The following is a 56,548-nucleotide window of genomic DNA, read 5'->3' as shown; positions in this document are numbered from 1 at the left end:
GAAGCGCGAGCATTGTCAAAAGGCCCTGAAGCCGTGCGGTTGCGATGGTCACCTTTGCAAAGCCGATGACATCATCGCTCCACATGCGGCCCAATTCGCGCGCGGCTTGGGGGATGTAGATGTCGACTATCTGGTCCGAGGTGATCCGGCGGTCTTTCAGATCGTCCAGCAAGGCTTCGGAATCGAAGGCTCCGGGGTGCAAGGTGACCTCCAAAAGTTTCTGAACAACACTGCTTCGGATTGTTTGCGCGCCGTCTTCTCCCTTGTCGCTCAGGACAGAAAGGACCGTGGACGCCAAAGCAGAAATATCCAGCCGACTTTCTTCAGAAGACACGCGATCTTCGCTATGGTCGTTTGCCATGTCACACCCTCGCAACTGATACTGCATGACACCTGTCAAACATATCAGACACCTCTAGTCTCTGATTCTTGACCCAAAATGTCAAAGATAATTGACACTGAACGGCTTTAGGCCTCGCAATCAACGCCGTAAAGATAAAAAAATAGCGAATAACAAGCTATTTTCTCTGTATTTTCGAGAATCAGCGCGAGGTTTACAAAAACTGTCATGTCACCATTTCCAAGTGTAAGTTTTAGTTGACACTTGGCGGGGCCAGACGATACTTTTTAAACAACAAGAACGGAATCGTAGACATGGAACGACCGCAACACGCAGCTGGAAAATCAGCGTTCCTCTACACAGAGGAACAGCGCGCGCGCCGCGATAGCAGCATTTGGACCACCATTCAGGGGGTTCTTGCACCGATCCAGTTCCTTGTTTTTCTTGTCTCTTTGGCGCTTGTTTTCCGCTACCTCTGGACAGGTGTGGGCTATGATGCGGCGACTATCTCGATCCTGATCAAGACGGTTTTTCTTCTGACGATCATGGTGACCGGCGCGATCTGGGAAAAGGTTGTGTTCGGTCAATATCTCTTCGCGCCTGCCTTCTTCTGGGAGGATGTTTTCTCCTTCCTCGTGATTGCTCTGCACCTTGCTTATGTCTGGGCGCTTTGGACCGGCATGCTTGGCCAGAACCAGGAAATGTGGCTCGCACTGGCTGCCTATGCCGCCTACGTCATCAACGCTGGCCAATTCCTATGGAAACTTCGGGTCGCCCGTCTCGAGGCAAGCAAACCCCTTCTCACGGACGAGGCCACGGCATGACCGAACAATTCACCCCTCCGCCCGCGCGCGGTTGTTCCAATACGCCCGTTCTCAAGCAGCGCGGCCAGCATGAAGTGTTCTGTGGGTTGACAGGCATCATCTGGCTCCACCGCAAGATGCAGGATGCATTCTTTCTTGTTGTCGGAAGCCGCACTTGCGCGCATCTGCTGCAATCCGCGGCTGGCGTGATGATCTTTGCCGAACCGCGCTTTGCGACGGCGATCCTTGAGGAAACCGATCTGGCCGGTATGGCCGATGCCCAACAAGAGCTGGACCGGGTCGTTAGTGAGCTGTTGGAGCGTCGCCCCGACATCAAACAACTGTTTCTTGTCGGGTCCTGCCCGTCCGAGGTGATCAAGCTCGATCTTGCCAAGGCCGCCGAGCGCATGAGCGCGCAATTCGCGCCGAATGTCCGCGTGCTGAGCTATTCCGGTTCGGGGATCGAGACGACGTTCACCCAGGGCGAAGATGCCTGCCTTGCGGCGATGGTGCCTGTTCTGCCCGCAACGGACGCCCGCGAATTGCTGCTGGTCGGCGCGTTGCCCGATGTGGTCGAAGAACAGGCCGTTGGCCTTTTGGAAGCAATGGGCATTGGCCCGATCCGTGTGTTGCCCGCGTCGCGTGTGAATGACGAGTACGGGGTCGGTCCAAACACAGTTTACGCGCTGACACAGCCGTTCCTGACCGACACGCATGAAGCGTTGCAACGCCGTCACGCAAACCACATCGCAGCACCCTTCCCGTTTGGCGAAGAAGGCACAACCGCTTGGCTCCGCGCAATTGCCGATCAGTTCGGCGTGTCTGGTGCGAAATTTGCCGAAGTCACCGACGCACCCCGCGCCCGTGCCCGCAAGGCCGTTGCCCAAGCGTCCGAGGCGCTGCGCGGCAAGTCGGTGTTCTTTTTCCCGGACAGCCAGTTGGAAATCCCGCTGGCCCGCTTTCTCACCCGCGAATGTGGCATGAATGCCATCGAAGTCGGTGCGCCCTTCATACACAAAGCAGTCATGGCACCAGATCTTGATCTGCTGTCCGAAGGCCCAACTATCGCCGAAGGGCAAGACGTCGATAAGCAACTAGACCGCTGCCGCGAGGCGCGCCCTGACCTGACGGTCTGCGGCCTTGGCCTTGCCAACCCGCTGGAGGCCGAAGGCCTGACCACCAAATGGGCGATTGAGCTGGTCTTCACTCCGGTGCACTTCTACGAACAGGCGGGCGATCTTGCTGGTCTCTTCTCGCGCCCTGTGCGCCGCCGCAACCTCCTCAAGATGGAGGCGGCGGAATGAAACTCACCGTTTGGACATATGAAGGCCCGCCGCATGTTGGCGCGATGCGCGTTGCAACCGGCATGACCGGCCTGCATTACGTCTTGCACGCCCCGCAGGGCGACACCTATGCCGACCTGCTGTTTACCATGATTGAACGCCGCAACCACCGACCGCCCGTGACCTACACCACATTCCAAGCCCGCGATCTGGGTGCGGACACCGCGTATCTGTTCAAAGACGCCGCAATGGCTGCCTATGAGCGGTTCAAGCCCGAAGCGATGATTGTGGGTGCGTCCTGTACTGCCGAGCTGATTCAGGACGATCCCGGAGGCCTTGCCGAAACGCTTGGCCTGCCGATCCCGGCCATCCCGCTTGAATTGCCCAGCTATCAGCGCAAAGAAAACTTTGGCGCGGACGAAACGTTCTATCAGATCGTCAAAGCCCTCGCCAAGCCGATGGAAAAGACCGCGCGTGTCACCGCCAACCTGATCGGTCCCACCGCGCTCGGCTTTCGCCACCGCGACGACATCGTCGAAATGACCGGCCTCTTGATGGATATGGGGATCGAAGTGAATGTCGTGGCCCCGATGCCCGCGTCACCGTCGGATATCGCCAAGATGGGTCAGGCGCATTTTAACGTGCTGATGTACCCCGAAACCGCCGAAACCGCCGCCCGTTACATGGAGCGCGAGTTTGGTCAGCCTTACACCAAAGTGGTCCCAATCGGCGTTGGTGCGACCCGCGATTTCGTCAAAGAAGTGTCTCAAATCACAGGTATAGACCCTGTTCTCGATGACAGTTGCCTGCGGATGCCCTGGTATTCCGCCAGCGTTGACAGCACCTATCTGACCGGCAAGCGGGTGTTCCTGTTCGGCGACGGCACACACGTCGCTGCCTGCGCCCGGATTGCGCGGGATGAGATGGGTTTCGAAGTGGTCGGCATGGGCTGCTATAACCGCGAACAGGCCCGGATGCTGCGCGCCGCCGCCAAGGATTTTGGCGTTGAGGCTTTGATCACTGACGACTACCTCGAAGTCGAACGTTGGATTGAAGAACTGGCCCCCGAGATGATCCTCGGCACCCAGATGGAGCGCCATATCGGCAAGCGTCTGGGCATCCCTTGCGCGGTCATCTCGGCCCCCGTGCATGTTCAGGATTTCCCGGCGCGCTACAGCCCGCAAATGGGGATCGAAGGCGCGAACGTGATCTTCGACACTTGGGTGCATCCGCTTGTCATGGGTCTGGAAGAGCACCTGCTGACCATGTTCCGCGAAGATTTCGAATTCCATGACGATGCCGGTCCCAGCCACCATGGCCACAAGGCCAAGCTGCGCGAGATGGGGATCAACGAACCATCGCAACCAGAGACAAACACGCCTGAACCCATGCACACGCACACAGGTCCGGTTGAAATCGTCTGGCTGCCCGCTGCCGAAAAAGAATTGAAGAAAATCCCGTTCTTTGTCCGCGGCAAGGCCAAGCGCAACACCGAAACCTTTGCGACAGAACGTGGCGTGCAGGAAATCAGTGTCGACACCCTTTACGAAGCGAAAGCCCATTATGCGCGATAGTTTCAACGAAGCCCGGGCGTATAACATCGCCATCATCACGCTGGACAGCCATGCGGCTGGCCCCGTGGCGCGGGCATCGTTGAACCTTGCCAAAGACTTTCCCGGCCTGAACGTGTCTGTGCACGCCGCCGCCGAATGGGCCGAAACACCCGAGGCTCTGATCGAGACGAAACAGGCCATCGCCGACGCGGATATGGTCGTCGCCAATTTGCTGTTCCTCGAAGAACACATCAAGCCGATCCTGGGTGATCTGCATGCTGTGCGCGACAAGGTTGATGGCATGATCGGCGTGATTGCCGATGCAGAAATCATCAAGCTGACCAAGCTCGGCAAGCTCGACATGAGCAAGCCCGCCTCTGGTCTGATGAAGCTGCTCAAGTCGCTCAAGCCCAAAGCAAAAGACTCTGAAGTCGAAAAGGGCGAAAAGCGGATGCAGCAACTGCGCCGCCTGCCCAAAATGCTCAAGCTGATCCCGGGCAAGGCACAGGATTTGCGGTCGTGGTTCCTTGTCATGCAGTATTGGCTGGGTGGCTCAGACGATAACATCGAAGCGATGGTGCGCTATCTTCTGGGCAAATATGCCAAGGGCCGTGAAGAATGGCTTGGTGCAGTTGCCGACGCGCCCATCGAATACCCGGATGTGGCTCTGTATCACCCTGATTTGCCGCAGCGTATCACCACAGACATCGCCGATCTGCCCCGGCCGGCAAAGGTCAAGGCAACCATCGGCCTGCTGATGATGCGGTCTTACGTGTTGGCCAATGACACTGCGCATTATGACGGCGTCATCCGCGCGTTCGAGGCCAAAGGCTTGGCCGTCGTTCCCGCCTTCGCTGGTGGTCTTGATGGCCGCCCCGCGATTGCCGAATTCTTCCGCAAAGAAGGCCGCACGACGATAGACGCGATGGTGTCTCTGACCGGGTTCAGCCTTGTAGGTGGTCCGGCCTACAATGACAGCAACGCGGCTGTCAGCGTTCTGACTGATCTTGATGTCCCTTATATCGCTGCACATCCGCTGGAATTTCAAACGCTGGGCCAGTGGGCCAATGGCGAACAGGGTCTTGGCCCAATCGAAACCACCATGTTGATCGCGCTACCAGAGCTTGATGGTGCAACTTGCCCAACGGTGTTTGGTGGGCGTCACAGCCCCGAAGGCTGCAACGGCTGCCATTTCCAATGCCCCTGCGATACCCAGACCAAGGCAATGGCCCCTTGCCGCGAACGCATCGACAGCCTTGCTGAAAAAGCGCTGCGTCAGGCGACCCTGCGCCGCAAACAGAACGCCGAAAAGAACGTCGGGATCGTTCTGTTCGGCTTTCCGCCCAATGCCGGGGCAGTGGGCACAGCCGCCTATCTGAGCGTGTTCGAGTCGCTTTTCAACACGCTGCACGCGATGAAGGCCGAAGGGTACGATCTTGAAGTACCGGAAAGTGTCGCCGCGCTGCGCGCCACGGTTCTCGAAGGCAATGCCAAGCAGTACGGTCAAGAGGCCAACGTCGCCGCCCATGTGAGCGCGGATGATATTGTGCGCAATACACCGCCGCTCAAGGCGATTGAGGCGGTTTGGGGTCCGGCACCGGGCAAAATCCAATCCGATGGCCGGGGAGTGTTCGTTCTTGGTGCGCAGCTCGGCAAGGTGTTTGTCGGCGTGCAGCCCACTTTCGGCTACGAAGGCGACCCGATGCGCCTTTTGTTCGAACGCGGCTTTGCCCCGACCCATGCCTTTGTTCAGTTCTACATGTGGATGCGCAACACGTTCATAGCGGACGTTGTCCTGCATTTCGGAATGCACGGCGCATTGGAATTCATGCCCGGCAAACAGGCCGGTCTGGGCGCACGCGACTGGCCGGATCGCCTCATCGGTGAAATGCCGAACGTGTATCTTTATGCCTCTAACAACCCGTCCGAAGCCGCGTTGGCCAAGCGGCGCTCTGGTGCCGTAACGGTTACGCACCTGACACCGCCCTTGGCGCAATCGGGTCTGTATAAGGGTCTGCAAGAGCTGAAAGACAGCCTAACGCGTTGGCGCTCTCTTCGTCCCGCAGATCACGAACGCGCCGACTTAGAGACGCTTATTGTTGAACAGGCCGAAGCGGTGGATATGGATGGCAGCGCGCCTGATACGCTCTGGCTCAAGCTGCTTGAGACCGAAGACGCGCTGATCCCGGATGGCCTGCACATTGTTGGCAAGACGTTTAGCGATGATGCTCGTGCCGAGTATCTTAAACTGATTGACGCGGCGGATGACGCAACCAAGGCCAAGGTCGATCACCTGCTCCAACAGGAAACCGAACTTGCCGGTCTGATCCGCGCGCTGGACGGACGGTTCACGCCGCCCGTTCCGGGTGGCGACCTGATCCGCTCTGCCGATGTGCTGCCCACGGGCCGCAACATCCATGCGTTCGATCCGTTCCGGATGCCGACCGAATACGCCTGCCGCGACGGCGCACGTCAGGCGCAGCTTTTGCTGGAAACCCACAAGACACTTCCGCGCACCGTGGCGCTTGTGCTTTGGGGATCGGATAACATCAAATCTGACGGCGCACCGCTGGCACAGGCCCTTGCACTGATCGGCGCAAAGCCGCGCTTTGACAGCTTTGGCCGTTTGTCAGGCGCAGACCTGATCCCGCTTGAGGAACTCGGTCGCCCCCGGATTGACGTGGTGATGACACTGTCCGGCATCTTCCGCGATCTTTTGCCGTTGCAAACCCGCATGTTGGCCGAAGCCGCAAAGAAAGCGGCTGAAGCGGACGAGCCTTTGGAGATGAACTTCATCCGCGCCCATGCGTGGGTCTATGCGCAAGAAAACGGAGTTGACCTCGAAACTGCGGCCTTGCGCGTCTTCTCGAATGCCGAAGGGGCCTATGGATCGAACGTAAACGCATTGGTCGACAGCTCTGCCTTCGGTGACGAAGACGAACTGGCCGACGCTTACGAGGCGCGCAAATCCTTTGCGTATGGCGTGAACGGCAAAGCCTCTGCCAACCACGCATTGCTGCAAGAGACGCTGAAAACCGTTGATGTGGCTTATCAGAATCTCGAATCGGTCGAACTGGGCGTGACCACGGTGGATCACTATTTTGACACGCTGGGGGGTATTTCCCGCGCTGTCAAACGCGCCCGCGGCGGTCAAGAGGCGGCGATCTACATCTCCGACACGACGCGCGGTAATGGCAAGGTCCGCACCTTGCAGGATCAGGTCGCACTGGAAACCCGGTCGCGCAGCCTCAACCCAAAATGGTTTGAAGGGATGCTCAAGCACGGCGCCGAAGGCGTTCGTCAGATCGAAGCGCAGGTCACCAACACGATGGGGTGGTCCGCCACCACCGGTAAGGTAGAGCCATGGGTCTACCAGCGACTGAGCGAGACCTTTGTCCTCGACGAAGAGATGCGCGCGCGGCTGGCCGATCTGAACCCGACCGCATCGAGCCGCATGGCGAACCGCCTGCTCGAAGCACATGACCGCAACTACTGGCATCCCGACGCCGAAACTCTGGCCGCATTGCAAGATGCAGCCGACGCTCTGGAAGATCGCCTTGAGGGGATCGCCGCAGAATGAACGCCAAAATGTATAACCGGAGGCCCAAATGAGCCCACTTGACGCAAAAAGCCCGCCCGCCGCCCGTGCAGCCCTACGCGAAGCCGCTGGCCTCGAAGCGCGCGGCGTCACCTCACCCCCAATCCTGAAGGGGCAGGATGGCGACGGGTCTGTTCAGGTGCATCAGGATGGCAGTGCCAAGATTGAAGGCGCACAGGTGTTTGCGGTCTATGGCAAGGGCGGCATCGGCAAATCGACCACCTCGTCGAACCTGTCGGCGGCGTTCTCCAAGCTCGGCAAGCGTGTTTTGCAGATCGGGTGTGACCCAAAGCATGACAGCACATTCACCCTCACAGGCAAATTGCAGCCCACGGTCATCGACATCCTCAAGGACGTTGATTTCCACGCCGAAGAACTGCGCCCCGAGGATTTCGTGGCAGAAGGCTTTAACGGTGTGAAATGCATCGAAGCGGGCGGTCCGCCTGCGGGCACAGGTTGTGGCGGCTATGTGGTTGGCCAGACCGTGAAACTGCTCAAGCAGCATCACCTGTTGGAAGACACGGATATCGTTCTGTTTGACGTATTGGGCGACGTCGTCTGCGGTGGCTTTGCAGCACCCCTGCAACACGCGGATCGCGCGGTGATCGTCACCGCCAACGACTTTGACAGCATCTACGCCATGAACCGTATTATCGCGGCCGTTCAGGCGAAATCGGTGAACTACAAGGTGCGGCTCGCCGGCTGTGTGGCGAACCGGTCCAAGGACACGAACGAAGTGGATCGCTACTGCGACACCGTTGGGTTCAAGCGCCTTGCACATATGCCGGATTACGATGCCATCCGCCGTTCGCGGCTCAAGAAAAAGACGCTCTTCGAAATGCCTGACGAAGAAGACATCGTCTTGGCGCGCAAAGAATATATCCGCCTTGCCGAGACCTTGTTGAAAGGCACCGAAGGCATGGCGCCAAAGCCGCTGGAAGACCGCGACATCTTTGAGCTTTTGGGATTCGATTGATGACCTATGAAGCCACACGCGACCGGGTTGAACATTATTTCGATCGCACCGCCACCAAGGTGTGGGAGCGTCTGACGTCTGACGCGCCAGTCAGCCGTATTCGTGAAACCGTGCGCAAAGGCCGGGACCAGATGCGCGACAAACTGTTGTCGGCGCTGCCTTCCGACCTGCATGGAGTGCGGGTTCTGGATGCCGGCTGCGGTGCCGGTCAGATGACGCATGAACTGGCGCTGCGCGGGGCCGAGGTTGTGGCCGTCGATATCTCTCCGTCCCTGGTCAAGATTGCGCAGGACCGTTTGCCGCAAAACCTGCAACATAAGGTGTCGTTCTCCAGTGGGGATATGCTCTCTGCTGACCTGGGCGCGTTTGACCACGTCATCGCTATGGACAGCCTGATCTACTATACCGAACCCGACATCCGCCGCGCGCTGGACACGCTGGGTCAACGTACCAGCGGATCTGTGGCGTTCACTGTCGCTCCGCGCACACCGCTTTTGATGGGAATGTGGTACGCTGGCAAGGTGTTCCCCAAGTCCGACCGCTCGCCAACGATGATCCCGCATGGCCCGCAGCGCTTGTCACAAAAAGTCTCTGACATTGGGCAACTGACTGATCTGGGCCGGGTGAATTCCGGGTTCTACATCAGTCAGGCCTTGGAGTTCCGTGCATGATCGTAAGCCGCAATCAGGTGAAGTCTTTGGGCATGAGGATGCTGCCGTTTTCGGACGCGGCCTCTGACGATTTGCCCTTGGCCCAACTATTGCGGCTGGCATTGTTCCAGGTGTCTGTCGGCATGGCGGGTGTCATGCTGTTGGGCACGTTGAATCGTGTCATGATCGTAGAGCTGTCGGTCCCGGCCACGTTGGTCGCCTTTATGGTGGCGCTGCCAGTCCTGATCGCCCCGTTCCGCGCACTCCTTGGCTTCAAGTCGGACAATCACCGCTCGGCCATCGGCTGGAAGCGTGTTCCCTATCTTTGGTTCGGCACGCTTTGGCAGTTTGGTGGCTTGGCTGTCATGCCCGCCTGCCTTTTGGTGCTGGGCGGCGATGTTACCCACGACGTGCCATTCGCTGGCGAAGTGCTGGCTGCGCTTGCCTTTATCATGACCGGCTTTGGCATGCATATGACCCAGACTGCCGGTCTTGCGCTTGCTGCGGATCGGGCCACCGACGAAACCCGCCCGCGCGTCGTGTCGCTGCTTTACGTCATGTATCTGGTGGGCATGGGCGTGTCGGCCATTGTGATCGGCTTCCTGCTTCGGGATTTCTCGGGCGTGCTGCTGATCAGTGTCGTGCAGGGCTGCGCAGTGGTGACACTGGTGCTCAACGTGATCGCGCTTTGGAAGCAAGAACGCGTCAAGCCTATGTCAAAAAAAGACCGCGAAGCGCCGCAACCGTCGTTCAAAGACGCTTGGGCCGACCTGACCGCCGGTGGCACCGCAGGGCGGCTGCTTGCAGTGGTATTCTTGGGTACAATGGCGTTCAACATGCAGGACGTGCTGCTTGAACCCTATGGCGGTGAAATCCTGGGGCTGTCTGTGTCGTCGACCACGCTTTTGACCGCGACATGGGCGCTTGGGGCGCTGATCGGATTTGGCATTGCCGCGCGTGTTCTGGCCAAGGGTGGAAACACCTACCGCATGGCGTCTGTCGGTTTGCTTGCGGGCGTTGCCGCCTTCAGCATCGTGATCTTTGCCGCGCCGATGAATTCAACGTTTCTCTTCTTTCTGGGCGCTGGCCTGATCGGGTTTGGCGGCGGCTACTTTGCCATCTCGACCCTGACCGCAGCCATGACGCTGCCCGCCGAAGGCTTGGCCGGGCGCGGGCTTGCGCTGGGCGCATGGGGCGCGGCGCAAGCCACGGCTGCGGGTCTGTCGACCCTGATCGGAGGCGCAACCCGCGACGGTGTGAACATGCTCGCCATGGCGGGAAGCTGGGGCGACGCACTCGCGTCGCCCGCCACCGGTTACTCCGTCGTTTACCATCTCGAAATCGCGCTTCTGTTTGCGACGCTCATCGTCTTGGGCCGTCTCGTTAGCCAAAACAGAAGCACACTTATCATCAACCGCAAACCGACAGGGCTGGGCCTTGCCGATTTCCCAACCTAACCAAGGCCCATCAAGGAGCACTAAAGATGACCGAAGACTATATCCTTGGAAACCTCGACCTTGCGAGCATTTCGCTCTGGTTGTTTTTCATTTTCTTTGTTGGACTCGTGATCTGGATTCAGCGCGAGAACCAGCGTGAAGGCTATCCGCTTCTTGATGAAGACGGCAGCCAGGCAGACGCGGGAAGCGTGTTCCCGAACCCGTCGGACAAGACATTCCTGCTGCCGCATGGCCGTGGCGAATACACCGTGCCATCGGGCCAGACACCCGAGCGCACCGACATTGACGCGAAACTGACGCGCCAATTTGACAGCGGCGGCTTCCCCTTCGATCCGGTAGGTAACCCGCTGGCAGATGGTGTTGGCCCCGGAAGCTGGGCACCGCGCCGTGATGAGCCGGAACTGGACGGCCACGGTCATCCCAAGATCATCCCGATGTCGGGCAGCGATCACTTCCGTGTTTCAGCGGGTCGTGACCCGCGCGGTTTGCCGGTTGTGGCGGGCGATGGGGCCATCGTTGGCAAGATCACCGATATGTGGATCGACGAGCCGGAACAGATGGTGCGCTATCTCGAACTGGAACTGGATGCAGAATATGGCAGCGGATCGCGGCTTGTTCCGATCACGTTCACCCGCATCTGGGGCAACCGCGTAAAAATCCGGTCGATCTTTGGCGAACACTTTGCCGGTGTTCCGACACTCGCATCATCGCAGCAGATCACCAAGCTCGAAGAAGAGAAGGTCAGCGCCTACTACGGCGGCGGGACGCTCTATGCGAGCCAGGATCGTCTCGAACCGCAACTCTAAACGGACAAGAAACCAACGGCCGCAGCCACGGCTTTAGGAAAGGGAACCCACGATGCCACATGATGATTTTCAGGTCGAACCTGTCAAAGGTCTGCCAGAGACACCTCCCGAGGGAGAGGTGATCCTCTGGCAGGGCAAACCAGACTGGTGGGCCTTGTCCAAGGAATCGCTGAACCTTCTTTGGGTTGCTGGATACTTTGTGTTCCTTGCCGCCTGGCGGTTCGTCACCGTGATGGATCTGATGCCTTTGGGCCAGGCGATCTGGGCGTCGGTTCCCTTCTTGTTTCTTGGGGCCATTGTTCTGGTTCTGTTGCTTGGCATCGCCTTTGCTCAGGCCCATTACACGGTCTACACCATCACCAATCGCCGCGTTGCCATGCGGATCGGTGCGGCGCTGACCGTGACCCTGAACTTGCCCTACACACAGATCGGTGCGGCCAACCTTGACTTGCGCAAGGGCGGAACCGGCACCATCGCGTTTGACCTGCTGGGCGACACCCGGATCAGCTATCTTGTCTGCTGGCCGCATGTGCGCCCATGGCGGATTTCCCCGACACAGCCCGCGCTGCGCTGTATCCCGGATGCCGAACGTATCGCCGCGATGGTCTCCGAAGCCGCAGAGGCTCGCGTTTCAACCCCGCAGGTTCAGCGCGCAAGCGCAATCCATTCGGCCGTGGCCGCAGAATAGGGAGCACAGACAATGCAAACGCAAGCCGTCGACAAAGCCCGTATTCACGCCACCGAACGCGAATTGGTGCCACGCCTTTTTGTCCGCGCCATGTTCGGAATGGTGATGATTTGCCTGATCATGGTAAGCGCCTATCGCTGGATGGATGGCCCGGTGCAATACACCGCACCTGAATCTCCTATCGTGATCGAAAAAATTCTGTACCTTGAAGGAGCTATGAGCGGCGCCGCCAAGGTCTATGCTGAAGACCGTAGCCTGGTCGCCAGCTATTCGCCGGAAGAGGGTGGGTTCCTCTCGGGCATGTGGCGCGTCCTGCAACGGGAGCGCACCAAGGCACGTGTTGATCTGGATGGTCCGGTGATCATCCGTGCGCGTGAAAATAACCGTCTTGAGATCTTTGATCCCAGCACGGGATGGGGGGCCGACCTTATGGGGTTCGGCGCTGACAACTCGGCCGCTTTCGCCAGGCTGCTGAACTAACCGAAAGGGAATCGGACAATGGGTCTGTTGACAAAAGATATTGAAAGGGCGCCGTGCACGGTGGAAATCAGCCACTGTTTCGAGAGCCTTCATGCACATGTGCGCTTTAACAATGGCGCGGTGATTTATCCCGGCGACGAAGTAAAGGTGCAGGGACCAGAGATCATGGCTGCTTTCGGAGAAGTGGTTTCCGAAGACCGCGAAGCCATCATCTACCGCGCCTCCAAGCTGGAACAGCTTTGGACCCGCCTCACCGGCGATTTCGAAGTGATGGAGCTTTGCGAGTTTTCATTCTCTGAGGAGGTGACGCTATGAACGTGCGCGCTACACACACCGCCGACGCGACAACCGTCGAGGAAAGCCTTGCCATTCAGGAAGCAAATGCAAAGTTCGACAGCGTTGCTGCCACCGAGGTGGCGATGCAGAACACGCTTCTGACACCGCGCTTCTATACCACCGATTTTGATGAGCTTGACGCGATCAATGTCGATGGCATCCGCGAAGAATGGGACCAGTTGATTGACCAGATGGTCGCCGATCCCAACAAGGGCCACTTCAAGAAGAACGAAGACTGGGATCATGTCGATTGGGAGAACATGGAGCCGGTGCTTAAGAAAGAGTTTCTGGATTTCCTGATCTCAAGCTGCACCGCCGAGTTTTCAGGCTGTGTCCTTTACAAGGAAATGAAACGGCGAGGCAACAACAAGGACATCACCCAGCTGTTCCAGCTCATGGCCCGCGACGAGGCCCGCCATGCCGGGTTCATCAACGATGCGCTGCGCGAAGCCGGTGTTGCGGTGAACCTTGGGTTCCTGACGCAGAAGAAGAAATACACCTATTTTCGCCCCAAGTTCATTTACTACGCCACGTATCTGTCGGAAAAGATCGGCTATGCGCGCTACATCACGATCTTCCGCCATTTGCAGGAACATCCCGAGCATCGCTTCCACCCGATCTTCAAGTGGTTCGAAGAATGGTGCAATGACGAGTTCAGCCATGGCGAAGCGTTCGCGCTATTGATGAAGACGGATCCAAAGCTCACCCAAGGCAAGAACGTGCTCTGGATCAAGTTCTTCCTGACGGCTGTCTACGCGACCATGTATGTCCGCGATCACCAGCGCCCCGCGTTCCACAAGGCACTTGGCGTTGACCCGGATTGGTACGCACATGAAGTGTTCACCAAGACGTCTAAGCTGACACAGCAGATCTTCCCGATCACGCTGGATATTGAACACCCACGCTGGCAGCCGACCTTGGAACGCCTACAGCGCGCCAATGTGCAGATTGCCCAAGCCAAAGCGCAAGGTGGTTTGGGCGGCAAGCTCAAGGAATGGGCTGGCTCTGCCAAGGCGGCGATGTGTTTCGTGTCGCTCTATACCATCCCGGCGCACAAACATGAGGTGCCCAAGAACACCCGCATGGTGCCTGCTTATTAAAGCGGTTTCGCCGCCTGACGGCGGCGACCGCGTGGGGGGCCAGCCCCCCACACCCCCCGGCGATATTTGGAAAAAGAAGAAGGACAAAGACGCGTGCTGAATGACCCTTGGATTGCAGCCCTTGTGGCGCTTTTTGTCTGGTGGTTTTCCACCGGGGCAATCCTGATGGTTGTGAAATATGCTGACCGGCATGGCGTGCGCTTTGGCCGGGCGTTGACCTGGGCGGCGCTGCCTGTGTTCTTTGTCGGGGCTTACGGCATCTGGGCAACCGCGGATCTGGTCAGCAGCGCTGCGGCCTACCACGCGTTTTTGTCTGCCCTGGCGCTATGGGCGTGGATCGAGATGGCGTTTTTGACCGGCACGATCACCGGGCCGAACCAACGAGTGTGCCGCGAGGACATTCCTGAATGGGAACGGTTCATCCGGGCCTGGGGCACGATTGCCTATCACGAGATGCTGCTTGCGGCGACGCTCGCGGGTGTCTGGCTTTACACCCATGGTGCCGAAAACACGTTTGGGTTCTGGACCTTTGCGGTGCTGTTCTTTGCCCGCGTGTCGGCCAAGCTCAACCTTTTTCTGGGTGTGCCCAAGATCAACACTGAATTTCTGCCTGCGCCGCTGGCGCATCTGCCCAGCCATTTCAGATATGCCAAGATGAACTGGCTGTTCCCAATCTCGGTCAGTGCGCTGACCTTTGCCGTCGCCTGCTGGCTTGAGCGGATATATTCCGCCTCCTCGCCCGGAGATGTGATCGGCTTTTCCCTGCTGGCGGCCATGACCGCGCTCGCGTTGCTCGAGCATTGGTTCATGGTTCTGCCGCTGCCCGACGAGAAGCTCTGGCGCTGGATGATCCCTGCGCCCAAACCAAAACAACAAGACAAGACGATACGAACGGAGGACGCCCATGGACTTTGACAGCCTGTTCAATGCCCAGCTTGATGCCCTGAAAGAAGAGGGAAATTACCGCATATTTGCCGAGCTGGAGCGCAAATGCGGCGCGTTCCCACGGGCGAAGTCGCATGATGAAAACTGTCCCGATGAGGTGACGGTCTGGTGTTCCAACGACTATCTTGGCATGGGGCAGCACCCCGATGTCATTGAGTCCATGCAAAAAGCTGTGGCCGAAAATGGCTGTGGGGCCGGTGGCACGCGCAACATCAGTGGCACCAATCACCAGCATAAGCTGCTGGAGGTCGAGCTGGCGGATCTGCACGCCAAGGAATCGGCACTTCTGTTCACCTCTGGCTATGTGTCCAACTGGGCGGCGCTCAGCACGCTTGGGTCGCGTCTTCCCGATGCGGTGATCCTATCGGATGAATTGAACCATGCGTCGATGATCGAAGGCATCCGCCACGCGCGCTGCAACAAGGTCATCTGGAAGCACAACAGCCCCGAAGACCTTGACCGCAAGCTGGCGGCGCTTCCCAGCAACGCAACCAAGATCGTGGCGTTCGAATCGGTTTATTCGATGGATGGCGACATCTGCCCGATGAAGGAAATCGTCGAAGTGGCCGAAAAGCACGGCGCGATGACCTATCTTGACGAGGTTCACGCGGTTGGCATGTACGGCGCGCGCGGTGGTGGTGTGTCGGAACGCGAGGGCCTCGCGGATCGGATCACGTTGATCGAAGGCACGTTGGGCAAGGCGTTCGGTGTGATGGGCGGCTACATCACCGGGTCCGAAGCGATGTGCGATTTCATCCGGTCGTTTTCGTCAGGGTTCATCTTTACCACGGCGTTGCCCCCTGCGGTTGCCGCTGCGGCGCGCACTTCCATTCAGCACCTCAAGAAAAGCGACATTGAGCGTCGCAAGCAGCAGGAACAGGTGGCCAAGCTGCGCAAGCGTCTTGATGATCAGGGCATTCCGCACCTCGACAACCACAGCCACATCATTCCGGTGATGATCAAGGACCCGGTTAAGTGCCGGATGCTGGCGGATATCCTGATGCAGGATTACGGTATCTATGTTCAGCCGATCAACTACCCGACAGTGCCCAAAGGCACCGAACGGCTCCGGTTCACACCCGGCCCGCTGCATTCGGATGCAGATATCGAACAGCTGGTTCAGGCGCTTGCCACCCTTTGGAAACAGTGCGCCATTGCCCATCAGGTTGCTTGACTTTGCCCGTGTGCTGCTTAGGTCGAATGGAACAACACAGGTTTGCTATTGGATAACGGCCTGAGACGGGTCTATTGTCCGCCTGAACACGAAAAAGGAGTTCAGTAATGAAGTTGATGATCGCAACTGCGGCCACGGCAATCACGCTCGCTGGTGCAGCCTTCGCCGAGAGCCATGCAGGTTCGGGTGATGCCGCTGCGGGTGAAAAGGAATTCAACAAGTGCAAGTCGTGCCACATGATCGTGGCCGAAGACGGCACTGAGTTTGTCAAGGGCGGCCGCACGGGTCCGAACCTTTGGAACATCATCGGTCGTAAGGCCGGGACCGTCGAAGACTTCCGCTATGGTGATAGCCTCGTTGCCGCTGGTGAGGCGGGTCTGGTCTGGAACGAAGAGACGTTCGTTGGCTATGTTCAGGACCCCAAAGGCTTCTTGGCCGAGTATCTGGACGACAGCGGCGCACGCTCAAAGATGTCGTTCCGCCTGCGCAAGGGCATGGAAGACGTCTATGCATATCTTGTGACTGTTAGCCCGGACGCGGAAACACCGCATGACGGTACGGGCTCGGGATCGTAAAACACCCAAACGTGTTGATGAACGGGGCGCGCTGCCACAGCGCGCCCTTTTCTTTTGCCCCAGCACAACCCCAGAGTTGACCACGCTGACCACCGGGCGCAAAACGTCCCGAAAAGAATGCAAGGGCAGTACCATGAAAATTGCAATGATCGGGACCGGCTACGTTGGCCTTGTGTCCGGGGTGTGTTTTTCCGACTTCGGGCATAGCGTTGTCTGTGTGGACAAGGATCAACGCAAGATCGACATGCTCGAACGGGGCGAAGTTCCAATCTACGAGCCGGGCCTTGATACCCTCATGGCCAAGAACGTCGAGGCCGGGCGTCTTGAATTCACGTTGGATCTGTCTGCGGCGATTGATGGCGCGGATGCGGTGTTCATCGCTGTTGGCACCCCAACCCGCCGCGGCGACGGCCACGCAGACCTCACCTACGTGATGGCCGCCGCAGAAGAAATCGCAAAGGCGGCCAAAGACTACGTTGTCATCGTCACCAAATCGACCGTGCCCGTCGGCACAAACCGCAAAGTCCGCGAGGTTGTTGCGGCAGCGAACCCCGACCTTGAATTTGACGTGGCCTCGAACCCTGAATTTCTGCGCGAAGGGGCGGCGATTGATGATTTCATGAAACCCGACCGCGTGGTTGTGGGGGTGGAAACCGAACGCGCAGCGGCTGTGATGTCCGAAGTCTACCGCCCGCTATACCTGCGCGACTTTCCGATTGTGACCACGGACCTCGAATCCGCCGAGATGATCAAATATGCCGCCAACGCATTTCTGGCGACCAAGATCACTTTCATCAACGAGATCGCTGCACTCTGTGAAAAGGTGGGTGCGGATGTAAAACAGGTGTCCAAAGGCATGGGCATGGACAATCGCATCGGCAATAAGTTCCTGCATGCAGGTCCGGGCTATGGCGGATCGTGCTTTCCCAAGGACACCAAGGCGCTGGCACGCATCGGTCAGGAACACGCCACCCCGATGCACATCACCGAAGCGGTGATTGCGGTGAACGAAGACATCAAACGTCGCATGATCGAGAAATTGCAGGATCTGTGCGGGGGATCGTTCAATGGCAAAACAATCGCTGTGCTGGGCGTGACGTTCAAACCCAACACCGATGACATGCGCGATGCGCCGTCCCTGACCATCGTGCCCGCGCTTGTCGGCGGCGGGGCCAAGGTCCGGGTCTGTGATCCGCAAGGCCAGCACGAAGGCGAAGCGCTGTTGCCCGGAGTGCAATGGCAGGATGATCCCTATGAGGCTGTGCAAGATGCCGATCTGCTGGTTCTGCTGACCGAATGGAATGAATTCCGCGCGCTTGATCTGACACAGATCGCCAAACGCATGGCGCATCCGGCAATGGCGGACCTGCGCAACATCTACAACGTCGATGTCGTGCGAGAGGCTGGGTTCATCGCCTATGACAGCGTCGGCCGCAGCGGGTTTTCCTGATTCGACAAATACGCGTCCAGCGATTGGCCTGCGATCTGATTTGCGGCTGAAATGAGGCAGGACTAGGGTTCGTGTTTCTAACGAACCCATGCAATCCTCTATGATTGTTCGCAAAATCAACGCGTTTCCGGCAAATGTGGCGAAAAGCTTGGTGCGCTGCCACATTTCTGACAAACACATCCCTGTCGGGCGGGGGCTCGAACACAGGTGCGTCCATGCGTCAGGTCTCTGACACTGTCCACTCTCTCTTCTTGCTCACGGGCACCGCGTCGCGCGTGCACATGGCGCATGGGGATTGCACCGTCGCAGCGCAGGAGCTTTGGGTCCAACACAACTAAAGGCACGCGCTGAAACGCGATTGGCAGCTACAACCAATCCATGAGGTGAAGCGCTGCGTGCTGTGTGAGCGTCGGGGGACGCGCCCAAAGATCCTGCCTGCTGTGCGTTCCGGTCAGCCTGCGGTGTCCTGTTCCAGAATGGTGCGCAAAATGGCCTTGGCATTGTCCGAGGCCCAATCTGCATCCCCGCGCATCCGCGCGACCTCTTGCCCCTCGGGATTCAGGATCACCGTGATCGGCAGGCCCAAAACGCCCATTTCTCGTGCAAGACCCGATTTCGGATCGCGGTAAAGCGGCAGGTTGTCGACACCGATCTCGTCAAAGAAACTTTTCATCGCAGGCGGCGGATTGCGCCCAGTTGCAATCGTCACCACGGCAAACGCGTCTCCGCCGAATTCGGTCTGCAACTCGGACAACATCGGCATCTCCTTGCGGCACGGCGCGCACCATGTGGCCCAGAAGTTCAGCAACACCCATTTGCCCTCGTACTGTTCCAACGTCAGCGGATCACCCTCAAACGTAGTGAATTCCGTGGTTCCGGCAGGCTGCACGTCGCTGTGGAAGTTGAGTTTTTTCATGTCGCCGTCGCGCATCGCTTCGGCCTTGGCCAGATCGGCCAGCGCTGGGTTTGCAAGCGCAACGAGGCCCGTATAGAGGAGAGCGGCAAGTGTTTTCTTCATTTTCCCTCCGAAGGGGTAAGACCATGTCCGACAAATCCTCGAACCAGATGTGGGGCGGCCGTTTCGCCGCCGGTCCCGATGCGATCATGGAAGCGATCAATGCCTCCATCGGGTTTGACAAACGTATGGCGTCGCAGGATATCGCCGGTTCAAGGGCCCACGCCGCGATGCTCGCTGCACAGGGTATTGTGACAGATAGCGATGCAAAGGCGATGCGGGAAGGCTTGCTCACCGTATTGTCAGAGATTGAAACAGGCGCGTTCACCTTTTCGACCGCTCTTGAAGACATCCACATGAATGTTGAAGCCCGCCTGAAAGAGGTGATCGGCGCACCCGCAGGCCGCCTGCACACGGGCCGGTCCCGCAACGATCAGGTTGCGACAGATTTTCGCCTGTGGGTCCGCGACCAACTGGATGCGGCGGCAACGGGATTGGAAGCCTTGATGCGCGCGCTTGTGGCGCAGGCAGACGCTGGTGCCGATTGGGTCATGCCCGGCTTTACCCATCTGCAAACGGCACAGCCGGTCACATGGGGCCACCACATGATGGCCTATGTCGAAATGTTCGCCCGTGACCTCAGCCGCGTCCAAGACGCCCGCCGCCGGATGAACGAATCGCCCTTGGGCGCAGCGGCGCTTGCTGGCACATCTTTCCCGATTGACCGGGACATGACGGCACAGGCGCTGGGCTTTGACCGCCCGATGGCCAACAGCCTTGATGCGGTTAGTGATCGGGATTTCGCGCTCGAATTTCTAAGCGTGGCGTCCATCAGCGCAGTGCATCTTTCACGTTTTGCCGAAGAACTGGTGATCTGGTCATCCGCGCAATTCCGCTTTGTCACCCTGTCGGATCGCTTTTCGACCGGGTCGTCGATCATGCCGCAAAAGAAAAATCCCGACGCAGCAGAGCTGATCCGCGCAAAGATCGGGCGCATTTTCGGGGCCAACGTCGCGCTGATGATGGTGATGAAGGGCCTGCCGCTCGCCTATTCCAAGGACATGCAGGAAGACAAGGAACAGGTTTTTGACGCTGCCGACAATTGGATGCTGGCACTGGCTGCGATGGATGGCATGGTCAAGGACATGACCGCCAACACCGCCAATCTGGAATCCGCCGCCTCTGCCGGGTTTTCTACGGCAACCGATCTTGCGGACTGGCTTGTGCGCGCGCTCGACCTACCTTTCCGAGACGCGCATCATGTCACCGGGTCTTTGGTGGCGATGGCGGAACACAAAGGGTGCGATTTGCCGGATCTGAGCCTTGAAGACATGCAATCTGTGCATGCGGCGATCACCGCCGACGTGTTCGAGGTGCTGGGTGTCCACAATTCAGTGGCAAGCCGCACCAGCTATGGTGGCACCGCGCCGGTTCGGGTCCGCGAACAGGTGGCGCGTTGGAAAGAGGTGTTGGGATGATCAGAGCGGTTTTGATTGCAGCGATCTTTGCGTTGGCGGCCTGCGGTGCGGATGGCCCACCCATCACACCCTCCGTCAACACAACCGTGTCCGTGGGCAGTGAGGGCGTGCGCACCTCGACTGGAGTGACTGTCCGCTCGGGTCCGGTGACCGTCGGGGCCAGCTTCTGATGACGCCGATGCGCTGGGTTTACCTTGCTCTTGCGATCTGGGGCACGGTTCATCCGATGTATTACTTCCTGTCATATCTTGCCGCAAATGACTGGAGCCTCGGGGCGCTCATTGACGCGTGGTATGTCAACGACTCGACCACCGGTTTGACATGGGATCTGACGATTGCAGCGGTGACCTTGACCATCTGGATCATTGCAGAGGTCGCTGTCCGCCGAAACTGGAGTGCCTTGATCGCCGTTCCAGCAATCTATTGCATTGGCGTCAGCTGCGGCCTGCCGCTTTACCTTTTCCTGCGGTCCAGACCCATTCCGTGACACCAATGTGCGGGCTTTGCACCCCGCGCTGCATGTCTCGGCTGCGCCTCGGGTGGGCACGCGTGTCTCTGTCGCGCCTTTTCCCGCTGATGTCCGGTTTCGCTGTCGGAGTGCTGGCATATTTACGAAAAGAAGAAGCAGGGGGTAGCGCAGGCCCCCACGCTGCGCTACTGCGGCGCGGTCTGTTCAGGAGACGGTTGTGGATCATTTTCTCTATCGTAATGGCGCGCTTTACGCCGAAGACGTGGCAGTTGCCGATATCGCGGCTTCTGTCGGGACACCGTTTTACCTCTATTCCACCGCGACCCTGACCCGCCATTTTCAGGTTCTTAACGAGGCGTTGGACGGGATGGAGCATATGATCTGCTACGCCATGAAAGCGGCCTCCAATCAGGCGATCCTCAAGACGCTGGCCGATCTGGGCGCGGGCATGGATGTCGTGTCGGGCGGCGAATACACGCGCGCCAAGGCAGCGGGCGTGCCGGGCGATCGGATCGTGTTCTCGGGCGTCGGCAAGACCCGCGCCGAGATTCGCATGGCATTGGAAGGCGGGATTCGCCAGTTCAACGTCGAAAGCGAACCGGAGATGCGGATTATTTCCGAGGTTGCGACGTCATTGGGCAAAACCGCGCCGATCACAGTGCGGGTGAATCCGGATGTGGACGCCAAGACCCATGCCAAGATCGCCACTGGGAAATCCGAGAATAAGTTCGGTATCCCGATCGCCAAAGCCCGCGAGGTCTATGCCGAAGCCGCCGCATTGCCGGGGATCGAAATCATCGGCATTGACGTGCATATCGGCTCGCAACTGACCGATCTGGAGCCGTACGAACGCGCCTATCAGAAAGTGGCAGAGCTGACCGAGCAGCTGCGCGCAGATGGGCATACGATCAAGCGGCTTGATCTGGGGGGCGGTCTGGGCATTCCCTATGAACGCTCCAACGAGGCACCGCCTTTGCCGTCTGAATATGGTGCGTTGATCAAGCGCACCGTGGGCCATCTGGGCTGCGAGATCGAGATTGAGCCGGGTCGCCTGATCGTGGGCAATGCGGGCATTCTTGTCAGCCGTGTGATCTATGTAAAGCAGGGCGAGGGTCGTCAATTCCTGATCCTTGACGGTGCGATGAACGATCTGATCCGTCCCGCGATGTATGACGCCCATCACGACATCGTGCCGGTGATCGAACCCGAACCGGGGGTTGACCAGCAGCCCTTTGATATCGTCGGCCCGGTCTGCGAATCCGGGGACACGTTCGCCAAGAATCGCATGATGCCGCCCCTTGCCGCAGGAGACCTTGTTGCCTTCCGATCTGCCGGTGCTTACGGCGCTGTGATGGCCAGCGAATACAACACGCGGCCTCTTGTGCCCGAAGTTTTGGCAAAGGGTGATCAATTCGCTGTCATTCGCAAACGCCCAGACTTTGACGAAATCATAAACCGAGATACCATTCCCCCATGGCTGTGAGGTATTCCCCTGCGGTCACATGATCTGGAGATCGGAATGACTGCACGGGATACCCTGCCCGCAGAGATCAACGCGGCCCTGCGCTGGCCGCTGTTCCTGACCCGTTTGGGTATGGGGGCAGAGGTGGTTGTGCGCGCGTTCTGGCCGCTCTGGTCGGTGCTTTTTGTGGTTCTTGCCTTCCTGATGCTGGGGGTGCAGGACTTTCTGCCGCTTGAAGCGGTCTGGGCAATTCTGGGCGTGTCTTTTGGCGCGGCACTTTGGGCGCTGGTGCGCGGTATACGGCGGTTTGCATGGCCGTCATACACCGCGGCCCTTGCACGCTTGGACGCCACATTGCCGGGCAACCCGATCCTTGCCGCACTGGACAATCAGGCGATCGGGGCGGACGATCCGGCCTCTTTGGCGGTATGGAACGCGCATCAGGCGCGCATGGCGGCACGGCTGAAAGACGCCAAAGCGGTGGAACCCGATCTGCGGGTGTCGCGGGCCGATCCGTTTGCACTTCGGTACGTCGCGGTTCTTGCGTTTTTGGTGGCGGCGGTGTTCGGCTCCGTTCTGCGGGTGCAGACGGTGGCTGCGATGGGTCCGACCGGGTCCGATCTGGCATCTGGTCCGACATGGGAAGGCTGGCTGGAGCCGCCGCACTACACCGGGCTCCCCTCCATTTACCTCAACGACATCCGCGAGGCGCGTCTGGAAACCCCAGAGGGCAGTCGCGTGACCCTGCGGTTCTATGGCGAAGTGGGCGCGCTGAGCGTGTCCGAGACGATTTCGGGCCGCGTGTCCCCGACCGCAACCCCCGAGGACCTTGTTGCGGCGTCGATCAGCACAGCGCAGGAATTCACCATTGCACAATCCGGACAGCTTGAGATCGACGGACCCGGTGGCCGAATTTGGGAGATTGTCGCCACGCCGGACCGCGCCCCCGAAGTGACGCGCGATGGCGAGATCGAAGTCAGCTATGACGGGGAGGCGCAAATCCCGTTCGTGGCCAAAGACGATTACGCCGTGCGCGATGGCATGGCCCGTATCACGCTGGCGCTGGACGATGTCGACCGTCGCTACGGGCTGCGCATCGACCCGGAACCGCGCGCCACCATCGAACTGCCCCTGCCGATGCCGATTGCCGGGGACAGATCAGAGTTCACCGAAACGGTGATCGACAATTTCTCGGAACACCCTTGGGCGAACCTGCCTGTCACCATCAGCCTGTCTGTGACCGACGAAGCCGATCAGATTGGTGAATCCATGGCTGATGTGATTGCCCTGCCGGGACGGCGGTTTTTTGATCCTATGGCGTCGGCCATCATTGATCAGCGCCGCGCGCTGCTGTGGAACCGCGAAAACGCGGCTGACATTGCGCTGCTGATGCGGGCGGTGTCGCACCGGCCGGATGATGTGTTCCGCTCAAGCACCGATTTCCTGCGGTTACGCACCATCATGCGCCGGATCGAGGCGCTGGCGCAGGTGTCCATGACTGACGATCAACAGGCAGAGATTGCGCAGGCGATGTGGGATCTGGCGCTGCGTTTCGAAGAGGGCGATCTTGAGGATGCGCTGGAACGCTTGCAACGCGCGCAGGACCGGCTTTCCGAAGCGATGCGAAATGGCGCGTCGGATCAGGAAATCGCCGAGCTGATGCAAGAACTGCGCGAGGCGACGGATGATTACCTGCGTCAGCTGTCCCGACAGGCTCAGCAAGAGCAGCAGAACAATCCCGATCAAGAGATGACTCAGAACCAGAACACCATGGAGATGAGCCAGAACGACCTGCAAGAGATGATGGATCGCATTCAGGAACTCATGGAAGAGGGCCGCATGGCCGAAGCGCAAGAAGCGCTCGAACAGTTGCGCCAGATGATGGAGAACATGCAGGTCACCCAAGGACAGGGCCAACAAGGCCAGTCCCCTGGCGAACAGGCGATGGAAGGGCTTGCCGAAACCCTGCGTGAGCAGCAGGATCTGTCGGATCAGGCGTTCCGCGATCTTCAGGAGCAGTTCAATCCCGGTCAGCAGGGTCAGCAAGGCCAACAGGGTCAGCAACCTGGCCAGCAACAAGGTCAGGGAGAGGGCCAACAGCAGGGGCAAGGCCAGCAACCCGGACAACAGCCGGGGCAGGGTCAGGGCGAAGGCCAAGGCCAGAATGGGCAGGGCCAAAGCCTTGAGGAAAACCTTGCCGATCGTCAGCGGTCCTTGCGGCAAGAGCTTGATCGCCAGTCCCAAAACCTTCCTGGTACCGGCACCGAGGCTGGCGATGCCGCCCGCGAGGCGCTGGACCGCGCCGAAGGTGCGATGGAAGGGGCCGAAGAGGCGCTGCGCGACAACGATCTGGCCGGGGCCATCGACAACCAATCTGAAGCCATGGAAGCGTTGCGCGAAGGCATGCGAAATCTGGGCGAGGCGATGGCAGAACAGCAGCAACAAGGCCAAGGCCAGCAAGGCATGGCCGATGGGGCTGATCCGGGCCAGCAGCGCGATCCGCTTGGGCGCAATGTTGGATCGAACGGTCAGATCGGGTCAAACGAAAGCCTGTTGCAGGGCGAAGACGTGTACCGCCGCGCCCGCGAATTGCTGGATGAAATCCGGCGCCGCTCGGGTGAAGGCGAACGCCCCGAAGAAGAGCTTGAGTATCTGGAACGTCTGCTCGACCGGTTCTAAGGCGCGCGTTTGCGATGACACAAACCGGATGATGCGGTGTCGCATCATCCGCAGCTGCACACGGGATCGCCCGGATTACGTTTCGGGCTCTATCTTGCCGCGCAGCGATTTCACCTCGCCGCGCACCTTCTTGGCCTTCAGCCGCCGCTTTTTGGAACCCAGTGTCGGCTTGGTCGCCACCCGGCGCTTGGGCGGGGTCAGCGCCTGAACAATCATCTGTTTCAATCGCTCGCGGGCAATGTCGCGGTTGCGGGCCTGTGATCGGGTTTCGTCCACCTGAACGACGATGGCCCCGTCCTTTGTCCATTTCCGCCCGGCGATCCGCCGCAATCGGGCTTTGACCGGACCGGACAGGTTTGGCGACCGCTCCGCCTCGAACCGCAGCTCAACAGCGCTGGAAACCTTGTTCACGTTCTGCCCACCGGGGCCGGACGCGCGGATGAACTGTTCGGTCAGTTCCCAATCCTCAAGGGTGATGGTGTCGGATATCTTGAGCATGATCATTCACATAGCGCAGCAGCTTGCATACAAAAAGGGTCGCCACATGGGCGACCCTTCGAGACTCACGGAGGTGGGGTCCGGTTAGGTTCCACACCAATTCGATGGGTTCATCACCCAGGGACTGCCCTAGATGTTTTCCTCATGAACTGTTCCGACACCTCTCTCCAATACCTCTCTTGACACTGGATCACCTCCTTTCAGCTGTTGAAATAACGCACTGTCAGACTGACAGCCTTTGCGCGTGGTGCAACAGTTTTCTCATGTCGCGGCCGGGTTTTCCCGAAATCGCAGAACGATGAGTCGAAAAGGTATCAATGCGATCAGGGCGAGGACGATTTTAACGCCCCAATCCGCCACGGCCAACGACACCCAAAGCGGTGCAACCGGACCAGCCCCCAAAAGCGGCAGCATCTCGCCTGCCCAGGACACATCATTCGCGGGCTCGATAAAGCGCAACGCGCCAGAAAACGCGATGCTGAAGAACAGCGCGGTGTCCACAGATGCCCCGATCAATGTGGACATCAAGGGCGCGCGCCACCACGCGCCATTGCGCATCTTGTCAAAGATCGCCACGTCCAAAAGCTGCGCAGTGAGAAAGGCAATTCCAGAGGCCAACGCGATGCGCAAGGTGACCAGCGGCCCAAACTCACCGTGAATTTGCGTGCCGACCAGTGAACAGAACAGGCCAACGACAAAGCCCGCGAACACGACCTTCCGTGCCGCACTTGCGCCGTACAGACGGTTCATCAGGTCGGTGACAAGGAACGCGAGCGGATAGGTGAACGCCCCCCAGGTCAGCCAGTTTCCGAACAGGAATTGAACAAGGATGTTGGAGGCTAACACGATGAGGGCCATCGCAATGATGCCAGGAATATGTGCGCGGGTCATGAATGACTCCCGTTTTGCCAAGGTTGCGGGGACTTGATTCCCAATCGTCGGGAATGGCGCGACGCTTATCGCGCCGTCTGCCGCATGACAAGTTAATTGCCGACCGCGTATTCCACGATTTCGGTTTTCTGAAAGACGTTAAAATTGTCGTCAGACACCATGGTCAGGCGCAAAGATCCATCGGTCGTGGCCCATACGGCCAACCCTTCAAGGTTGTCATGCCGACGCACGGCGCTGGTCAAAAGAACCTGACCCTCCGTCGCGTCGTCTTTGGACAGATCAAACCGTCTGACGCGGCTGTAAAATCCGAACCCGCCAAAGCCGCGTTCGAGCACATATAAATGACCATCCGGTCCCACATCTGCTCCGACAGGCACATACCCTTTGCTGCGGGTGATCGACATGGGCTGATCCCATCCAGTGCCGTTCCGAAACCGGAACACCGGGAATGGCTGTAAAAGCCCGTCCGACATCTCGGGGATCGCATAGACCGCGTCATCCGGGCCAATCGCCAGCGCCTCCAGCCCACGATTGTTCGGCAGCGAATCAATGCCAGGATAGGCTGGCAGAACCGACCATGTGCCATCTGCCCCCCGGCGGATCACCCGGTTGTTGCTTTCCAGAGAGATATACAGCCCGCCGCGCGTATCCTGTGCCAGCCCTTCGGTGTCCCGCCGGAAAGTCCGGTCCAACAGGGTGTCTGGGATCTCCAGAGGGGCAATGCCTGCACTGCGCACGCCGATGATCCGGTCTCCATGGCGAAAGATCGTGCCTTCGATCAGGTGGGCTCGGTCGCTCAGCAACACGAACCCACCCCCATCGGGCGCAAGTGTGAGTCCGGAATATCCCCCGAAATCATCGCGCTCTTTGGTCCAATGATAGGACGACAAAAACCGGGCTTGAGGTGCGTCTTGTGTCAAACCTGGATCAGTTCGACGACAACACAGTGGCGCACTGCGCCGGAAGATCACCCAGGGTCAGTTCCCGGCGTGGTCGCGGTGGCGGCGCGTTGGGATCAGGGGGCGGCGGGTTCAGAATGTTGTTCACCCATGCTTGCGCATCGTCGCACCCGTCACCGCGCGGCGGTGCTTCCTGATCGACACAGCCCGTCATGCCACGCGGGCAGGCCAGTCGCACATGGAAATGATGGTGATGACCGTACCAAGGCCGAATCTTGCGCAGGTAACTGCGGTCTCCGGTTTCGGCGTTGCACATGGCGACTTTGGCCCCCGGAAAGACAAAAATGCGCGACACACGCGGATCGCTGGCGGCAGCCTTGATGATGTTGTGGTGCGATTTGGTCCACTGGTCATTGATAAACGCCCCGCTGGACCGACGCATCGAAATCGAAGAGATGTTCTCGCGCTCGGTTCGGGACAGGTTCAGCCGGTCTGCGGGGCGCATCCAGATATCAGCGTCCAGCCCGATCTGGTGGCTTGCATGCCCGGTCAGCATCGGCCCGCCACGCGGCTGGCTGATATCCCCGACATATAGCCCGCTCCAACCGGGTTCGCGGGCGGCGATGCGAGACAGGTCTTGCAGGAAATCCACCGTGATGGGCAGGCCCCAGTTGCGGTTCCGCGACAGGCGCATTGCTTGCCAGGTTGGTCCGGTTTCCGCCAATTGCACCTGTCCCGCGGCACAGCCCTTGGCATAGCTGCCAAAGGCTGCAGGCGATTGTTGCGACGCCGCGCCCATGCCACCGAAAAGCTGCTTGGCGTCGCGTGTGCTCATGACGCCGGTGACGCGCGGGCTGGACGCCGCCGTGTCACTGTTGCGCGGCGCGTCGCCACTGCCGCATGCGCTCAGGAAAACCGCGACCGCAAGACCTAAGGAAAACCGTTTCATACCACTGCCTGATGCCCGTTTGGTTTCACCCAGACTAACAACACAAGGCCAATCAGGAAAAGCCCTATCACCGGGCTGACCCCCAATTGCTGTGATCCGGTGAGGTAAGTGGTCACCCCGATCAACAACGGTGCCAGGAAACTGGTCGCTTTGCCCGAAAGCGCATACAGCCCGAAGGCCTCGGTCATGCGCGCCGGATTGGCCTGCCGCACCATCATCGTTCGGCTGGCCGATTGCAACACACCGCCCGCCGCCCCGATCACCGCGCCGATCAGGTAGAACGCGATATCGGGCAGGGACGATCCCTCGGCCAACGGGATACCAAAGATCGCATCCCGCGAAATTGCGACGATTGAAATTGCGACCAGCGTCAGCACAACGATGCACAGTGCGATCACCGGCTTTGGCCCGAACCGTGCATCGGCCATCCCGCCAAGCCACGCTGCGATGGCCCCGGTGATGATGGCAAGGATGCCAAAGATACCCACGTCCTGTACGCCCCAGCCCAACACGCCCGCCGCATAGATGCCGCCAAACGCATACATCCCGTTCAGCGCATCGCGGTAGAACATGGCCGATCCCAGATAGGCAAACAGCGACCTGTCCCGCGGCAAGCGGCGCAGCGTGGTGCGGAGGTCTTGCAACGCCATCCGCACCGCACCTTTCGGCGCCTTTCGCGCCTTGGGTTCGCGCACGAACACAAAGAACGGCACCATGAACACAACGAACCAGATCGCGGTCAGAGGGCCTACAAACCGTGTGCCTTCGCGCGCCGCCGGGTCCAGACCAAAGGCAGGCTCCAACCCGATAAAGGTGCGGCCTGTCTCTGCGCTGTCGGCGAAAAACAACAGCATGATGACCAGCGTGACCAACCCGCCGACATAGCCAAACGCCCAGCCATTGCCGGAAATCCGCCCGATCTCGTCTCGGGTTCCAAGATCGGGCAACATGGAATTGGTGAACGTCGTGGCGAACTCCATCCCGATCATGCCAAGGGCAAAGAAGGCCAGGATCAGAACCAGACTGAAATCGCCGGGTGCGGCAAACCACAGCCCGCCCGCGCCAACGACATACATGACCGAAAACAGCCAGATCCAGCGCAACCGATTGCCACCCGTATCCGCCAGCGCGCCCAGGACCGGCGCGAAAAGCGCAATCACGATCCCCGCAGTGCCAATCCCAAACCCCCACGCCGCCTGCGCTGTAGAGCCGTCACCGACGAGTTCTTTGACATAGGGCGCAAAGATGAAGGTGATCAAAAGCGTGTTATACGGCTGGCTTGCCCAGTCGAAAAAGAACCAACCCCAAATCCGTTTGCGCAAGGTGCCGTCAGACATGCCATGTCCCCCTGAGGAGGTTATGGGTCCGAAACGCCCATGCGGCAAGCGGCGTTACGGGGTCACGGTGTCCTGCATGGGTGGCCAGGGGCGCATGTCCTCGGCCGCAAGCCACTGTGCCACCCAATCGGGCATCTCAGGCGAGGGGGTGTCACCCAGATTCATCGCTGTGATCACCCGCTCTGTCGGAACGATCCCAGAGGTGTCCGTCACCGCAGACCGATAGACCGCATGGTTGGCGCATTCGCCATCCGCCTTCCACATCGACTGTTCGATATACAAAAACCGCGCGTCCCAGCACAGCAACCGGCTGCGCATCTCGAAGGTCTCGAACGTGCGGATGCGACGGCGATAGCGCACAACGACCCCTGCCATGGTCAGGCCCCAGCGTTCACGGCGGATCAGGTCAATCAACCCGTTCACCTGTGCCAGCGGAATCCGCCCCAGATCATAAAGCGTGAGCGTTCGGCCGTTGTTCAGCTCCATCCACATGTCGATGTCCCACGGCCAGCAGCGATGCTGCGACACATAGGTGCCAAACGGACCAAGCTGTGGGGATCTGCGCGCCTTCCAAAGACCAAGCGCCATGCGGGCAAAGGGATACATGTGAACCTCCTGTTCCCCGCTTAGTTGACCTGAATGCAGATCACGTCAATCACGACCTCGCGGAACCCGCCCTGCCTTGTTCTTCGCGCCCGTTGCGCCTACCTGTTGGAGAGTTACAGGCAAAGGAAGTCCGCTCGATGCAATCTCTTTACCAGATCCTCATGCTGCTTCTCGACGTGGTGTGGTTCTTCATCATCGCCCATGTCATCATGAGTTGGCTGATCAATTTTCAGGTTCTCAACCTGCGCCAGCCCATCGTCGCACAGATATGGGACACTCTGAATCGCATCCTTGACCCGCTCTATTCCCGCCTGCGCCGCTTTATACCACAGATTGGCGGCGTCGATCTTGCCCCGCTGGCCGCATTGATCGCCGTCTACATCCTGCGCATCGTGCTTTCGAACAACGCGGGTTGGTTCTACAGTTTCTGACGCGTCAAAGGCTTGTTCACGCATCCTTAGTATGAGACTGTCAGGCTAAGAGCAGATATAGTAAAAACCCGACAGGCCCAACATGCCCCGCGATATGACGGACGCAGATACAATTCTGCGGGATGTCTTTGGATTCGACAGCTTCCGTCCCGGCCAGTCCGAGATCGTGGAGGCTGTGACGCAAGGCGAAAACGTGCTGGCGATCATGCCCACCGGCGGTGGTAAATCGCTTTGTTTCCAGTTGCCCGCGTTGGTCCGGCACGGCGTCACCGTGGTGATTTCTCCGCTCATTGCGCTGATGCGCGATCAGGTGCGCGGCCTGCGCGAAGCGGGGGTGAACGCGGGTGCCCTGACCTCGGCCAACACGGACGAAGAAAACGATGCCGTCTGGGACATGCTTCATTCCGGTGCGCTGAAACTGCTTTACCTCGCGCCTGAACGCCTTGCCTCGACCGCCACGCAGCGGATGCTCGGGCAGGCAAACGTGTCGCTGATCGCTGTGGACGAGGCCCATTGCGTCAGCCAGTGGGGCCATGATTTCCGCCCTGATTACCTGCGCATCGGTGAACTGCGCCGCGCGCTGGATGTGCCCCTGGCTGCGTTTACCGCAACGGCGGACGCCGAAACGCAGGAAGAAATCATCGCGCGCCTGTTTGACGGGCAGGCCCCGCGCGCGTTCCTGCGTGGCTTTGACCGGCCCAACATCCACCTGATGTTTGCCCCCAAAAACAAACCGCGCGAGCAGATCCTCCAATTCGCCGCCGCCCGCAAAGACCAGTCTGGCATCGTGTATTGCGGCACCCGCGCCAAAACCGAGACACTGTCACAAGCGCTCAATGCCGAGGGGCACACTGCGTGTTTCTACCACGGCGGTATGGACCCGGACGCGCGCCGCAGCGTTGAGGCGCGTTTTGCAACCGAGGACGGGCTGATCGTTGTGGCTACCGTGGCCTTTGGCATGGGCGTCGACAAGCCCGATATCCGTTGGGTTGCCCATGCCGATCTGCCGAAATCCATCGAAGCCTATTATCAGGAAATCGGACGCGGTGGCCGCGATGGCGCACCAGCCGAAACCCTGACGCTGTACGGATCGGATGATATCCGCCTGCGCCGGTCCCAGATCGACGAAGGCAACGCCCCGCCCGAGCGCCGGCATGCCGATCACGGTCGCCTGAACGCGCTTCTTGGTCTGGCCGAGGCGCAGGATTGTCGGCGCAAGACGCTGCTGGGCTATTTCGGCGAAAGCGATGTGACCTGTGGTAATTGCGATCTGTGCGACAAACCCGCCGAGGTGTTCGACGGAACCGAAGCGGTGCGCAAGGCACTGTCTGCGGCACTGCGCACCGGCGAAAGCTTTGGCTCCGGGCATCTGATCGACATTCTGCTGGGCACCAAAACCGACAAGGTGCTGCAACGCAGCCATGACAATCTGCCCACCTTTGGCATTGGCACCGAACTTAAACGCGGTGAATGGCAGGCGGTGTTCCGGCAGATGATGGGGCATGATCTGATGCGCCCGGATTCTGAGCGCCATGGCGCACTGGTCATGACAGAAGCGGCCCGCCCTATTCTGCGGGGTGAGGCGTCGATCAACCTGCGCCGCGACAGCCTTGAGGCCGCAACCGAACGCCGCCCCAAGGTACACACGCTGGTCAGCGATGAAGACGCGCCGCTTCTGTCTGCGCTCAAGGCCAAGCGCCGCGCATTGGCCGAGGAACAATCTGTTCCGGCCTATGTGATCTTCCCCGACAAGACGCTGATCGAAATGGCCGAAACCCGTCCCAAAACGCTGGACGATATGGCCCGGATCAATGGTGTGGGCGCCAAGAAGCTTGAACGCTACGGGCGGGCGTTCCTTGCCGTGATTGCGGGGGATGTGCCCGACACCCACCCCGCGCGTCGCAAGCTGGCCACCAGCGGCGCGGGCAGCGTGTATGACGCGCTGCTGGTCGCCCAGTCACAGCTGGTGCGCGGGGAATGCGGCACGCTCAAGCCGATGTCCTGCGAGGCAGGGCAATTGGCCAAGCTGGCACAAAGCAAACCGCGTGATGAATCCGGGATTGCCCGCATCATCGGGGATCGCCGTGCAGACCGCTTTGCCGAGACGTTTCTGGACGTTCTGCGCGGCGCGGACTAAATCCATTGGGTACGTCCAAAGAACAAAGGTGCTGCCATGCTCGTCGTGATTTCCCCGGCCAAACGTCTTGACTGGTCCGAACGTGACGTGACCCTGACCGAACCCGTGTTCCTTGAGGACGCGAACCGCCTTGCCAAATCCGCCCGCAATCTGACGCTGGGTGATCTCAAATCCCTGATGCACCTGAGCGATGATCTGGCCAAGCTCAACCGCGACCGCTTCCGCGATTACGCGGACGAGGCGCCGCAAGATCACCTGCGTCCCGCTGCGCTGGCCTTTGCCGGCGACACGTATCAGGGGCTTGAGGCCGACACACTGGACACTGATGAGATGCGCTGGGCGCAAGACCACCTGCGCATCCTGTCCGGGCTTTACGGTGTGTTGCGTCCGCTTGATGGCATTCAGGCCTACCGCCTTGAGATGGGCAGCCGGTTGAAAACCCGGCGCGGCGGCAACCTGTACGACTATTGGCGCGACCAGATCGCGGCCGAGCTGAAAGCACAGGCCGACGGCCTGAACACCGACACGCTGGTCAATTGTGCCAGTCAGGAATATTTCGGCGCGGTGCCGCCCAAAGCGCTGGGCCTGCGGATCGTGACGCCTGCGTTTATGGAAGACAAAGGCGACGGCAAGGGGCCGAAGATCGTCAGTTTCTATGCCAAGAAAGCCCGCGGCGCGATGGCCCGGTTCATGGTCCAAAAGCGGCTGACTGATCCGGCGGGGATCTTTGATTTCGATCTGGGCGGTTATGGCTACCGCGAAGACCTGTCCGACCCCGACAAACCCGTGTTTGTGCGCCCCTACGACGCCAACTGACGGGGCGGACAGTAGAGTTCGAGCTTTTCAACCAGCGCGTCTTTGCGCAGCGGTTTGGTGAGGTAGTCGGTCAACCCCGCTTGCAGGATCATGTCGCGGTCTCCGTCCATCGCGTGGGCGGTCACGGCTATGATCGGCACATGCGGCCCAGCCCCTTCAAGCGTGCGTATCTTGGCGGTGGCTTCTTTGCCATCCATGCCGGGCATCGAGATATCCATAAAGATCACGTCCGGGCGATCAGCCTCGAACGCGGCCACCGCCTCAAACCCGTCATTCGCAATCGCCAGGTCGATATCAAGTGTGCCAACCATTTTGCGAAAGACGAGCTGGTTGGTGCGGTTGTCTTCGGCCAACAGCACCTTGGGCCGGGTGGTGCGCGGGCAGGTCGCGGTGACAGGCGCGGCGTGGATCGAGGTTGCGGTGATGGCGTCATGCAGGACGGTCCGGGCATAGGGCCGCTGGATCGTTGTGACACGGGTCAGCCCTGCATCCGCCACCCGAACCGGATCATGCGACAGCGACAGAACCGGCGCATTGGGCGCAACCCGCCGCAGCGCGTCGATGGCGGGGGCAAACAGCGCGCTGTCCGGGTCAAGCCCCAGCACCGTCAGGTTCACCGCGTCGATCTGCGCTGTGGTAAGCGTTGCTGGGTTTGAACATAAAACAGGCTTGCCGCCCAAGGCGCTGATCTGGTTGACCAAGGGGGTTGTATCATCCTTGTCGACCTCGTCGATCACCAGAATCCGCTGAATCAAGGGATCAAGCATTGGAACGGTCGCACCACTTTCGAGATCGCGGGGCAGGGTGATGGTAAAGCCAAAACAGCTTCCCACGCCCTGTTCGGATGTGACCCAGACCTCTCCGCCCATCAATTCAACAAGCCGTTTGGTGATCGTCAGACCAAGCCCTGTGCCTTCGAACTGGCGGTTGCGATCATCCTCAACCTGATTGAATTCGCCAAACACATGATCCACCTTATCCGCCGCAATGCCGATTCCGGTGTCTTCGATGGTGATGGTCAGGGAAGTGCTGTCACCGGCTGCTGCCTTGCCCACCACGCGCAACAGAACGTGACCTTCAAGCGTGAACTTGACCGCGTTGCCCATCAGGTTGGTGATGATCTGACGGATGCGGCCGGGATCGGCGACAAAGCGGGTGGGTTGCAGGATGTCATAGTCGATCCTGAGCGACAGACCCTTGCCCCGCGCGGTCGGCTGCAAAAGCATCACCACTTCGTGCAGGGTCTTTTCAAGGTCGAACGGTTCGGGATGCAGCACCAGTTTGTCGGCGTCGATCTTGGAGTAATCCAGCACGTCATTGATGATCACCAACAACGCCTCGCCGGAATGTTTGATCGTCTCGACAAACAGGCGCTGTTCGCTGTCCAACTGGGTTGCAGTCAGCAGATCAGCCATGCCCACAACCCCGTTCATCGGGGTTCTGATCTCGTGGCTCATATTCGCAAGGAAGGCCGATTTCGCCCGGTTGGCGGCTTCTGCGCGTTCGCGCGCATCGTGCAGTTGGTCTTCGTATTCCACGCTTTCGGTAATGTTGAGAGCAAGGCTCACCACATCGCCCGTTGGTCCGCGCCGGTCAAAGATGCGGATATGTTCGCCGTTCCAAAGCTGGATTTCCATCGGATCGGGCGCTTCCTGTTGCCAGCGGTCCTGCATCCGCGCGCGCCAGTTTGCAGGGGGCTCATCGCCGATATTGATGATGCCTTCTTCGGTCAAAAGTTGCAGGATGCGCGGATAGGTGATGCCCGGTGTCACCTCTTCCAGATCGTCAAACACCGCGAGATAGGCACGGTTGGCAGCGATCATCCGGTTGTCTGCGTCAAAGAACGCAAACCCATCCTGAATGGTTTCAATCGAATGCCAAAGCCGCCGTTCCGCGATCTGGATCTTTTCGTTGGCCACCCCCAATTCGGTGCGGACCCTTTGGTTTTCCCCCCGCACCATCGCCACCTCGGCACGGGTTTCGACGATTTCATTGCTCAACTGCTGCGCATGTTTGCCCAGCTTGCGATTGGCCGCGAACAGCTCTGCCTGCTTGAGTTCAAGAAGGCGCTCCGCAGCCAAACGCGCGCGGCGTTCGTCGGCCAATTTGTTGGCAAAGCTCATTCCAGTCTCCGAATCCGTCCTGGTGAATTTCGCCAATCAGGATGAAGACTTGATTAACCACTTCGATCGAAATGGCGGGGAAGAGAAAAACTTGCCCATGGGCAAGTTTTCCCGTAAGGGTTGTATTTACAAGGCTTCTATGGCCAACGCGATCCCCTGCCCGCCGCCGATGCACATGGTGATCAGCGCTTTGGAGCCACCAATTCTTTCCAATTCGTAAAGCGCTTTCAGGGTGATGATCGCGCCAGTGGCCCCGACCGGGTGGCCCAGGGCGATCGCCCCGCCATTTGGGTTTACCTTGGCAGGATCAAGGCCAAGCCCCTTGTTCACGGCAAGCGCCTGTGCAGCGAAGGCTTCGTTGGATTCGATGACATCAAAATCGGTGATCGACAGGCCGGTGCGCGCCAGCAAGTTCTGCACAGCAGGCACCGGGCCGATGCCCATGACTTCGGGGCGGACACCGGCATGGGCATAGCCCAGGATGCGTGCTTTGGGTTTCAGACCGGCTTTGGCCGCAGCCGATGCGGTGGCCAGCACCATCGCAGCCGCACCATCATTGATGCCCGACGCGTTGCCAGCGGTCACGGTGCCGTCTTTCTGAAACACAGTTTTCAGACTGCCAAGCGCGTCCATGGTCGTCGCCTTGGGGTGTTCGTCGGTCTCGAACGCCACCATCTCGCGCTTTCTGCGAACCTCGACGGGGATGATCTGGCTGACAAAACGGCCTTCGGCGATGGCCTTGGCGGCACGGTCCTGACTGGTCAGGGCAAACGCGTCTTGCTGGTCGCGGGTGACGTCATGTTCGGCGGCGACATTTTCCGCCGTGACACCCATATGCCCGGTGCCGAACGGGCAATTGAGCGCGCCCAGCATCATGTCGCGCGTTGCGATATCGCCCATCTTGGCGCCCCAGCGTTGGTCGGGGATGATAAAGGGCGCGCGGCTCATGGATTCGGCGCCACCGGCCAGGGCAAAATCCGCATCACCCAGCATCAGGGCTTGCACCGCTGACACGATGGCTTGCGCACCCGATCCACACAGTCGGTTGACGTTCATCGCGGGGGTGGTGTCGGGGATGCCGGCCTGCATGGCAGCCACACGCGACAGGTACATATCGCGTGGTTCGGTGTTGATGACATGGCCAAAGACCACATGCCCGATCTGCGCGCCGTCGACGCCAGACCGCTCCAGCGCGGCCTTGGCAACGGCGGCCCCTAGATCAATCGGGGGCGTCGCGGCAAGCGATCCGCCAAAGGTGCCGATTGCGGTGCGCGCACCGTCAAGGATTACGATCTCTTCTGCCATGCTGGCCTCCCGTGTTCTATTGAGCGAAGTATGCCGAACGCGGATCATCCTGTCAGCCGCAACGTTTCGTCAGTCAGGCAGCGATGGTGTCGCAAGCGTTGAACCGTCGAGCATTTTGACTTCGCGCTGCGGGAAGGGGATGGAAATGCCGTGTTCCTGAAACGCGTCCCAAAGGGCAAGGTACACGTTGCCCCGGATATTGGTCAGCCCGCCGGTGGGATCCCGAATCCAGAAGCGCAGGATATAGTCGACAGAGCTGTCTCCGAAGCCGACGATGTGACAGACGGGGGCCTTGAAGCTAAGCACGCGGTCCACCGATTTGGCGGCGTTGATCGCAATGTCCCGCACCTTGTGGGGGTCGTCGGAATAGGCGGTGCCGAAATAGATATCGAGACGGACAAATTCGTTGGAGTGGGACCAGTTCACCACCTGCCCAGTGATCAGATCTTCGTTCGGGATCAGATATTCCTTGCCATCGCGGGTGACGACGCTGACGTAGCGGGCACCCAAGGAATTGATCCATCCGAACGTGTCGCCAAGGGAAATCACGTCCCCCGGTTTGATTGATTTGTCGAGCAGGATGATCACCCCGGAGACAAGGTTGGACACCACTTTTTGCAAGCCAAAGCCCAGACCCAGGCCAATCGCCCCCGACAGGAAGGCCAGCCCGCTGAGGTCAACACCAACAAGGCGCAAGCCAAGGAAAAACGCGGTGCCAAACAGGGCGACTTGCAGGAACTTGATCGCAAGCACCTGCATCGACGGAGAAATGTCTTCGTTGCTGCGGATCGTGGCGGCGGATGTGCTGCTGACCACGCGGGCAATCGTGAACAGTGTAGCCACGATGACGACGGCCTGAAGAACCAGCCACACCGAAAGCCGTGTGTCCCCGACCGAAAACGCCAGGCTGTCCAAAAGCGATTGCATTTCGTCGGCCAGCCCGGTGATCGACAGCGTGACCCAGATCCACGCGCCATACCGGACAATCCCGCGCAGTAGGGCGTTCTTGATCAGCCGTGTGGCAAAGGCGATGGACAGCCACGCGGTGGACAGGTTGCCGATGATGGCCAACAGGTAGGATCGGGACGGCCATGTCAGTTCCCGCATCACCGCCACGACCAGCCAGATCAGCACCACGAACAGCATCATGCGCAAGCGGCGGTGAAACACCACAAGCGCGCGCATCCGCCATTTTGGCCAGCCTTCGCGCGTGCGCATCCAGGTGTGCATACGCGGCTTGAGGAAGGCCGTGATCAGATGCGCCGCGACAAACAAGCCCAGAGCGATCAGGATTTGATAGGCGTTCCATGGGCGCAACAGGCTGAGCAGCATGGACTCGGCCCAAGTGTAAAGGCCAAGGGTGACTTCGGTCAGCGTTTCTGGTGTGACGACGTCAGGATCCATTCTGTGCCCGGTTGAGTGCTTTGCCGCAGCGTTGCACCGCCGCGCGTACAGTGCAACCGGTTACGAACGGGTAAAGGGCAACGACAAGGCAACAGGCCCGATATCGGCGTCTGCGCCCGCAGCGTGCAAGACAAGACCTGCGATCAAGACCAAGATCAGACCCAAGTTGAGGATGTTGAGTTTCGTCAGCATAATTACCCCTTAATTTTTTCTTTACGACGGAGAACAGAGGTTGGATCACTTTTCTTGCGCTTGACCCATCGAGGCAGGCGCGCGCCGCTCTTGCAGCGGGATGGGGCGATGATGTAGGACACAGGGCATGGAAATGGTTTTCGATCTGGACGAACGCGCCCGCCTGCGGGAACGCTTCTTCGGTGCGACGCATACAGTGCTCGCGCGGCTAGTCAGCTGCGCCTGAACTTTCTCCGACACCACCATCACATCCACACAGTTTAAGGGAGAGGACATATGTCCCCCAAAACGCTCTATGATAAAATCTGGGATGCCCATGTCGCCCATGAGGCCGAAGATGGCACCTGCTTGCTTTACATCGACCGTCACCTTGTCCACGAAGTGACCAGCCCGCAGGCTTTTGAAGGGTTGCGCATGGCAGGCCGCAAGGTGCACGCGCCGGACAAGACAATCGCGGTTCCCGATCACAACGTGCCGACCACGCTGGACCGCGCGAATGCGGAAACCATGACCGAAGACAGCCGCGTTCAGGTTGAAGCGCTGGACAAGAACGCCAAGGATTTCGGGATTCACTATTACCCCGTGTCCGACGTGCGTCAGGGCATTGTGCACATTGTTGGCCCCGAGCAGGGTTGGACCTTGCCGGGCATGACCGTGGTTTGTGGCGACTCGCACACTGCCACCCACGGTGCGTTTGGATCGCTTGCGCATGGCATCGGCACCTCCGAGGTCGAGCACGTTCTGGCCACGCAAACGCTGATTCAGCGCAAGGGCAAGAATATGAAGGTCGAAATCACCGGCAAGCTGCGCCCCGGTGTGACCGCAAAGGACATCACCCTGTCGGTGATCGGCAAGACCGGAACCGCCGGTGGCACCGGGTACGTGATCGAGTATTGCGGCGAAGCGATCCGTGATCTGTCGATGGAAGGCCGCATGACCGTCTGCAACATGGCGATCGAAGGCGGCGCCCGCGCTGGCCTGATCGCGCCGGACGAAAAGACGTTTGCTTATGTCAACGGTCGCCCACATGCCCCCAAGGGTGCGCAGTGGGAAGCAGCGCTTTCGTGGTGGAAGACGCTTTATTCAGATGATGATGCGCATTGGGACAAGGTTGTCACGATCAAGGGCGAAGACATCGCGCCGGTTGTGACATGGGGCACTTCGCCCGAGGACGTTCTGCCGATCACCGCCGAAGTACCGTCTGCCGACAGCTTTGACGGTGGCAAGGTTGCCGCAGCGCAGCGGTCTTTGGACTATATGGGCCTGACACCGGGGCAGAAATTGTCGGATATCGAGATCGACACCGTGTTCATCGGATCGTGCACCAATGGTCGGATCGAAGACCTGCGGGCAGCGGCCGAGATCCTCAAGGGCAAGAAGATCGCTGTAAAGCGGGCGATGGTCGTTCCAGGGTCGGGCCTTGTTCGCGCACAGGCCGAGGAAGAGGGTTTGGCGGATATCTTCAAAGAGGCCGGGTTTGAATGGCGTCTTGCGGGATGTTCCATGTGCCTTGCGATGAACCCCGATCAGCTTGCTCCGGGCGAACGCTGTGCAGCCACGTCCAACCGCAACTTTGAGGGCCGTCAGGGCCGGGGCGGTCGCACGCATCTGATGTCGCCTGCGATGGCGGCGGCAGCAGCCGTGACCGGAAAACTGACCGACGTTCGGGAGATGATGTAATGGACAAGTTCGAAAAACTCACAGGGATCGCCGCGCCGATGCCGTTGGTCAATATCGACACCGATATGATCATTCCCAAGCAGTTCTTGAAGACGATCAAGCGGTCGGGTTTGGGTGTGAACCTGTTCGACGAAATGCGCTATGACGATGATGGCAAGGAAATCCCCGGTTTCGTTCTCAACAAGCCGCAATACCGCGAGGCGGAAATCCTTGTGGCGGGTGAAAACTTTGGCTGCGGATCATCGCGCGAACATGCGCCTTGGGCGCTCAAGGATTTCGGGATCAAGTCCGTGATCTCGACCTCGTTTGCCGACATCTTTTTTAACAACTGTTTCAAGAACGGCATTCTGCCCATCGTGCTGCCGCAGGCGGCCGTGGATGTGCTGATGAAGGATGCCGAAAAAGGATCAAACGCCCGGATGACGGTTGATCTGGAAAACCAGGTTGTGACCAGCTCTGACGGCGAAAGCTTTGCGTTCGAGGTCGACAGCTTTAAAAAGCACTGCCTGATGAACGGGTTGGACGATATTGGCCTGACGATGGAAAAGGCCGCGTCGATTGACACCTTTGAGGCGCACGCGTCCCAATCGCGTCCTTGGGTCTGATCCCCAAAGCAATGCAGATAGAAAGGCCGTCCTTCGGGGCGGCCTTTTTTTTGTGCAGTTCAAAGAGGTTCTACAAGATGTTGTGTTCAACCCAGACACACCCATATGGCTGGGTGCAGGTTGATGTAAACGCGCACCAGTTTTTGCACGAGTCCAATGATTTCACAGGGATAGTCCACAACCAGAGTTGAGTGGCTCGCCGAATTTGGGCAAAACTGAGGCAGAGTAGAGGCAGTCCGTCGATCCCGGCGGCACAAATTCGGAACAAGGGTGCGGCACCGTATCGCGCCCGTCCGATTTGAAGGGAAACCAGAGTGGTCAAGCGGATCATAGGATCAGCTGTGCGTGCGCTATTGATGGCGTTCTTGATAGCAATTCCATCGTTGGTGTTGCCCGGCACGTCAAGCGATGCAGCGCAGATGGCGGCGCTTGTCGCGTTGATTGCCGCGGTGGTGACCTTTGCGGAATATAACAGCGAATACCCAACCTTTCTGGAGTTCCGGAACGCGCCGCCGTTCAACCGACTGAGGTTTCTGGCGTTGTTCTTTTGCCTTTGGTTCGCGTCTATTCTGGTGGCGGGACAAGAGCGGGACGCGGCCTTGCCCATCACCTTGCTGGACAGCCTCGCGCTTAGCGCGCAGGCCATGCTCGACTTTCCGTATTCGCCGGTCCGCCTGATGGCGATCACGTTCGCAGATGCGTCGGGATGGGTGAATGTTGGCCTTGCGACCAGCATTGCCAGCCTGTTGCTGATGGTGACGATGATTGCGCTGTTGCTGTTCTGGGTGCATGCGCGATTCATTTTCTGGCCGATCCGAAAGCAGGCGTTCAACTTTTGGATCAACCTGCCGCTGTTTGACCCAACATCGGGGCGCGATGTGCTGTTTCGCCTGAAACGGGACGCACATTTTAACCTCGCCTTAGGGTTTTTGCTGCCATTCCTGATCCCGGCTTTGCTGCGGCTTTGGATCGGCGCGTTCGATGCATCGGTGTTGGCAGTGCCAGAGATCCTGATCTGGGTGCTGTGCGCATGGGCGTTTTTGCCACTGACATTGATGATGCGCGGTATCGCATTGTTCCGGGTCGCCGCGCTGATCGAGGAAAAGCGCCGCCGCGCCTATGCGCAGGAAGACGATTTGCAGCTTGTCTGATTGCGATTTGTGCCGCTGTGCTGATCTGTGCGTCAGCAGCCGGCGCACAGGATCTGCGGTTGGCGTTGTGGCACGCGCCGCTGTCGCGTGACGGTCCGGGGCTTTTGCTTCGGGATTTGGAAAAGCGCGAGGCAGAGCTTGTTGCATTGGCCGAAGCGCTTGGGCGCGCGGATGCAGATATCGTTGTTCTGACCCGTTTTGATTATGATGCCAAAGCAGCGGCTTTGACGGCTTTCGCACAGATCGTCGATGCAGGGTATGACCATGTGATCGCGCTTCGGTCAAACGCTGGGATACCCACCACACAGGATATGGACGGCGATGGCCGGTTTGGAGAACCCGAAGATGCGCAGGCCTTTGGGCGCTTTCCGGGGCAAGAGGCGTTGGCCGTGCTGTCGCGCTATCCGCTGGACCTGTCTGGCGTTCGGTCGTTCAACGATATCCTGTGGCGCGATCTGCCGGGCACCCATATCCAACCCGGTGATCCGGGGGGAGACGTACAACGGGTGTCCAGCGGCGGGCATTGGGTTGTGCCCATTGAGGTGGGGGACGGCGCGCGGCAGCTTTCACTTTTGATCGGGCATGCCGGTGCGCCGGTGTTTGATGGTCCCGAAGACCGCAACGGGCGACGCAATCTGGATGAATTGCGGCTTTGGGGGCAGATCCTTGACGGGTTGCATGGGGCCCCACCGCGCGCGCCGTTTGCGGTTATGGCCAACACCAATCTTGATCCGCAGCGGGGCGAGGGATACCGCGACGCGATGGCCGCGTTTCTGGCACGGGTGGATTTAACGGATCCGCTTCCCGATCAGATCACCGCGGACTGGGACGATCCCGGTCCGATGCGGGTGTCCTATCTGTTGCCGTCCTCTGATCTGCGTCTCCGCGCGGCCTCCGTCTGGCCTGCGGAGCCAGAACAGGATCACAAGCTGATAACGGTAGACATCAGGTTGCCGGATGTGCCGCTGCCTTGACGCTAAGGCCGGTCACCGCTAGGCGAAGCAGAACTCAGTTGATCAAAGGAACCCAAGAATGAGCAACGCTTCGCTTTTGATTTTGCCCGGCGACGGGATTGGCCCCGAGGTGATGACCGAGGTGCGCAAGATCATCGACTGGTATGGTGCAAAGCGCGACCTGTCGTTTGACGTGAGCGAAGACCTTGTTGGCGGTGCCGCCTATGACAAGCATGGCACGCCGCTGCATGACGACACGATGGCCAAGGCGCTTGAGGTCGATGCCGTGCTTTTGGGGGCCGTGGGTGGACCGAAATACGACGTTCTGGATTTCAGTGTGAAACCAGAACGTGGATTGCTGCGTTTGCGCAAGGAGATGGATTTGTATGCCAACCTGCGCCCGGCCCAGTGTTTCGACGCGCTTGCGGATTTTTCGTCGCTGAAAAAGCATGTTGTCGCCGGTCTCGACATCATGATCGTGCGGGAACTGACCAGCGGCATCTACTTTGGTGAACCGCGCGGGATTTTCGAAGAAGGCAATGAGCGTGTGGGCATCAACACCCAGCGGTACACCGAATCCGAGATTGACCGCGTGGCGCGGTCGGCGTTTGAACTGGCACGGCGTCGTGGCAACAAGGTTTGCTCGATGGAGAAGGCCAACGTGATGGAATCGGGCATCCTCTGGCGCGAAGTCGTGCAAAAAGTGCATGACGAGGATTACCCGGATGTTGAGCTGTCGCATATGTATGCCGATGCAGGCGCGATGCAGCTGTGCCGCTGGCCCAAGCAGTTCGACGTGATCGTGACCGACAATCTGTTTGGCGATCTGTTGTCCGATGCGGCGGCGATGCTGACCGGCAGCCTTGGCATGTTGCCATCGGCCAGCCTTGGCGCGCCGATGGCCAATGGTCGGCCCAAGGCGCTGTATGAGCCTGTCCACGGGTCCGCGCCGGATATTGCCGGTCAGGGCAAGGCGAACCCGATTGCCTGCATCCTCAGCTTTGCGATGGCGCTGCGTTATTCCTTTGACCAGGGCGACGAAGCGGCCCGTCTGGAAGCGGCGATTGAAACTGTTCTTGCGAATGGTGCGCGCACCGCTGACCTTATGGGTCCCGAGGATGGCACGCCGATGTCCACCACCGAGATGGGCGACGCCATTGTCGCCGCATTGGACGCCAGCCTCTAGGAAAACGAAAGGGCCAGCCATGTCTTCGAATGTCAAAGGCGCTGTGCTGGCCCTGATTGCCTTTGGGCTGTTTTCCACTCACGACGTGTTCATCAAGACGCTGGGCGCAATCTATTCGCCCATTCAGATCGTATTTTTCAGCGTCTTGCTAAGCTTTCCACTGGCGACGATCATGCTGATGCAGGATGGCAAGCCCGGCACTCTTGTTCCGGTGCATCCGTGGTGGATGGCGGTGCGGACGGTTGGGGCCGTGATCACGGGCGTCAGTGCGTTTTACGCGTTTTCAGCGCTGCCACTGACCCAGACCTACGCCATTCTGTTTGCCACACCCTTGCTGATCACAGTGCTGTCGATCCCTATTCTGGGTGAAACGGTGCGCCTGCGCCGTTGGATGGCGGTGATTGTCGGCCTGATCGGGGTCATGGTTGTGCTGCGGCCCGGATCGACCGACCTGACCCTTGGGCACGGGGCCGCGATTCTGGCTGCGTTCAGCGGGGCGTTTGCGTCGATCGTGGTGCGCAAGATCGGGGCAGAGGAACGCACGGTTGTGATGTTGCTATATCCTATGGTTGCCAATTTCGTGGTGATGGGGACGGCTTTGGGCTTTGTCTACAAGCCGATGCCGATTGAACATCTGGGGATGTTGGCGATCATTTCGATTCTTGCCTGGATCGCGGGCCGGGTCATCATTGCGGCTTACCAGACCGGAGAGGCGGCGATTGTCGCGCCGATGCAGTATTCGCAGATCCTTTGGGCGACGGCTTACGGTCTGATCTTTTTTGGCGAGACGACAGATTTCTACACCGCGCTGGGCGCGATGATCATTATTGCGTCGGGTCTTTATATCGTGTTCCGCGAAAGCAGGGGCGGTGGGTCCAAGAACACGCCGGTTTTGCGCACGCGCAGTCGGATCGGCACACCGTCAAGCCTGCGTTTGAGCGGGTTGATGAAATCGGATCGGTTCCGGGACAAGCCACGGTCTGAGGACGATTAAGCGCGGTTACGTATTGTCCCCGCGGATCGCGGCGCAGACCGCATCAGTGACATCCTGCGTTGTCGCGGTGCCGCCCACATCCGGTGTCACAATGCCCTCTGCACAGACCTTTTCCACCGCGCGCATCAGTCGGGCTGCGGCGTCTGCTTCGCCAAGATGATCGAGCATCTGGCAGGCCGTCCAGAACGTTGCCACGGGATTGGCGATACCTTTGCCGGTGATGTCGAAGGCCGAGCCGTGGATCGGTTCAAACATCGACGGAAAGCGGCGTTCGGGGTCGATATTGGCGGTGGGCGCAACGCCCAGAGACCCGGCAAGCGCGCCTGCCAGATCGGACAGAATATCGGCATGCAGGTTGGTGGCCACAATCGTGTCGAGCGATTGCGGGTTCTTAACCATACGCACCGTCATGGCATCGACCAGCATCTTGTCCCATGTCACGTCCGGGAAATCCTGCGCGACTTCGGCTGCAATTTCGTCCCACATGACCATGCCAAAGCGCTGGGCGTTGGATTTCGTCACGACAGTCAGGAACTTGCGGGGGCGCGATTGGGCCAGCGTGAAGGCGTAGCGCATGATCCGGGCGACGCCGACGCGGGTGAAGATTGCCACTTCGGTGGCAACCTCTTCGGGCATGCCCTTGTGCGCGCGACCGCCATGGCCGGAATATTCCCCTTCGGAGTTTTCGCGCACGATGACCCAATCCAGATCCCCGACCTCGACCCCGCGCAGAGGCGAGGTGACACCGGGGAGGATCTTGGTGGGGCGCACATTGGCGTATTGGTCAAAGCCCTGGCAAATCGGCAGGCGCAGACCCCAAAGCGTGACGTGATCGGGCACATCCGGCGCACCCACCGCACCAAAATAGATCGCATCAAAGGGTTTGAGCTGATCAAGTGCATCTTCAGGCATCATCACTCCGTGGGTGCGGTAGTGGTCCGATCCCCAGTCAAAGGGGGTCACGTCGATCTGCATATCGCCCATCCGCTGTGCGAGAACGGACAAAACGGTGCACCCGGCGTCGATCACTTCGGGTCCGATACCGTCGGCGGGAATGGCTGCAATCTTGTGGGTCCGCATGGGCGTCTCCTGATGGGTTTGTCTGTGGTGCGGGGCGGCCCAGACTTTGGGCCAGGCCACGGTTTCTGGTGCCATCCAGTGACCTGTTTTGACGCTACGCAAAAGAGCATTTTGTCTTGAAACTGAGAACTTGCCCCTTATACGCTATTGCATGCGTCGCGGGAGGAACCGCTGGGGGCGTGATATCGTGCGCGCTCAAAGAACGCGAACAGTGGAGGAATACATGAAGTTTTCAACTTTGACCGGTACATTCGTGGCCGCATCAGTTGCCGCAACAATGTCGATGGCCCAGGACCGTGAAGGTTGGCCCGAGAGCTTTACCGTTGGCACCGCGTCGCAAGGCGGCACGTATTTTGCGTATGGCGCTGGCTGGGCGAACCTTGTGGCAGAAGAGCTTGGCCTGTCGGGCGGTGGTGAAGTCACCGGTGGCCCGATGCAGAACATGGCGCTTGTTCACACAGGTGATGCGCAGTTCGGCATGACAACAATGGGTCCGGCGGCAGAATCGCTTGCTGGGACAAACCCGATCGCGCCGGGTCTTCAGATGACCAATGCATGTGCGATGTTCCCGATGTACCAGACGCCGTTCTCGGTCACAGCGCTCAGCTCGTCCGGGATCACGTCGATTTCCGAAATTCCGGATGGTGCACGCATCGGTTTCGGCCCTGCGGGTTCGACATCGGACACTTACTTCCCGCGAATGATGGAAGGATTGGGCGTCAACTTTGAGCGTCGCAATGGCGGTTGGTCCGACCTTGGTGGTCAGCTTCAGGATGGTCTTCTGGACGTGATCGCGTTTGCCGCCGGCGTTCCGGTTCCTGCTGTTTCACAGCTTGAAGTGCAAACGGATGTGAACATCATCGAATTCACCGAAGAAGAGCAGGCCAAGATCCAAGCGGCTTTCCCGGTATCGAATTTCGAGATTTCGGCAGATGCCTATGAGACGCTGACAGCGCCGGCGCGGTCTGTGTCGATGTGGAACTTTGCCATTGCCAATTGTGACCTGCCGGAAAGCTTTGTCCACGCGGTTGTTGACGTGGTGATGTCGGACAATGAGCGTATGGTGAACATCCACCGTGCGGCCACATCCACGCTGCCCGAAAACTGGGACAAGAACGGTGTCATGATGTGGCATCCCGGTGCGGCACGTTGGTTCACGGAAAACGCGGGCGCGACCATCGCGACTGACATGATCCACGGCGGCTAACGGCCTGCGATTTGAACACGGGTTTTGCGTGTTCAAATGAGTGTCAAAACAAGACCGCGTCCGATTTTTGCGGGCGCGGTCTTTTTCAAAGGTGGCCATAAGCAGAGTATCGCACACAAGACTGCGGCCACATACCGGGGGATACACCATGACAAAGTCCAAGGCAGAGCCGACCGATCAGGACCTTGATGCGCCCATTCTAGCCGAAGGCGTTGACGAGGAACCGGTTGAAAGCAATCGCCGGATGTTTGAGGGGAACGCCTATCTGCTGATGGCCGGTCTTGCGACGCTTTATGCGGCGTTCCACATGATCGCTTTGAACGGTGTGTCGATCTCGGATTGGACGGGGATCGAGGTGCCGCTTTTGCCGCAGTTCCCGCTTGAGACATGGAACTTCAGGATTGTGCATATTTCCGGTGCGCTTGCGCTTGGGTTTTTGCTATTTTCCGCCCACACGTTTTCGGACACCGAGACGGCCCCCAAAGAAACGCGCCTGATGTCGCTTCTGGCGGCGCTTTTGATTGTCCCGGCTTTGATTTCGGCCAGCACCGCCATTGGGTTCCGCAGCCTGATCGGGTCTGGCACGCTTCCCGAGATGAGTGGCTTGACCACCTGGGGTGCGTTTCCGGGCACTGAAATCTACACCAACGAAGTGTGGTGGTTTGGTGTGCCGCTGTTGATTGCGACCTTTGGGGCGATTGTTCTGGGCTGGTTTGAACGCCGCGGCCGCGAGCGGTTTGCCGCGTCTGACGTGGTTCTGGCGCTATGCGGTATTGTTGTGGCGATGTACCTGATCGCGATTTATGGCACCGCTGCGCGGAACTCGGTCGGAACGCCGTTTGTGCCGATTGGCGTTGCCTTTGCGGCGACCGCCGGTGCGGCGATGATCCTTGAGCTGACGCGCCGTGTCGCTGGTTTGGCCTTGGTCATCATCACGGGTGTCTTTCTGCTCTATACCTTTACCGCGCATTTGTTGCCCGGCATTCTGACGGTGCAGAACCCCTATTCGTGGCAGCGGTTCTTCGGCCATGTCTATTCCGATGCGGGTATTCTTGGGCCGACCACGGCGGTGTCATCGACCTATATCATCCTGTTCATCATCTTTGCCGCGTTCTTGCAGGCGTCGAAAGTGGGGGACTACTTTGTCAATTTCGCTTTTGCGACGGCTGGGCGCGCGCGCGGTGGTCCGGCCAAGGTGGCCATTTTCGCGTCCGGTCTGATGGGCATGATCAACGGCACCTCGGCAGGCAACGTGGTGGCGACGGGGTCACTTACCATTCCGCTGATGAAGAAGGTTGGCTACGACAAGAAAACGGCAGGTGCGGTTGAAGCGGCAGCATCGACAGGTGGCCAGATCATGCCGCCCATCATGGGTGCTGGCGCCTTTATCATGGCCGAGATCACGGGCATTCCGTACACTGAAATCGCCATTGCAGCGATCATCCCGGCAGTGCTTTATTTCGTGTCGATCTATTTCATGGTCGATTTCGAGGCGGCCAAGCTGGGCATGCGCGGGATGCGGGAAGACGAGCTTCCCAAGTTCAACAAGTTGGTGCGTCAGGTGTACCTGTTCATCCCGATCATCATTCTGATCGTGGCCCTGTTCATGGGCTATTCGGTGATCCGGGCGGGAACACTGGCCACTGTGGCCGCTGCGGTGGTGTCGTGGTTCACGCCGCATCGCATGGGTCTTCGGTCGATCCTCAAGGCGTTTGAGCTGGCAGGGATCATGTCGATCCAGATCATTGCGGTTTGTGCCTGTGCGGGCATTATCGTGGGTGTCATCTCGCTCACTGGTGTGGGCGCGCGGTTCTCGTCCGTTCTGCTTGATCTGGCGGGTGTGAGCCAGCTTCTTGCGCTGTTCTTTGCGATGTGCATCGCCATCCTGCTGGGCATGGGCATGCCGACCACTGCGGCCTATGCGGTGGCGGCGTCGGTTGTGGCACCGGGTCTGGTGCAGTTGGGTATTCCGATGCTGACCGCGCATTTCTTCGTCTTTTACTTTGCGGTTTTGTCGGCCATCACGCCGCCTGTGGCATTGGCCAGCTATGCAGCGGCGGGGATTTCCGGGGCGAACCCGATGGAGACCTCGGTGGCGTCGTTCAAGATCGGCATTGCGGCGTTCATCGTGCCCTATATGTTCTTTTACAACAGCGCGATCCTGATGGACGGCACATGGCCGCAGATCGCCCGCGCAGGTGTGACGGCGACCTTTGGGGTGTTCCTGCTGAGCTCGGGTGTACAGGGGTGGTTCCTTGGCAGCCGGTCGGCGTGGTTCCTGCGGATCATGCTGATCTTTGCGGCGCTGTTCATGATCGAAGGCGGCTGGATCACCGATCTGATCGGTGTGGGCCTCGCGGCGGGCATCTACTTTGTGCAGAAGGTTCTGCGGCCTGATCCGAATGCCAGCATCCCGGTGCGCGGCGCGGATTAAGTCAGCCGGACATAGATCTACACAAGGCCGGGCGGATGCGTCCGGCCTTGTGCGTTCTGGTGTGTCGCGGAGTCAGCAATAGCCTTCGGGGCCGCTTTGGTGTTCGGCAGCATAGCGATCGCCATGCGCCCAACCTGCGGGCAGGATATCTTCGATCTCGGCCATCATGGTGTCGGTCAACACAAGGGACGCGCCCGCAACGCATTCGGTCAGGTGTTCGGGTGAGCGTGTGCCGGGGATGGGGATGATGTGGTCACCCCGTGCAAGGCCCCACGCTATTGCAAGCGCGGTTGCGGTGGTTCCGTGATCGCCCGCGTAGGCCTGAAACGTCTTGGCATGCGCGATGTTGTACCCAAGGTTCGGTTCCAGAAAGCGCGGATTGTTCTTGCGGAAGTCCTTGTCGAGGAAATCTGCGGGATTGGGGGGCATGCTTGACAACATGCCACGGGCCAAGGGCGAATAGGACACCAGTGCTACACCCAAATCCTTGCAGGTTTTCAGCATGCCAAGATCGGGCAGGCGCGACCAAAGCGAATATTCACTTTGAACCGCATCGACTGGTCCTATGGCAGACGCGCGGCGCAGGGACGCGGGCGATATTTCGGAAAAGCCGATTCCGCCGATTTTGCCCTCTGCCTTGAGCGCCAGAAGTGTCTCCATCACGTCTTCAATCTGGATATTGCGGTCGCGGCGGTGGATGTAGAAAAGATCAACGTGTTCCACGCCGAGCCGTTTCAGCGATCCGTGAAGCTCTGCGCGCAGATGGTCAGCGCTGTTGTTGAAGCCACGGTTCCCGTGTTCTTCATCGCGCCAGATCCCGGCTTTGGTGGCGATGGTGAATTTGGAGGCATCCCCCTTGAGGAAGGTGCCGATCATGGTTTCCGAGACGCCAAGGCCGTAAACATTGGCGGTGTCGAGCAGATCAACCCCAAGATCCAGCGCCGCAGACAGCGTGGCATGCGCATCGGCTTCGGAGGCGGTGCCATAGAACCCGGCAAAGCTCATGCAGCCAAGGCCCACTTCGGACACTGTCTTACCTGAGTGCAGCAATTGTCTTTTCTTCAAAACCGTCCCTCCGAGCCCATCATGACGCGGGGAAGTTCCCCGCAGCGCGATCACAGCATGGCGGATCGGCAAGGGGAAGCCCCCAATCCAGATTTGGAAGCGGTGGAACACCATGATTGTGTTTGGGAAAGACTGGTGCCCAGGAGAGGACTCGAACCTCCACGGCCTTGCGGCCACTGGCACCTGAAGCCAGCGCGTCTACCATTCCGCCACCTGGGCAGGTGTCGTGAAGCTGGCGTGTAATCCTGTCCTCAAAGGGTGTCAACGCACTTTTTGACCGGCTGTGCAGATGCTTTGCGGCAATCCAACACCTTGCCCGCAAGAGGCGACGGGGATAGACGTCAGTCAAGCTATGACCGGGAGCATTCTGATGTCCAAACTCGTCACGATTTACGGCGGCTCGGGGTTTGTCGGGCGCTATATTGCGCGGCGGATGGCCAAAGACGGATGGCGCGTCCGCGTTGCGGTGCGTCGCCCCAATGAAGCGATCTTTGTGAAACCTTATGGCGTTGTCGGGCAGGTTGAACCCATCCTGTGCAACATCCGTGATGATGCCAGCGTGCGTGCTGCGATGCAGGGGGCGGATGCGGTTGTGAACTGTGTGGGTATTCTGGCCGAAGCAGGCAAGAACACCTTTGATGCGGTTCAGGCCGATGGTGCGGACCGTGTCGCGCGGCTTGCCGCAGAGGCTGGCATTTCGACCATGGTGCATATCTCGGCCATCGGGGCGGATGCGGACGGTGACAGCATGTACCAGCGCACCAAGGCGTTGGGCGAGGCGGCGGTTCTTGAGCATATGCCAAACGCCATCATTCTGCGCCCGTCGATCGTGTTTGGACATGAAGACCAATTCTTCAATCGCTTTGCCGGTATGACGCGGATGGGGCCGATCCTGCCTGTTGTCGGAGCCGAGACCCGGTTCCAGCCGGTCTATGTAGACGACGTGGCCAAAGCCGCGTGTCTTGCAGTGACAGGTCGCGCTGTGCCGGGCGTTTATGAGCTGGGTGGGCCAGACGTGAATACGTTCCGTGATTTGATGCAGCACATGCTTATGGTGATCCGTCGCCGTCGGTTGATCGTGAACATTCCGTTTTTTGCGGCGTCGATCATGGGGTGGTCGTTTGATTTTGCCAAGACGATCAGCTTTGGTCTGATTCCGGCGATGGTGACCCGCGATCAGGTCAAGAACCTGCGCAACGACAATGTTGTCGGCGACGGGGTCAAGACCTTTGCCGATCTGGGGATCACACCTGTCGCGCTGGAAGCGGTGTTGCCCGATTACCTGTGGCGGTTCCGCCCGTCGGGGCAATATGCCGGGATCAAGGAAAGTGCAAAGAACCTGCGCACCTGATCTGAAGGGCCTGACAGTCCGGGTCAGTTGCAGTGTGCGAGGGTGGCCAAGGCGGTGCCGTTTAAGCATCCGGGAGGTGCGCTGGGTGACGTTTGTAGTTGTTCGCCCAGCCAGCATTGGCAGGTTCCGACGCGGTTGCATCCACGACATGTGGTCACCAAAGATGCGTAATCCTGTGCAGTGAGCCGTCCGTTGGACATGGCTTCGGTCAGGCTTATACCCATGACTTTGGCAACGCTGCGGGTGAGCCAGAAGTGCAGCTCCGCATCGCCGAGTCGGTGGCTGATCATGACGGTTTTCCGTTTGCGAGGGTTTCCAAGACCTTCGCGTTCATGCAACTTTCCCGCGGTTGTGCGGTTTGGGTGGTGTCGTGGTTGTCGAGCCAGCGCTGACAGCCTTCGGTCCATTCGCAGGACCGGCAACGTTGCACCATGTTTGCCCAGTCTTGGGTCTTGAGCGCGCCGTCTGCCACTGCCTGTGCGGTGTTGACGTTACAGGTTTTGGCCATCCGCTGCACCAGCCAGAAATGGACCGTGGTGTCGCCCAGAGGCCGCCAAGGCACGGTGTGGGGTTGATCTGTCATGACGATGCAAGCGTCTGAAACAGATCGCCGTTGCGGCAATATTCGGGCAGGTTCAACGCCGAAGTGGTGCTGTCCAGAAGGCATTTGCAGGCATTGGCCTGCGTGCAGCCGACACAGCGGTCCACCGCGTGTTCGATCTGCGATTCTGAGATTTCTGCGCGCAGGAGCATCTCCTGAAGGTCGAGACCCTGACGGTCTGCCATTCCAAGGACCAGTTGCGTGTGCGCGTCGCGTTGTGCGTTGTAGGACATGCCATATCTCCCGATGGATGTGACCCAAGGGTAGAATGGGATGCGGTGTCGATCTTTGATGCAGGTCAACTTGTCGGATCAAAGACCCGCAGCGGTGCGCCGTACGATTTCCATGCGGGCCGCATTGGGCGGGTGCGTGCCAAGGAACCTGTTTCCGGGATCGGGGATCTTGTTGAAGAACTGCGCGCCGCGCACCGGGTTGTACCCGGCCTTTGCGGTGATCACGGTGCCAAGACGATCCGCTTCGAGTTCGAAATCTTTGGAATAGGTCCGCGCGCCCAAAGATGCGCCGATCTGTTCCGCCGATTGCACCGCTGCCGCATCTGCGCCGCCCAATGCGGCCAGCCCCGACAGGATCACCGCGCCGACGGCTGCGTTTTGCTGTGTGCGGGCAAGGTGACCCAAGACGTGGTGCGCGGCCTCGTGGCCCATCACAAAGGCCAGTTCATCGGCATTGTCGACTGATGCGATCAGTGCAAGGTTGAAGGCAAGTATGGGCCGACCGGTGCGATCAACGGTCTGGAAGGCGTTGGGTGGTTGGCCGGGTCGGTCATCCACAACGATCTGGAAATCACAATTGGCTCCGGGTGCGCGGCGACGGCATTCTTGTTCGGCCACGGGTTCCACAGTTTGGACCACAGACACGAATTGATGGGCTGCGACGCTGGCCCGGCTGCGCGCGTCCTGTTGCGACAGTTGCGGCTGGCTTGATTGCGCGCGCGGGGGGGCCTCGGACGAGGGGGAAGTCGGTGTGACATCACAGGCCGCAAGCGCGGCGAAGGCCAGAAGGATAAGCCAGCGCATCATGGGGTTCCTTGTATCTAGAACGTAAGAAATAAGGCGGATGTGCACGCCCTTCCAGTCCTCAAATCGTTTCGGAGGGTTTGCGCACATGATCCTTGGCATTTGCCCGACACCCACGCTACGGTTTGTGTATGTTTAGCATAGAACACGAATTCGACTCGACCGTTGTGACCCTTGTGGACGAAGGTGATGGGCCCTTACAGGAGGACGTCATCGTCAACGGGTTCGAGGAATGTATCACAGTCGAACAATATGATCCGCGCACAGATCAGGTGAATCGGATCACGTTTTCGATGTCGCAGATGCGCGACCTTGCGGCGGCAATTTCCCTGCCCGAAGGCGTCTATTCGCGTGAGGAAAAGGCGGGCTAGGTGCCGCCTGATCAGGTTCGGTTGCTCTGGCCGCCAGACCTATGCGTTCGGGGCACGCGTTGGGTGATGATGGGCTGAGATGTGTCAGGCTGTTCTTCATCAGGATTTCATCTTATCACAATCTTAATCGCGCCCGGAGTTTTGCCGAACCGGGCGTTTCCATGCGACCAATCAGGAGGCCCCATGCCCGATCCAAACAGCGCCGTTCTGGAGTTTTTGCACACGCGGCGGTCCCGCCCGGCGAAACTTTTGCAGGCACCCGCGCCGGACCGAGAGGCGTTGGTGCCGATCCTGACCGCGGCTGCGCGCACGCCAGATCATGGCAAGCTTGAGCCGTGGCGGTTTATCGTGCTGGAGGGGGCCGCGCTAAGACGTATGGCAGACGCGGTTGTGCCGTGTGGACAGGCGACGGGGCGGTCAGATGACGACATCGCCAAGGCGCGTAAACAGTTCGACGACAGCCCGCTTTGCGTGGCGGTGATCGAAGTGCAAAAGCCGTCCGAAAAAATCCCGGCCATTGAACAGACCTATTCCGCAGGCGCGGTGTGTCTTGCCTTGCTCAACGCGGCGCTTGCGTCGGGCTGGGGGGCAAATTGGCTAAGTGGTTGGCCGGCGCATGATTGCGATTTTGGCGCGCAGGCTTTGGGTTTGGCGAGCAACGAACGGGTTGCGGGCTTTATCCATATCGGCACTGCGTCGGCAGTTCCGCCCGAGCGCCCGCGCCCGGATATCGAGGCCATTACCACATGGCTGGCCAAATGATCTTGCGCAGTTTTCTGCTGACCTTGGGCCAGCTTGGGGACGCGCGCTTTCGCAAGGTTCTGATTCTGGGGGTTGGCCTTGGCCTTGCCCTGCTGATCGGGTTTTTCGCCGGACTGATGTGGTTTTTGAACGCCATGCTTGGGCCAGAGGCGACGTTGCCGTTTATCGGTGAGGTGACCTGGCTGAATGATCTGGTCAGTTGGGCCGCGTTCGTGTCGATGCTGGTTTTGTCGGTGTTCCTGATGGTGCCCGTTGCGTCTGCGATCACATCTCTGTTTCTGGATGATGTGGCCGATGCTGTCGAAGACCGGCATTATCCGCATCTAAGCCCCGCCCCGCGTGCCACGTTTGGCGACGGGTTACGCGATACGGTGAATTTTCTGGGTGTTTTGATCGCTGCGAATATTCCTGCGGTGATTCTTTACCTGATGTTTCCACCCTTTGCGGTTTTCATCTTCTGGGCCTTGAACGGGTTTCTGTTGGGTCGGGAATATTTCACCCTTGCCGCGATGCGTCGGGAAGGGCGCGCAGGGGCCAGAGCCCTGCGCAAGCGTCATATGGGGAAAATCTGGATTGCCGGTACGCTCATGGCGATGCCGCTTTCCCTACCTTTGGTGAACTTGGTGATCCCGATCCTGGGTGCGGCGACGTTCACCCACTTGTATCACCAAATTCAGGCGCGGGGCCCATCCGGTTGAAGTAGTCCAGATCCCGGACCGAGATCCATCCCGACAGAATGATCCCTGCAATGATCACCCACAGTACAAAGCTGATGCCCGTGGTGATCCATGCCTTTTTCTTGAGGTTGTGGACCTCGGGCGAACCGGCATGTGTTCCTGGAACGATCTCGCCCAGATCCCCCTGCGTTTGAAGGCGAATGGGGATGATGATCAGGAACATCATGAACCAGATCACGGCAAACAGAACGATGGCAGACATTACGGACATGGGGGTGCTCCTTTACCCGTCAAAGATGGGGCTGCTTCAGACTTGTTCCAGTTCAACCAGACATCCGTTGAAATCTTTTGGATGCAGGAACAGCACGGGTTTGCCATGCGCGCCGATTTTGGGAGTGCCGTCGCCCAGAACGCGCGCACCGGTTTCCTTGAGGTGATCCCGCGCGGCCAGAATATCGTCCACTTCGTAGCAGATATGATGGATGCCGCCTGATGGGTTCTTTTCGAGAAAACCGTTGATCGGGCTGTTGTCGCCCAGCGGGTAGAGAA

Annotated in this window: 56 protein-coding genes and 1 tRNA gene (2 of these 57 running past the window's edge); 36 read left to right on the top strand and 21 right to left on the bottom strand. The window is 59.3% G+C overall.

Annotated features, from left to right (window positions below):
* Window positions 1-361: the start of a cobalamin B12-binding domain-containing protein gene (locus ACSHXH_RS05785; RefSeq protein ID WP_435670826.1), read on the bottom strand. It extends 428 nt beyond the left edge of the window; 361 of the gene's 789 nt are visible here — the first part of the coding sequence; its start codon is at window positions 359-361; the stop codon falls past the left edge of the window.
* 293 nt (window positions 362-654) lie between these two features.
* Here ACSHXH_RS05785 and bchF point away from each other — a divergent pair, with 293 nt between their 5' ends.
* From bchF to ACSHXH_RS05705, 16 genes are all read left to right on the top strand, one after another.
* Window positions 655-1,164 (top strand): 2-vinyl bacteriochlorophyllide hydratase, encoded by a 510-nt coding sequence (gene bchF, locus ACSHXH_RS05780; RefSeq protein WP_435670825.1) that lies wholly within the window; start codon window positions 655-657, stop codon window positions 1,162-1,164.
* A complete protein-coding gene (locus tag ACSHXH_RS05775; RefSeq protein ID WP_435670824.1) occupies window positions 1,161-2,447 on the top strand; it encodes a ferredoxin:protochlorophyllide reductase (ATP-dependent) subunit N in 1,287 nt (428 codons plus the stop codon). Before bchF ends, ACSHXH_RS05775 begins: the two co-directional genes overlap by 4 nt.
* Window positions 2,444-4,000 (top strand): ferredoxin:protochlorophyllide reductase (ATP-dependent) subunit B, encoded by a 1,557-nt coding sequence (bchB, locus tag ACSHXH_RS05770; protein ID WP_435670823.1) that lies wholly within the window; start codon window positions 2,444-2,446, stop codon window positions 3,998-4,000. Before ACSHXH_RS05775 ends, bchB begins: the two co-directional genes overlap by 4 nt.
* Complete coding sequence (locus tag ACSHXH_RS05765; protein ID WP_435670822.1) at window positions 3,990-7,559, top strand: magnesium chelatase subunit H; 3,570 nt, start codon at window positions 3,990-3,992, stop codon at window positions 7,557-7,559. The genes bchB and ACSHXH_RS05765 overlap by 11 nt, the downstream gene beginning before the upstream one ends.
* Window positions 7,560-7,587: 28 nt before the next feature.
* Complete coding sequence (gene bchL, locus ACSHXH_RS05760; RefSeq protein ID WP_435670821.1) at window positions 7,588-8,553, top strand: ferredoxin:protochlorophyllide reductase (ATP-dependent) iron-sulfur ATP-binding protein; 966 nt, start codon at window positions 7,588-7,590, stop codon at window positions 8,551-8,553.
* Window positions 8,553-9,224: a magnesium protoporphyrin IX methyltransferase gene (bchM, locus tag ACSHXH_RS05755; protein ID WP_435670820.1), complete on the top strand. Its 672-nt coding sequence runs from the start codon at window positions 8,553-8,555 to the stop codon at window positions 9,222-9,224. Before bchL ends, bchM begins: the two co-directional genes overlap by 1 nt.
* Entirely contained in the window at window positions 9,221-10,660 is a 1,440-nt protein-coding gene (locus tag ACSHXH_RS05750) for a PucC family protein (protein ID WP_435670819.1), read from the top strand. Before bchM ends, ACSHXH_RS05750 begins: the two co-directional genes overlap by 4 nt.
* Window positions 10,661-10,686: 26 nt before the next feature.
* Complete coding sequence (puhA, locus tag ACSHXH_RS05745; RefSeq protein WP_435670818.1) at window positions 10,687-11,466, top strand: photosynthetic reaction center subunit H; 780 nt, start codon at window positions 10,687-10,689, stop codon at window positions 11,464-11,466.
* Between the two features lie 52 nt (window positions 11,467-11,518).
* Window positions 11,519-12,154 (top strand): photosynthetic complex putative assembly protein PuhB, encoded by a 636-nt coding sequence (puhB, locus tag ACSHXH_RS05740; RefSeq protein WP_435670817.1) that lies wholly within the window; start codon window positions 11,519-11,521, stop codon window positions 12,152-12,154.
* Between the two features lie 12 nt (window positions 12,155-12,166).
* Window positions 12,167-12,634: a photosynthetic complex assembly protein PuhC gene (puhC, locus tag ACSHXH_RS05735; RefSeq protein WP_435670816.1), complete on the top strand. Its 468-nt coding sequence runs from the start codon at window positions 12,167-12,169 to the stop codon at window positions 12,632-12,634.
* Window positions 12,635-12,652: 18 nt separating this feature from the next.
* Window positions 12,653-12,949: a hypothetical protein gene (locus tag ACSHXH_RS05730; RefSeq protein ID WP_435670815.1), complete on the top strand. Its 297-nt coding sequence runs from the start codon at window positions 12,653-12,655 to the stop codon at window positions 12,947-12,949.
* Window positions 12,946-14,070 carry a magnesium-protoporphyrin IX monomethyl ester (oxidative) cyclase gene (gene acsF / locus ACSHXH_RS05725; protein WP_435670814.1) on the top strand — a complete coding sequence of 375 codons (1,125 nt, stop codon included), beginning with the start codon at window positions 12,946-12,948 and terminating at the stop codon, window positions 14,068-14,070. The genes ACSHXH_RS05730 and acsF overlap by 4 nt, the downstream gene beginning before the upstream one ends.
* Window positions 14,071-14,163: 93 nt before the next feature.
* The gene (gene puhE, locus ACSHXH_RS05720) at window positions 14,164-14,985 is read left to right on the top strand and encodes a putative photosynthetic complex assembly protein PuhE (protein ID WP_435670813.1); all 822 of its coding nucleotides are present in this window, start codon (window positions 14,164-14,166) and stop codon (window positions 14,983-14,985) included.
* On the top strand, window positions 14,975-16,189 hold the full coding sequence (hemA, locus tag ACSHXH_RS05715; RefSeq protein WP_435670812.1) for a 5-aminolevulinate synthase: 1,215 nt from the start codon (window positions 14,975-14,977) through the stop codon (window positions 16,187-16,189). The genes puhE and hemA overlap by 11 nt, the downstream gene beginning before the upstream one ends.
* 107 nt (window positions 16,190-16,296) lie before the next feature.
* Window positions 16,297-16,764, top strand: coding sequence for a c-type cytochrome (locus ACSHXH_RS05710; RefSeq protein ID WP_435670811.1), 468 nt, complete (start codon window positions 16,297-16,299; stop codon window positions 16,762-16,764).
* Window positions 16,765-16,897: 133 nt separating this feature from the next.
* A complete protein-coding gene (locus ACSHXH_RS05705) occupies window positions 16,898-18,214 on the top strand; it encodes a UDP-glucose dehydrogenase family protein (protein WP_435670810.1) in 1,317 nt (438 codons plus the stop codon).
* Window positions 18,215-18,665: 451 nt separating this feature from the next.
* Here the strand turns inward: ACSHXH_RS05705 and ACSHXH_RS05700 are convergent, their stop codons facing one another.
* Window positions 18,666-19,232, bottom strand: a complete 567-nt coding sequence (locus ACSHXH_RS05700; protein WP_435670809.1) for a TlpA family protein disulfide reductase — start codon at window positions 19,230-19,232, stop codon at window positions 18,666-18,668.
* 23 nt (window positions 19,233-19,255) lie between these two features.
* Here ACSHXH_RS05700 and argH point away from each other — a divergent pair, with 23 nt between their 5' ends.
* The 5 genes from argH to ACSHXH_RS05675 all read left to right on the top strand — a co-directional run bounded on the left by argH (window position 19,256) and on the right by ACSHXH_RS05675 (window position 25,257).
* Window positions 19,256-20,647 carry an argininosuccinate lyase gene (gene argH, locus ACSHXH_RS05695; RefSeq protein ID WP_435670808.1) on the top strand — a complete coding sequence of 464 codons (1,392 nt, stop codon included), beginning with the start codon at window positions 19,256-19,258 and terminating at the stop codon, window positions 20,645-20,647.
* Window positions 20,644-20,817, top strand: a complete 174-nt coding sequence (locus tag ACSHXH_RS05690; RefSeq protein ID WP_435670807.1) for a hypothetical protein — start codon at window positions 20,644-20,646, stop codon at window positions 20,815-20,817. Before argH ends, ACSHXH_RS05690 begins: the two co-directional genes overlap by 4 nt.
* Window positions 20,817-21,134 carry a DUF2834 domain-containing protein gene (locus ACSHXH_RS05685; RefSeq protein ID WP_435670806.1) on the top strand — a complete coding sequence of 106 codons (318 nt, stop codon included), beginning with the start codon at window positions 20,817-20,819 and terminating at the stop codon, window positions 21,132-21,134. The genes ACSHXH_RS05690 and ACSHXH_RS05685 overlap by 1 nt, the downstream gene beginning before the upstream one ends.
* A gap of 199 nt (window positions 21,135-21,333) precedes the next feature.
* Window positions 21,334-22,599, top strand: coding sequence for a diaminopimelate decarboxylase (gene lysA / locus ACSHXH_RS05680; protein ID WP_435670805.1), 1,266 nt, complete (start codon window positions 21,334-21,336; stop codon window positions 22,597-22,599).
* A 36-nt stretch (window positions 22,600-22,635) separates the two neighbouring features.
* Window positions 22,636-25,257, top strand: a complete 2,622-nt coding sequence (locus ACSHXH_RS05675) for a TIGR02302 family protein (RefSeq protein ID WP_435670804.1) — start codon at window positions 22,636-22,638, stop codon at window positions 25,255-25,257.
* Window positions 25,258-25,332: 75 nt separating this feature from the next.
* Here the strand turns inward: ACSHXH_RS05675 and arfB are convergent, their stop codons facing one another.
* The 6 genes from arfB to ACSHXH_RS05645 all read right to left on the bottom strand — a co-directional run bounded on the left by arfB (window position 25,333) and on the right by ACSHXH_RS05645 (window position 30,437).
* Window positions 25,333-25,755, bottom strand: a complete 423-nt coding sequence (arfB, locus tag ACSHXH_RS05670) for an alternative ribosome rescue aminoacyl-tRNA hydrolase ArfB (RefSeq protein WP_435670803.1) — start codon at window positions 25,753-25,755, stop codon at window positions 25,333-25,335.
* A 261-nt stretch (window positions 25,756-26,016) separates the two neighbouring features.
* Window positions 26,017-26,646, bottom strand: coding sequence for a queuosine precursor transporter (locus ACSHXH_RS05665; protein ID WP_435670802.1), 630 nt, complete (start codon window positions 26,644-26,646; stop codon window positions 26,017-26,019).
* Between the two features lie 92 nt (window positions 26,647-26,738).
* Window positions 26,739-27,536 carry an esterase-like activity of phytase family protein gene (locus tag ACSHXH_RS05660; RefSeq protein WP_435670801.1) on the bottom strand — a complete coding sequence of 266 codons (798 nt, stop codon included), beginning with the start codon at window positions 27,534-27,536 and terminating at the stop codon, window positions 26,739-26,741.
* A 37-nt stretch (window positions 27,537-27,573) separates the two neighbouring features.
* Entirely contained in the window at window positions 27,574-28,494 is a 921-nt protein-coding gene (gene mepA / locus ACSHXH_RS05655; RefSeq protein ID WP_435670800.1) for a penicillin-insensitive murein endopeptidase, read from the bottom strand.
* Window positions 28,491-29,831 (bottom strand): MFS transporter, encoded by a 1,341-nt coding sequence (locus ACSHXH_RS05650; RefSeq protein ID WP_435670799.1) that lies wholly within the window; start codon window positions 29,829-29,831, stop codon window positions 28,491-28,493. Before ACSHXH_RS05650 ends, mepA begins: the two co-directional genes overlap by 4 nt.
* A gap of 54 nt (window positions 29,832-29,885) precedes the next feature.
* Complete coding sequence (locus tag ACSHXH_RS05645) at window positions 29,886-30,437, bottom strand: thioesterase family protein (protein WP_435670798.1); 552 nt, start codon at window positions 30,435-30,437, stop codon at window positions 29,886-29,888.
* A 137-nt stretch (window positions 30,438-30,574) separates the two neighbouring features.
* On the opposite strand from ACSHXH_RS05645, the gene ACSHXH_RS05640 reads away from it, so the two are divergent.
* The 3 genes from ACSHXH_RS05640 to yaaA all read left to right on the top strand — a co-directional run bounded on the left by ACSHXH_RS05640 (window position 30,575) and on the right by yaaA (window position 33,821).
* A complete protein-coding gene (locus ACSHXH_RS05640) occupies window positions 30,575-30,868 on the top strand; it encodes a YggT family protein (protein WP_435670797.1) in 294 nt (97 codons plus the stop codon).
* 94 nt (window positions 30,869-30,962) lie between these two features.
* Complete coding sequence (gene recQ, locus ACSHXH_RS05635; RefSeq protein ID WP_435670796.1) at window positions 30,963-33,005, top strand: DNA helicase RecQ; 2,043 nt, start codon at window positions 30,963-30,965, stop codon at window positions 33,003-33,005.
* A 36-nt stretch (window positions 33,006-33,041) separates the two neighbouring features.
* Entirely contained in the window at window positions 33,042-33,821 is a 780-nt protein-coding gene (yaaA, locus tag ACSHXH_RS05630; RefSeq protein WP_435670795.1) for a peroxide stress protein YaaA, read from the top strand.
* Here the strand turns inward: yaaA and ACSHXH_RS05625 are convergent.
* From ACSHXH_RS05625 to ACSHXH_RS05610, 4 genes are all read right to left on the bottom strand, one after another.
* On the bottom strand, window positions 33,806-35,944 hold the full coding sequence (locus tag ACSHXH_RS05625) for an ATP-binding protein (RefSeq protein WP_435670794.1): 2,139 nt from the start codon (window positions 35,942-35,944) through the stop codon (window positions 33,806-33,808). The two genes, yaaA and ACSHXH_RS05625, sit on opposite strands and share 16 nt — an antisense overlap.
* 126 nt (window positions 35,945-36,070) lie before the next feature.
* Window positions 36,071-37,249: an acetyl-CoA C-acyltransferase family protein gene (locus ACSHXH_RS05620; RefSeq protein ID WP_435670793.1), complete on the bottom strand. Its 1,179-nt coding sequence runs from the start codon at window positions 37,247-37,249 to the stop codon at window positions 36,071-36,073.
* A gap of 69 nt (window positions 37,250-37,318) precedes the next feature.
* Window positions 37,319-38,653: a mechanosensitive ion channel domain-containing protein gene (locus tag ACSHXH_RS05615; RefSeq protein WP_435670792.1), complete on the bottom strand. Its 1,335-nt coding sequence runs from the start codon at window positions 38,651-38,653 to the stop codon at window positions 37,319-37,321.
* A gap of 60 nt (window positions 38,654-38,713) precedes the next feature.
* A complete protein-coding gene (locus tag ACSHXH_RS05610; protein WP_435670791.1) occupies window positions 38,714-38,845 on the bottom strand; it encodes a hypothetical protein in 132 nt (43 codons plus the stop codon).
* Window positions 38,846-39,121: 276 nt separating this feature from the next.
* On the opposite strand from ACSHXH_RS05610, the gene leuC reads away from it, so the two are divergent.
* From leuC to ACSHXH_RS05580, 6 genes are all read left to right on the top strand, one after another.
* Window positions 39,122-40,525 (top strand): 3-isopropylmalate dehydratase large subunit, encoded by a 1,404-nt coding sequence (leuC, locus tag ACSHXH_RS05605; protein ID WP_435670790.1) that lies wholly within the window; start codon window positions 39,122-39,124, stop codon window positions 40,523-40,525.
* Window positions 40,525-41,130 carry a 3-isopropylmalate dehydratase small subunit gene (gene leuD / locus ACSHXH_RS05600; protein WP_435670789.1) on the top strand — a complete coding sequence of 202 codons (606 nt, stop codon included), beginning with the start codon at window positions 40,525-40,527 and terminating at the stop codon, window positions 41,128-41,130. The genes leuC and leuD overlap by 1 nt, the downstream gene beginning before the upstream one ends.
* 356 nt (window positions 41,131-41,486) lie before the next feature.
* The gene (locus ACSHXH_RS05595) at window positions 41,487-42,281 is read left to right on the top strand and encodes a hypothetical protein (RefSeq protein WP_435670788.1); all 795 of its coding nucleotides are present in this window, start codon (window positions 41,487-41,489) and stop codon (window positions 42,279-42,281) included.
* A gap of 59 nt (window positions 42,282-42,340) precedes the next feature.
* Window positions 42,341-43,255: an endonuclease/exonuclease/phosphatase family protein gene (locus ACSHXH_RS05590; RefSeq protein WP_435670787.1), complete on the top strand. Its 915-nt coding sequence runs from the start codon at window positions 42,341-42,343 to the stop codon at window positions 43,253-43,255.
* Window positions 43,256-43,313: 58 nt separating this feature from the next.
* Window positions 43,314-44,420 (top strand): 3-isopropylmalate dehydrogenase, encoded by a 1,107-nt coding sequence (gene leuB / locus ACSHXH_RS05585; RefSeq protein ID WP_435670786.1) that lies wholly within the window; start codon window positions 43,314-43,316, stop codon window positions 44,418-44,420.
* Between the two features lie 19 nt (window positions 44,421-44,439).
* Window positions 44,440-45,414 carry a DMT family transporter gene (locus ACSHXH_RS05580; protein WP_435670785.1) on the top strand — a complete coding sequence of 325 codons (975 nt, stop codon included), beginning with the start codon at window positions 44,440-44,442 and terminating at the stop codon, window positions 45,412-45,414.
* Window positions 45,415-45,420: 6 nt separating this feature from the next.
* Here the strand turns inward: ACSHXH_RS05580 and ACSHXH_RS05575 are convergent, their stop codons facing one another.
* Complete coding sequence (locus tag ACSHXH_RS05575) at window positions 45,421-46,494, bottom strand: tartrate dehydrogenase (RefSeq protein ID WP_435670784.1); 1,074 nt, start codon at window positions 46,492-46,494, stop codon at window positions 45,421-45,423.
* A 223-nt stretch (window positions 46,495-46,717) separates the two neighbouring features.
* Between ACSHXH_RS05575 and ACSHXH_RS05570 the strand changes: the two genes are divergently transcribed.
* Window positions 46,718-47,701: a TAXI family TRAP transporter solute-binding subunit gene (locus ACSHXH_RS05570; protein ID WP_435670783.1), complete on the top strand. Its 984-nt coding sequence runs from the start codon at window positions 46,718-46,720 to the stop codon at window positions 47,699-47,701.
* 148 nt (window positions 47,702-47,849) lie between these two features.
* Window positions 47,850-50,135 carry a TRAP transporter permease gene (locus ACSHXH_RS05565; RefSeq protein WP_435670782.1) on the top strand — a complete coding sequence of 762 codons (2,286 nt, stop codon included), beginning with the start codon at window positions 47,850-47,852 and terminating at the stop codon, window positions 50,133-50,135.
* A 72-nt stretch (window positions 50,136-50,207) separates the two neighbouring features.
* Here ACSHXH_RS05565 and ACSHXH_RS05560 read toward each other — a convergent pair whose 3' ends face one another.
* Complete coding sequence (locus ACSHXH_RS05560) at window positions 50,208-51,164, bottom strand: aldo/keto reductase (RefSeq protein WP_435670781.1); 957 nt, start codon at window positions 51,162-51,164, stop codon at window positions 50,208-50,210.
* Window positions 51,165-51,333: 169 nt separating this feature from the next.
* Window positions 51,334-51,419: transfer RNA gene (locus tag ACSHXH_RS05555), tRNA-Leu, on the bottom strand.
* A 151-nt stretch (window positions 51,420-51,570) separates the two neighbouring features.
* On the opposite strand from ACSHXH_RS05555, the gene ACSHXH_RS05550 reads away from it, so the two are divergent.
* Window positions 51,571-52,551, top strand: coding sequence for a complex I NDUFA9 subunit family protein (locus ACSHXH_RS05550; RefSeq protein WP_435670780.1), 981 nt, complete (start codon window positions 51,571-51,573; stop codon window positions 52,549-52,551).
* A 23-nt stretch (window positions 52,552-52,574) separates the two neighbouring features.
* Here ACSHXH_RS05550 and ACSHXH_RS05545 read toward each other — a convergent pair whose 3' ends face one another.
* From ACSHXH_RS05545 to ACSHXH_RS05530, 4 genes are all read right to left on the bottom strand, one after another.
* Entirely contained in the window at window positions 52,575-52,841 is a 267-nt protein-coding gene (locus tag ACSHXH_RS05545) for a DUF6455 family protein (protein ID WP_435670779.1), read from the bottom strand.
* The gene (locus tag ACSHXH_RS05540) at window positions 52,838-53,134 is read right to left on the bottom strand and encodes a DUF6455 family protein (protein ID WP_435670778.1); all 297 of its coding nucleotides are present in this window, start codon (window positions 53,132-53,134) and stop codon (window positions 52,838-52,840) included. The genes ACSHXH_RS05545 and ACSHXH_RS05540 overlap by 4 nt, the downstream gene beginning before the upstream one ends.
* A complete protein-coding gene (locus ACSHXH_RS05535) occupies window positions 53,131-53,385 on the bottom strand; it encodes a DUF6455 family protein (RefSeq protein ID WP_435670777.1) in 255 nt (84 codons plus the stop codon). Before ACSHXH_RS05535 ends, ACSHXH_RS05540 begins: the two co-directional genes overlap by 4 nt.
* Before the next feature lie 78 nt (window positions 53,386-53,463).
* Window positions 53,464-54,189, bottom strand: a complete 726-nt coding sequence (locus ACSHXH_RS05530) for a M48 family metallopeptidase (RefSeq protein WP_435670776.1) — start codon at window positions 54,187-54,189, stop codon at window positions 53,464-53,466.
* Window positions 54,190-54,320: 131 nt separating this feature from the next.
* Between ACSHXH_RS05530 and ACSHXH_RS05525 the strand changes: the two genes are divergently transcribed.
* The 3 genes from ACSHXH_RS05525 (at window position 54,321) to ACSHXH_RS05515 (ending at window position 56,020) form a co-directional block, all read left to right on the top strand.
* A complete protein-coding gene (locus ACSHXH_RS05525) occupies window positions 54,321-54,560 on the top strand; it encodes a hypothetical protein (RefSeq protein WP_435670775.1) in 240 nt (79 codons plus the stop codon).
* A gap of 183 nt (window positions 54,561-54,743) precedes the next feature.
* Window positions 54,744-55,322, top strand: a complete 579-nt coding sequence (locus ACSHXH_RS05520; RefSeq protein ID WP_435670774.1) for a nitroreductase family protein — start codon at window positions 54,744-54,746, stop codon at window positions 55,320-55,322.
* On the top strand, window positions 55,307-56,020 hold the full coding sequence (locus tag ACSHXH_RS05515) for an EI24 domain-containing protein (RefSeq protein WP_435670773.1): 714 nt from the start codon (window positions 55,307-55,309) through the stop codon (window positions 56,018-56,020). The genes ACSHXH_RS05520 and ACSHXH_RS05515 overlap by 16 nt, the downstream gene beginning before the upstream one ends.
* On the opposite strand, the gene ACSHXH_RS05510 is transcribed toward ACSHXH_RS05515, so the two are convergent.
* Both ACSHXH_RS05510 and mce read right to left on the bottom strand, forming a co-directional pair.
* Window positions 55,974-56,270 (bottom strand): DUF1467 family protein, encoded by a 297-nt coding sequence (locus ACSHXH_RS05510; protein ID WP_435670772.1) that lies wholly within the window; start codon window positions 56,268-56,270, stop codon window positions 55,974-55,976. The two genes, ACSHXH_RS05515 and ACSHXH_RS05510, sit on opposite strands and share 47 nt — an antisense overlap.
* A 36-nt stretch (window positions 56,271-56,306) precedes the next feature.
* Window positions 56,307-56,548, bottom strand: the 3' portion of a protein-coding gene (gene mce, locus ACSHXH_RS05505; protein ID WP_435670771.1) for a methylmalonyl-CoA epimerase. The gene runs 163 nt beyond the window's last position; 242 of the gene's 405 nt are visible here — the last part of the coding sequence; its start codon lies beyond the right edge, outside the window; it ends in the stop codon at window positions 56,307-56,309.

This window comes from Marivita sp., assembly GCF_051251565.1.
GTDB lineage: Bacteria > Pseudomonadota > Alphaproteobacteria > Rhodobacterales > Rhodobacteraceae > Marivita.
The sequence above is the reverse complement of the archived record's forward strand: the minus strand, read 5'-3'. Positions and strand labels throughout refer to the sequence as shown.

Coding starts and splice junctions, on each gene's coding strand:
- bchF (WP_435670825.1), top strand. CDS start 655: ATGGAACGACCGCAACACGCAGCTGGAAAATCAGCGTTCCTCTACACA.
- ACSHXH_RS05775 (WP_435670824.1), top strand. CDS start 1,161: ATGACCGAACAATTCACCCCTCCGCCCGCGCGCGGTTGTTCCAATACG.
- bchB (WP_435670823.1), top strand. CDS start 2,444: ATGAAACTCACCGTTTGGACATATGAAGGCCCGCCGCATGTTGGCGCG.
- ACSHXH_RS05765 (WP_435670822.1), top strand. CDS start 3,990: ATGCGCGATAGTTTCAACGAAGCCCGGGCGTATAACATCGCCATCATC.
- bchL (WP_435670821.1), top strand. CDS start 7,588: ATGAGCCCACTTGACGCAAAAAGCCCGCCCGCCGCCCGTGCAGCCCTA.
- bchM (WP_435670820.1), top strand. CDS start 8,553: ATGACCTATGAAGCCACACGCGACCGGGTTGAACATTATTTCGATCGC.
- ACSHXH_RS05750 (WP_435670819.1), top strand. CDS start 9,221: ATGATCGTAAGCCGCAATCAGGTGAAGTCTTTGGGCATGAGGATGCTG.
- puhA (WP_435670818.1), top strand. CDS start 10,687: ATGACCGAAGACTATATCCTTGGAAACCTCGACCTTGCGAGCATTTCG.
- puhB (WP_435670817.1), top strand. CDS start 11,519: ATGCCACATGATGATTTTCAGGTCGAACCTGTCAAAGGTCTGCCAGAG.
- puhC (WP_435670816.1), top strand. CDS start 12,167: ATGCAAACGCAAGCCGTCGACAAAGCCCGTATTCACGCCACCGAACGC.
- ACSHXH_RS05730 (WP_435670815.1), top strand. CDS start 12,653: ATGGGTCTGTTGACAAAAGATATTGAAAGGGCGCCGTGCACGGTGGAA.
- acsF (WP_435670814.1), top strand. CDS start 12,946: ATGAACGTGCGCGCTACACACACCGCCGACGCGACAACCGTCGAGGAA.
- hemA (WP_435670812.1), top strand. CDS start 14,975: ATGGACTTTGACAGCCTGTTCAATGCCCAGCTTGATGCCCTGAAAGAA.
- ACSHXH_RS05710 (WP_435670811.1), top strand. CDS start 16,297: ATGAAGTTGATGATCGCAACTGCGGCCACGGCAATCACGCTCGCTGGT.
- ACSHXH_RS05705 (WP_435670810.1), top strand. CDS start 16,898: ATGAAAATTGCAATGATCGGGACCGGCTACGTTGGCCTTGTGTCCGGG.
- ACSHXH_RS05700 (WP_435670809.1), bottom strand. CDS start 19,232: ATGAAGAAAACACTTGCCGCTCTCCTCTATACGGGCCTCGTTGCGCTT.
- argH (WP_435670808.1), top strand. CDS start 19,256: ATGTCCGACAAATCCTCGAACCAGATGTGGGGCGGCCGTTTCGCCGCC.
- ACSHXH_RS05690 (WP_435670807.1), top strand. CDS start 20,644: ATGATCAGAGCGGTTTTGATTGCAGCGATCTTTGCGTTGGCGGCCTGC.
- ACSHXH_RS05685 (WP_435670806.1), top strand. CDS start 20,817: ATGACGCCGATGCGCTGGGTTTACCTTGCTCTTGCGATCTGGGGCACG.
- ACSHXH_RS05675 (WP_435670804.1), top strand. CDS start 22,636: ATGACTGCACGGGATACCCTGCCCGCAGAGATCAACGCGGCCCTGCGC.
- arfB (WP_435670803.1), bottom strand. CDS start 25,755: ATGCTCAAGATATCCGACACCATCACCCTTGAGGATTGGGAACTGACC.
- ACSHXH_RS05665 (WP_435670802.1), bottom strand. CDS start 26,646: ATGACCCGCGCACATATTCCTGGCATCATTGCGATGGCCCTCATCGTG.
- mepA (WP_435670800.1), bottom strand. CDS start 28,494: ATGAAACGGTTTTCCTTAGGTCTTGCGGTCGCGGTTTTCCTGAGCGCA.
- ACSHXH_RS05650 (WP_435670799.1), bottom strand. CDS start 29,831: ATGTCTGACGGCACCTTGCGCAAACGGATTTGGGGTTGGTTCTTTTTC.
- ACSHXH_RS05645 (WP_435670798.1), bottom strand. CDS start 30,437: ATGTATCCCTTTGCCCGCATGGCGCTTGGTCTTTGGAAGGCGCGCAGA.
- ACSHXH_RS05640 (WP_435670797.1), top strand. CDS start 30,575: ATGCAATCTCTTTACCAGATCCTCATGCTGCTTCTCGACGTGGTGTGG.
- recQ (WP_435670796.1), top strand. CDS start 30,963: ATGACGGACGCAGATACAATTCTGCGGGATGTCTTTGGATTCGACAGC.
- yaaA (WP_435670795.1), top strand. CDS start 33,042: ATGCTCGTCGTGATTTCCCCGGCCAAACGTCTTGACTGGTCCGAACGT.
- ACSHXH_RS05625 (WP_435670794.1), bottom strand. CDS start 35,944: ATGAGCTTTGCCAACAAATTGGCCGACGAACGCCGCGCGCGTTTGGCT.
- ACSHXH_RS05620 (WP_435670793.1), bottom strand. CDS start 37,249: ATGGCAGAAGAGATCGTAATCCTTGACGGTGCGCGCACCGCAATCGGC.
- ACSHXH_RS05615 (WP_435670792.1), bottom strand. CDS start 38,653: ATGGATCCTGACGTCGTCACACCAGAAACGCTGACCGAAGTCACCCTT.
- ACSHXH_RS05610 (WP_435670791.1), bottom strand. CDS start 38,845: ATGCTGACGAAACTCAACATCCTCAACTTGGGTCTGATCTTGGTCTTG.
- leuC (WP_435670790.1), top strand. CDS start 39,122: ATGTCCCCCAAAACGCTCTATGATAAAATCTGGGATGCCCATGTCGCC.
- leuD (WP_435670789.1), top strand. CDS start 40,525: ATGGACAAGTTCGAAAAACTCACAGGGATCGCCGCGCCGATGCCGTTG.
- ACSHXH_RS05595 (WP_435670788.1), top strand. CDS start 41,487: ATGGCGTTCTTGATAGCAATTCCATCGTTGGTGTTGCCCGGCACGTCA.
- leuB (WP_435670786.1), top strand. CDS start 43,314: ATGAGCAACGCTTCGCTTTTGATTTTGCCCGGCGACGGGATTGGCCCC.
- ACSHXH_RS05580 (WP_435670785.1), top strand. CDS start 44,440: ATGTCTTCGAATGTCAAAGGCGCTGTGCTGGCCCTGATTGCCTTTGGG.
- ACSHXH_RS05575 (WP_435670784.1), bottom strand. CDS start 46,494: ATGCGGACCCACAAGATTGCAGCCATTCCCGCCGACGGTATCGGACCC.
- ACSHXH_RS05570 (WP_435670783.1), top strand. CDS start 46,718: ATGAAGTTTTCAACTTTGACCGGTACATTCGTGGCCGCATCAGTTGCC.
- ACSHXH_RS05565 (WP_435670782.1), top strand. CDS start 47,850: ATGACAAAGTCCAAGGCAGAGCCGACCGATCAGGACCTTGATGCGCCC.
- ACSHXH_RS05550 (WP_435670780.1), top strand. CDS start 51,571: ATGTCCAAACTCGTCACGATTTACGGCGGCTCGGGGTTTGTCGGGCGC.
- ACSHXH_RS05545 (WP_435670779.1), bottom strand. CDS start 52,841: ATGATCAGCCACCGACTCGGCGATGCGGAGCTGCACTTCTGGCTCACC.
- ACSHXH_RS05540 (WP_435670778.1), bottom strand. CDS start 53,134: ATGACAGATCAACCCCACACCGTGCCTTGGCGGCCTCTGGGCGACACC.
- ACSHXH_RS05535 (WP_435670777.1), bottom strand. CDS start 53,385: ATGTCCTACAACGCACAACGCGACGCGCACACGCAACTGGTCCTTGGA.
- ACSHXH_RS05530 (WP_435670776.1), bottom strand. CDS start 54,189: ATGCGCTGGCTTATCCTTCTGGCCTTCGCCGCGCTTGCGGCCTGTGAT.
- ACSHXH_RS05525 (WP_435670775.1), top strand. CDS start 54,321: ATGTTTAGCATAGAACACGAATTCGACTCGACCGTTGTGACCCTTGTG.
- ACSHXH_RS05520 (WP_435670774.1), top strand. CDS start 54,744: ATGCCCGATCCAAACAGCGCCGTTCTGGAGTTTTTGCACACGCGGCGG.
- ACSHXH_RS05515 (WP_435670773.1), top strand. CDS start 55,307: ATGGCTGGCCAAATGATCTTGCGCAGTTTTCTGCTGACCTTGGGCCAG.
- ACSHXH_RS05510 (WP_435670772.1), bottom strand. CDS start 56,270: ATGTCCGTAATGTCTGCCATCGTTCTGTTTGCCGTGATCTGGTTCATG.